Consider the following 50,996-nt stretch of genomic DNA (forward strand, 5'->3'; position numbering starts at 1 on the left):
ATACATCTTTTTTGTTTTGAGAACCACAAAAGAAACATTTTAATAGAATTTCAGAAACCTTTTTCTTTTTATTTTACAAATTTAAACAGGCTCTAAGAAGTCTCATTTTTTTTATAATAAATAGTATTGTTATTCACAAAAAAACCTCTCAGAGTAAACTGAAAGGTTTTTTAGCTTTTTTCTTTTTCAAAATATTTCCCCAAATAATATTGAATTCTGCTGCAAATATACAAGCACTTTATCAACTTAAAAAAGGGATTACCGCAATAAAAAATGTAGATTACCGCAATATTCTAATCTAGAATACCTAAAACCTATCGTTTTATCTTTTTATATCGTAAACAGTAATATTATTCACAAAAAAACCTCTCAGAGTAAACTGAAAGGTTTTTTAACTTTTTTCTTTTCAAAATATTTCCCCAAATAATATTGAATTCTGGTGCAAATATACAAGCACTTTATTAACTTAAAAAAGGGTTTACCGCAATAAAAAATGCAAATTACCGCAATATTCTAATCTAGAATACCTAATTCTTTTGCTTTTAACACTAAATCAGTATTATTATGAGCTTGTAAATCTCCTCGAAGTTTTGCTAATTTGGCTTCTATAGACCTTGTTTTAACTAAAGATCCATCTGCTTTTTTTATAACACCTTCTAAATTGGTAATTTTAGTATGTTTTGGCAATTCTTTTAATATTTGAATAGCTACCTCATCCATTTGAATTTCAATTAAAGCTCTTTTTGATAGTTTTTGATGTATTTCATGTGTATAATACACCTGATCTTTTAGCATTTTTTTTATAGCAAATGTTAATTCATCGGTAGTACAACTTCCTTTTAAAATATAGGCATTAGGATTTAAATTATGAATAACATTAAAAACCCGATTGGTTTCAAAATGCCCTGTAATAACACCTGTTTTAATAGCTATATTTTCTTTTTGAATGGCTTTTATTAAAGCTTCGCCACCATCTAATATTAGACTTCCTTTTGTATCTTCAAAACTTAAATCAGTAAAAACAATATCAAAAGGCACGCTGTGAATTGCTGTTTTTATTTTAGAAAAAGCATCATCGCAACAATTAGTTGTTTCTATAACTAAATTATCAATGTTTTTTAGGCAGGAGAGTATTCCTTCGAGTATTAATTGATGATCATCAACTAAGAGTATTTTTGTTGGTCCAAGCATTTAGGGGTATTTGAATACTAGTTAAGGTTCCAGTACCTACTTCACTTTTTATATGTAGAGTTCCGTTTAACTCTTCAATACGTTCTTGTAGATTCTGTAAACCAATTCCTTTTTTGTTGATATTGGCATCAAAACCAATGCCATTATCTTTAATTTGTAAAAATACATGATTTTTATGTATTGCAAATGTTATTATTACTTTACTAGCTTTTGCATGTTTTTTACAATTTTGGATAGTTTCCCGTACACTTAAATACAATAATCTGTTAATAGCGTTATTTAATTCTTGCCAATTATGTTCCTTTAAACCTGTAACACTTATTCTAAAATTAATTTCAAAATAATCACTTATCAAATTAATTATTTGATCTTTAAAAGACACTTTATTAAAGCTAATACTACTTAATTGATGCGATAAATTTCGAACATTTTCTTTAACTGCATTTAGTTTTTTAGCCTCTTCTAATAAATTTGATTTTTTTAATTTTTGATGCAATAAACTTAAATCACCCGCAACTTCATCGTGTAATGATTTTGCAATTTGTTGTCGCTCGTCTTCTCGAGCAGTTATTCTTTCTAATTGTGCTTGATATAACAGCTTTCTTTTTCTATAAAAATAAAACAAAACACTACTGATAAATAATAATAAACCAATGGCAGCGGCTAACTTACCAATAGTTTGTTGTTGTTTATGATACACTATTTCTAGTTGTTTACTTTTATTTTCTGTTTTTAAAACCTTATTTTCTGTTTCTTTTTTTTCAGTTTCATACCTAATTTTAGCAAACTGATTTTTTAATCGGCGTTCTTTTTCAAATAAACTGTCATTAAGTTTTATGTATTGTTGTAAATGTTTTTTTGATTTTTGTCCTTTACTAAGCTCTGATAAAAGCTTTAAACATTCTAAAACTATTTTATTATTTCTTACTTTTCTAGCTAATTTTAAACCAATATTTGCATGTTTTTCTGCTAGTATATAGTTTTTGTTTTTTATATATGCCTCTGCTAAAAAAGCGTGAGAAAAACTTTCTGAGTAGCAATTTTTAAGTTTTTTTCTACTTTTTAAAACTATTTTATATCCTTCTATTGCTTTTTTTGTATCGCCTTGCAAAAAATAAATGGACGATAAGTTCCCTAAAAAAGATTGATAATTTTTAGGATATTTTATTTCTAAACTATCTGTATGCAAACCCTCTTCAAATAACGAAACTGCTTTTTCATAATCACCTTGATCTTTATAGGTCATCCCTATATTACTCAAAAGATTTAAATATTTTTTTTCTCTTTTGCGTTTTACCTTATTATACTTAACAATATTTTGAGCTTTGTAATAATAGGTTCGAGCTTCTTCTGGTCTTTTTAAACTCGCTAAAGTGTTTCCTAAGGTTTGATATAAAGAACTTAAAGTTCGATATTTTTTTAAAGGCTCTACATATTTTAACCCCTCAACTGTAGTTATTTCACAACCTAAGAAATCTAGCTCTTTTACCTGAAGAATTGCCATAGACAAAAGCCTTCTACCTATTTCAGCAGAATCTTTTAAAGCGATAGATACATTCTTTGATTTATGATAATAGTAAAAAGCACTGTCTAAATTATTTTTTATTTTATGGTTTAAAGCTGCAAAATGATAGGCCTTTGCCAAAGATAAAGAGTCTTTTTTTAGTTCATAATGTTTTAATAATTTGTTCTTTGAAAACGTTAAGCCCAAGGTATCTTTACTAAAATAGCTTTGTTTACCATAGCTCATGCTTGTTTGCTTTAAAAGCGAGTCTTTTTTTAAATCATCCGAAAGTATCACTGCTCTTTTGAGGTATGATAATTTAGTAACTCCTTTAACCTTTTTAGCATTCTTTAAATAAAAAGAAATAGAATCTTTTTGCTCTTGTGAGCAAACAAAAAACGTAGTCAGTAGTAAGAAAAAAGTAAGAATTTTTTTCATAAAATAAAAGGGGATTTATTTATATTTGAGAAACAAAACTAAGACATTTTCTGAAATAAATCCCAAATTACAATACCTGTTGTAACCGATATATTTAAAGAATGCTTCGTTCCTAATTGCGGGATTTCAATGCAAAAATCAGATGCAGAAACAACTTCTTGTTGTACGCCTTTTACTTCATTTCCCATAACAACCGCATATTTTTGGTTTGGTTCAGGAGTAAATTCATTTAACATTGTACTATTTTCTGCCTGTTCGATGGCTAAAATTTTAATGTTATCTTTTTTCAATTTTTCAACTAAGTCAATCGTATTTTCAACATGCTCCCACGCTACAGATTCGGTTGCTCCTAATGCAGTTTTATGAATTTCTTTATTCGGAGGCGTTGCTGTAATTCCGCACAGATATATTTTTTCAATTAAAAAAGCATCCGAAGTTCTAAAAACAGAACCCACATTATTTAAACTTCTGATGTTGTCTAATATTACAATAATGGGCGTTTTTTCGGTTTCTTTAAACTCGTTCACCGTAATTCTACCTAACTCACTATTTTTTAGTTTTCTCATAAAAAATGTTTACTTTAAAATCGAATATTTATCTTCGCAAAACTAATTTAAAAAATCTAAAAACTTGGCAAAAACAACCGCAAAAAAGGTAACTCCATTGATGCAACAATACAACGGAATTAAGAAAAAATATCCCGATGCAATGTTGCTATTTAGAGTAGGAGATTTTTATGAAACCTTTGGTGATGATGCCGTAAAAGCATCCAGTATTTTAGGAATTGTTTTAACAAAAAGAAGTGCAGGAAGCGCCAGTGAAATTGCGTTGGCAGGTTTTCCGCATCATTCGTTAAATACCTATTTACCTAAATTAGTAAAATCGGGTTTAAGGGTTGCTATTTGCGATCAGTTAGAAGATCCTAAAATGACTAAAAACATCGTAAAAAGAGGAGTTACCGAATTGGTTACACCAGGTGTTGCTTTAAATGATGAAGTTTTACAAGCAAAATCAAATAACTTTTTAGCCGCCGTACATTTTGGTAAAAAATTAATAGGAGTTTCTTTTTTAGATGTTTCTACAGGTGAGTTTTTAATTGCCCAAGGAAACGAAGAATATATTGATAAACTTTTACAAAATTTTTCGCCAAGCGAAGTTTTAGTTGAAAAAAAATACAAACAACAATTTTCAGAACTCTTTACTGATCGATTTCATACCTTTTATTTAGAAGATTGGATTTTTCAAAAGGAATATGGAAATGAATTATTAAGTACGCATTTTAAGGTTAAAAACTTAAAAGGTTTTGGTGTTGAATCTTTAGAACAAGGTATCGTTGCTGCTGGTGCGGCAATGTATTATTTATCAGAAACACAACATAATAAAATTCAACACATACAATCGATCAGCAGAATTGCCGAAGATAATTATGTGTGGATGGATAGGTTTACCGTTAAAAATTTAGAATTATACGGCGGGAACGCTTTAAACTCCGTGTCTTTATTAAATGTTATTGATAAAACAATTTCGCCTATGGGCGGACGTTTATTAAAACGTTGGTTGGCTTTGCCGTTAAAAGATTTGACACAAATACAAGAACGTCATGAATTGGTCGCTTTTTTAATTGATAATGAAGCCTTTTTTGAAACGGTAACCTATCAATTAAAACAAATTTCTGATATCGAGCGCTTAATTTCAAAAGTCGCCACAGGAAAAGTATCGCCAAGAGAAGTTATTTTATTGAAAAACTCCTTAAAAGCTATTCTTCCGATAAAAGCATCCGCAGAAAAAAGCCGCAATAAAACAGTTAAAGAAATAGGAAAAAAATTACACGATTGTGAAATTTTAATTACTAAAATCATCAAAACTATTTTTGAAGATGCACCTGTAAATATCAATAAAGGAAATGCTATTGCAAGTGGTGTTTCTGATGAATTAGATGAACTTCGTAGTATTTCTAATTCAGGAAAAGAATATTTAGAAATGATGTTGGCTCGTGAAACCGAAAGAACGGGAATCACCAGTTTAAAAATCGCTTTCAATAATGTTTTTGGATATTATATTGAAGTTCGAAATACCCATAAAGACAAAGTTCCACAAGAATGGATTCGTAAGCAAACACTTGTAAATGCTGAGCGATATATTACTGAAGAACTGAAAGAATACGAAACTAAAATTTTAGGAGCAGAAGATAAAATTCAGCAAATAGAAGCAGATATTTTTTCAAAATTAGTGCAGTTTATTATTGATTTTGTACAACCTGTTCAGCAAAATGCTCAAAATATTGCTAAAATAGATGTGTTATTATCATTTGCCAAATTGGCGATGGACAACGAATATGTGCGTCCAGAAATGGATAATAGTACCGATATTGATATTAAAAATGGGCGTCATCCTGTAATCGAAAAACAACTTCCAATTGGCGAAGAATATATTGCTAATGATGTTGTTTTAAATCGTGATACGCAACAAATTATTATGATTACCGGACCAAATATGTCGGGTAAATCGGCAATTTTACGCCAAACCGCATTGATTGTTTTATTAGCACAAATGGGAAGTTATATTCCTGCACAAAGTGCTAGAATTGGTATGGTAGATAAAATTTTTACCAGAGTTGGCGCAAGCGATAATATTTCGATGGGAGAATCTACTTTTATGGTAGAAATGAATGAAACAGCATCAATTTTAAATAATATATCGGAACGTAGTTTGGTTTTATTAGATGAAATTGGGCGTGGAACTTCTACCTATGATGGAATTTCAATTGCTTGGGCTATTGCCGAATATTTACACGAACATCCATCAAAAGGAAAAACGTTATTTGCTACGCATTATCATGAATTAAATGAAATGACTAGCACTTTTAAACGTATCAAAAACTTTAATGTATCGGTAAAAGAATTAAAAGATAGTATTATTTTTTTACGAAAATTAGTCGAAGGAGGAAGTAATCACAGTTTTGGAATTCATGTGGCAAAATTAGCAGGAATGCCAAATTTGGTGATTACAAAAGCACAAAAAATTCTAAAACAATTAGAAGCAAACAACGCTCATAAAGAAGTAAAAGAGGTTTTAAAAGATTCGCAAAAAGAAGATATGCAAATGAGTTTCTTTCAATTAGATGATCCTTTATTAGAAGAAGTTCGAGATGAAATTTTAGCTACAAATATTGATACGCTTACGCCTATTGAAGCTTTAATGAAATTGAATGAAATTAAGCGAATGTTACTGAAAAAGTAAACAAAATATTGTTGTTATCTCGATCGGAGTCGAGCGGTTATTCACCATAGGTTTCGACTCCGATCGACCTAACGAACACACTTTTTTAGATGCCACAAGACATCAGTTTTAAAAGAATAAATAAACTGGCTTTTCCAGCTTTAATTGCAGGAGTTGCCGAACCTTTATTATCAACTACCGATTTAGCAATTGTAGGAAATATCAATCATAATGCAACCGAAAGTATTGCCGCTATTGGAATTGTCGGTGCTTTTTTATCGATGCTAATTTGGGTTTTTGGGCAAGCACGTAGCAGTATTTCATCAATTATTTCGCAATATATTGGTGCTGATAAATTATCCGAAGTAAAAAATTTACCTGCTCAAGCTATTGCCATTATTTTAGTAACAAGTTTGGTTATTTTAGGAATTACGTATCCGTTTGCTAAAGAAATATTTCAGTTTTATAATGCTTCTGATGCTATTTTAGATTATTCGATTGAATATTATAAAATACGAGTTTTTGGGTTTCCGTTTACTTTGTTTGTAATCGCTATTTTTGGAACATTTAGAGGTTTACAAAACACCATGTATCCGATGTTAATTGCTATAATTGGTACAGTTGTAAACATTGTATTAGATGTTGTTTTTGTGTACGGAATTGAAGGATATATTCCTGCAATGAACATTTCAGGAGCTGCTTATGCAAGTGTTATTGCACAAATTGTTATGGCGCTTGTTGCGGTGTATTTACTGATAACTAAAACAGAAATATCGTTAAAATTTGAGCTTCCTTTTAACAAGGAAATTCCGAAGTTTATCAATATGATGTTAAACTTATTTGTTAGAACTATTGCTTTAAATCTTGCTTTATATTTTGCCACTTCTTATGCAGTTTCTTATGGAAAAGAATACATTGCAGCCTATACAATCGGTTTTAATATATGGCTAATGGGTGCTTTTATGATTGATGGATATTCATCCGCAGGAAATATTTTATCAGGAAAATTATTAGGAGCAAAAGCATATCCATCATTACTTAAATTAGGAAATAAGTTGCTTCTTTATGGCTTTGTATTTGGTGTTTTTTTAGCAATTATTGGATTTGTTTTTTATGATTTTATAGGAAGAATTTTTACACAAGAACAAGCCGTATTAGAACATTTTTATAATACTTTTTGGATTATTTTAATAATGCAACCTATTTGTGCTATCGCTTTTATTTATGATGGAATGTTTAAAGGAATGGGAGAAATGAAGTATTTACGAAATTTATTATTGATATCAACAGCAGTTATTTTTATACCTGTTTTATTATTTTTTGATTTCTTAGATTATAAATTACATGCCATTTGGATTGCTTTTTATGCGTGGATAATTGCACGTGCAGTTCCTTTAATTCTTAAATTTAGAAATACGTTTTTATCACGTTCTTAAAATGAGTAAATTTGAGAATAAAATAATTGAGAATGACAACAACAAGAGAAAACGGAAGTTTATATACTCATATTGATAAAAAAATTGCAACTATTGAATTTGGACATCCTGCAAGTAATTCTTTTCCAAGTGAATTATTAGCACGTTTGGCTAATGAATTTAATAGCTTATCAAAAAATAATGACGTTGCAATTATCATTTTAAAATCCGAAGGAAATAAAGCTTTTTGTGCAGGTGCTTCTTTTGATGAATTGGTTGCTATTGATACTTTAGAAGCTGGTAAACAGTTTTTCTCAGGGTTTGCGAACGTAATTAATGCGATGCGTTGTTGTTCAAAATTAATTATTGGACGTGTTCAAGGTAAAACCGTTGGCGGTGGAGTTGGTTTAGCAGCTGCTTGCGATTATGTTTTTGCAACAGAAAATGCCGCTATTAAATTATCAGAATTAAGTATCGGAATTGGTCCTTTTGTTATTGCTCCTGCGGTTACTCGAAAAATTAATGTGAGCGGTTTAGCCGAATTAACTTTAGATGCAACAAGTTGGAAAAATGCATACTGGGCAAAAGAAAAAGGATTATACGCCCGTGTTTTTGAATCTATAGAAGATTTAGATAAAGAAATAGGTTTTTTTACAGAAAAATTAGCTGATTACAATCCTGTAGCTTTATCAGAAATGAAAAAAACTTTGTGGATTGGTACAGAACATTGGCAAGAATTATTAATAGAAAATGCTGAAATATCAGGAAAATTAGTCTTATCTGATTTCACTAAAAAAGCATTATCAAAATTTAAAAAATAAAAAATGTTTTTATTTCAAGAGATAAAAAATATTCAAAATAAAACAGCAGGGCAGGAAATTGCAAGATGGATACTTGAAAATCAAATAGTGTTTTTACTAGTAGGAGTATTGCTTTCAGTAGGTTTCGTATGGATTTTAACAAAAGTTGCAAAACAAATTCGTACTTTCGGCAAATAAAATATTAAATTATGGGTGGAGATTATTTATTTGCCATTTTAGCAGCAGGAGTAGCAATTGTGTATTTTTACAATAAATACAGAGCAAACAAAAAATTTAAGAGATAGTGAATAATATAAGAATTACAAAACAGTTTACTTTTGAAACAGGGCATGCGTTGTATGGTTATGATGGAAAATGTAAAAATGTACACGGTCATAGTTATAAACTTTATGTAACTGTAACAGGGCAGCCAATTAGCGATAGTACAAACGTAAAGTTTGGTATGGTAATCGATTTTGGTGATTTAAAGAAAATTGTCAAAGAAGAAATTGTTGATATTTTTGACCACGCAACCGTTTTTAATCAAAATACGCCTCATATTGAATTAGCCAAAGAGTTAAAAGACAGAGGACATCATGTTATTTTGGTTGATTATCAGCCAACAAGCGAAATGATGGCGATTGATTTTGCTAAAAAAATTAAAGACAGACTTCCTGAAAATATTAAGCTTCACGCAATAAAATTACAAGAAACCGACAGCAGTTTTGCTGAATGGTTTGCCAGTGATAATCAATAGTGAGCATTAACAAAATTTAGATTGAAATATAAAAAAAGCCCTAAGATTTTAAATTTTAGGGCTTTTTTTATTAAAAATTAAAAGTACTTATTTTAGTAAATTTTGAAATATTCGTGGCATCTAATTGATATTGATCAATACTGTTTTCAGAAATAATAAACGCATGATTATTTCTGATGATAATATCCGTGGCATTTTTTGTAGGGATTTCAGTAATATATTTTGAATCTTTTGGGTTTGATATATCAAAAATTTTAACCGTGTTATCACAAACTAATAAGTAATTATCGGCATATAAACTTAATCCTTTAGGCTGTGTTAAATTTCTATTGTTTAATAATATTGGGTTTTTAATATCGGTAATGTCATAGGTTTTTAATTCATTTACCGTTCCCTGACAATTACTGTTCGTATGCAAAGTAACATAAGCATTTGTACCGTTGGCAACCACAGGATCGCAAGCTGTAAAATGATTCGATTGGGCTAATTTTTTAGGCAATTCTTTGTTGGTAATATCATAAATAAACATCGCATTTTGTGAGCCGATGAATAAATAATTATCAAAACTAAATAAGGTTTCAATATTAAAGCCAACATCAATAGTATTTACTTTTACAGGATTTTTAGTATCAGCAATATTAAAAACAGTTAGTTTAAAAAAATCAACGGTGTATAAATAAGCATCTTTTAAAATAAAAGTAGCTAAAGAACCACCCATTCCGTCAGCAGATTGATTGCTTGAAACATCGTTATTACTCGAATCTTGACTGCAAGAAATACTAAGCGTCAAAATAGCTATAATTAGTAGTGTATATATCTTTTTCATCGCCTTTATTTTTTTATCCAATTAACAATAATTTCTTCCTTTTTAACCGATTCATAAAAACCATCTGGTGATTCTAATCTGGGAAAAACATTTTCTAATCGTTTATCAATATTCAACTTAAAGGTCTTCAAATCGATGCTTAACGATACTAAATCGGTTGCCTGGTTGATAAAAAAAGTATTGTTTCTAATAGCAATATCGGTAGCGCCTGGTATTTTTAAGAATTTCTTTTTGATGGGATTTTTAGGGTCGGAATTATCAAAAACATGAAAGCCTTTTCTTTTATCATTTATAAAAATATAATTGTCAAAAATATAAATTTTAGACGATTCGCTCATTACTTCTGCATCTTGAAAAGCAATAGAAGTGTTTAAATCGGCTCTTTTTATGGTAACAGGTTCGTAAGACGATTTAAAACTATCATATCCTGGATCAGTACATCCAATATCAAAACAACTGGAAAAGATAAAAAAAGAGAATAGTATTAGAATTTTCATAATCAAGTATTTAAGATTCAAAAATAATACTATTTCTCAAAAAACAATTATTTATTTATAATAATTATAAATAATTTTCATCAAAAAATAAGCTTAGAAAATAATATATTCTTAATTTATTTGCCGTTAAATTCGTTCATGGTATTTGCCATTCCTGCGGTAATAAAAGAAGTAACAGCGTTTACAGAAGTTGGAATACGTTCAATTAATTCGCTTATTTCGTCTTTACTCCATGTTCCTAAAACATAATCTACCTGACGACCTTTGCCATAATCTGCACCAACTCCGAAGCGAAAACGTGGATATGCACCCGTATTAAATTTTGCTTGAATATCTTTTAATCCGTTATGTCCGCCTGAGCTTCCTTTTGGTTTAATGCGAAGTTTACCGAAATCTATATTTAAATCATCGGTAATGACCAATAAATTTTCTACCTGAATATTTTCTTGTTGCATCCAATACATAACCGCTTTACCACTTAAGTTCATGTAGGTACTAGGCTTTAAAACAAGTACTGTTTTTCCTTTAATTTTAAGCTTGGCAATGTCGCCTAATTTTTCAGTTTCAAAACTAGCATTGTGTTCTTTTACAAAAGCATCTACTATTTTAAAACCGATATTATGACGTGTATTATCATATTGTTCACCGATATTTCCTAAGCCTACGATTAAAAATTTTTTCATCAAAATTGTTTCTAAAAAATGTTAACATTAAATTCCAAAAATAGAAAAAGCGCTACAAATAATGTAACGCTTTTTTTATTTATAGTAAAACTATAGCATGTTTTTAAGCTTCTTCTTCTTCTCCTTCTGCTGCTGCTTTGGCTGCATTACGAGACATACGAACTTGTGCAACTACAGTGTTATCTGGGTGTAATAAAGCGTATTTATCATTTCTTAACTCAGTAACATATAATTTACTACCAATAGCTAATTCAGTAATATCAGCTTCAATAAAGTCAGGTAAATTAGCTGGTAAAGCTTTTACTTTTAACTTACGTAAGTTGTGACGTAATGCCCCACCTAACATAATACCTTTTGCAGTACCTACTAATTTTACAGGAATATCCATAGTAAGTTCTTTATCATCAAAAATTTGATAAAAATCTACATGTAAAATAGCTTCTGTTACAGGGTGAAATTGGATATCTTGTAAAATAGCACTGTATTTTGCACCATCTAATTCAATCGTAGCAGTAAATACGTCTGGAGTAAATACTAAAGGCTTGAATAATTTCTCAGTTGCTGAAAAATGAACAAGCTCGTCTCCTCCGTATAATACGCAAGGAACCTTTCCAGCATTACGTAAGTCTTTAGTTGCTCTTTTACCTACGCTTTCTCTTTTTGATCCGTTGATTGTAATTGATTTCATTACTTTATTTTTATTTATTAAATTATTTACATTAAAAATTCATCGCTAATCGATACGTTACTATGTACTTTACGCATCACATCAGCAAATAAAGAGGCGCAATTTACCACTTTTATTTTAGACACACTCTTTTTTAATGGAATTGTATTAGAAACAATCAGTTCTGTTAACTTAGAATTCTGAATTCTTTCGTACGCATCACCAGAAAGAATCGGGTGTGTACAAATTGCACGCACACTTAAAGCGCCTCTTTCCATCATTAAATCGGCAGCTTTGGTAAGTGTTCCTCCTGTATCAATCATATCATCGACAAGAATTACATTTTTACCTTTTACCTCACCAATTAATTCCATGTAAGCAATTACATTGGCTTTTTGACGTTGTTTATAACAAATTACCACATCGCTTTCTAAAAATTTAGAATACGCATAGGCTCTTTTTGATCCACCCATATCAGGTGAAGCAATGGTTAAATTATCTAAGTTTAAACTTTCTACATATGGTAAGAAAATAGTAGAACCAAATAAGTGATCTACTGGCTTTTCAAAAAATCCTTGAATTTGATCAGCATGTAAATCCATGGTCATAATTCTGGTAGCTCCTGCTGATTCTAGTAATTTTGCCACTAATTTAGCACCAATAGCTACACGAGGTTTGTCTTTTCTGTCTTGACGTGCCCATCCAAAATAAGGCATCACTGCGGTAATATGCCTTGCAGAAGCACGTTTAGCCGCATCACACATTAATAGCATTTCCATTAAGTTATCTGCTGATGGAAATGTAGATCCAATTAAAAAGATTCTTCTTCCTCGAATAGATTCTTCAAAGGCTGGTTGAAATTCACCATCACTAAAATGTGTCGTTGTTACATCTCCTAGTGGTATTCCGTATTCTTTAGCAATTTCATTAGCAAGTTCGATACTTTGAGAACAGGCAAAAATTTTCGGACTTAGTTGATCTGTAGGCATTTACAAGGTTTTGTTAAAAGTTAATGTTGTTGTTGCCGCAAAAGTAAAACTATTTTAAGAGTTTAAAAGTTATTTTAAGTGAATTTAATTAAAAAAATTTTATAGATTTGCAGTACCAATACAATGCTCGAGTGGCGGAATTGGTAGACGCGCTGGATTCAAAATCCAGTGACTTAGGTCGTGCGGGTTCGATTCCCGCCTCGAGTACATATTTTTAACCTATTAATTATTAAACAACTGATAATCAATAGGTTATTTTTTTTCAAAAGATAAAAATGAGCAGTTTTTGTTCCGTTTTTTTTATCAAAAATAAAATATAGACAAAAAACAAAAGAGAAAATCACTACTATTTAAGCTCTTTTAAAACAATATTCAATTCTTGATCTAAGCTTTTAATTTGAATCACTTCTTTTTTATGCCCAGTAGCAGAAACTTGAATAATATATGGAAGTTTTCGGGCTATTATTAAAGTAAAATCCCCAGCACTATTCGAAGTTGTAGCTGCAGTACTTTGTAACGATTTGATACTTACATTAGGTAAAGGATCTAAATATTCATCGTAAACCTTTCCTTTTAAACTAATTTGCGCCGATAAAGCAACACTAAAAATCATCAAAAAAAAGAACAGTATTTTTTTAAACATTTTATATTGTTTTGAGTTATTTACTTAGTTTATAATTTGGTTTATAATTACGAGTTAATTATTCTAACGCCAATGAAATTGGAAAACCATACTTTACAGAAACACGTTTACCCTGTTTTTTTCCAGGAATAAATTGCGGTAATTTAGCAACAACCCTAAGTGCTTCTTTATGTAATAAATCCCCATTTTTATGCACAAGTGTTTTAATATTTTTTACCTCACCGTTTTTATCAATAATAAAACTTACCCAAATATTTCCTTGTATTGATTTTCGAATAGCATCGGTTGGATACTTAAAATGTGTCGAAATATGATTTACCATATTTTTATTAAAACAAAAAGCACGTCTTGTTTTACTTACATTTTTACAAGCATTAAATAGTGGAATTTTATCTGCCTTATTAAATTTAACCGCTGTATCTAACTCTTCTTTTGATAATTTATTGGTAATTTTAATTATATCTTGCCCTAAAGAAGGTTCTTTTTCAAGGGCTAATTTTTGATTTTCATTTTGAGGACTAATATGAATTTTAGCAATACCCACTCCTACTCCCTTGGTTATTTTACGTTTTTTTAAACTTCTTCTAGTTACAGGAATTTCTCTGGTTTTTTTAGTATGCTTCTTTTTCGTTTTTTTTATATCACATTTAGCAATGCTAATACTATTTAAATCTTCCACAATTTCTTTTGAAGATTCACACACCTTTTGAGCACATATGTTTATTGATAAACAAACAGTCAAAATCAATACTAATAACTTTTTCATAACACGGGGGGGTTTACTGTTTATAATGTTAATTTCAGCGCTAATTTAATAATTATTTAGACTTAATAAGAATAATTAGTAATAAAATACATCATAACAACCACAAAGAAAGTGAACAAAATAAGCTCAATGAAAAAAACAATATTAAGAAAACTTTAACTTAATATTAAGTTAAAATTTTCTTAAATAAACGAAACAACCCTAATTTTTTCCTTTTTTCTATAGGTATAACTCCTACGAATACTTAAAAAAGCCAATACTTCCTAGTGTTTTTCGTTCTATAAAAAACAACCTTTCTCAGTTGTTATTAAAAACATGATAAATGTCATATTTTAAACAAAACAGTACTGCTATTTTTGTCGCAAAAAGTAAGTAATATGATGCAATTGATTAATTTACCTTTAGTTTCTTGGACATACGGTACCGTTATAATAGGATTTTTCGCACTTGTTTGTGTGGGCTTAGTAGCCACTCTTTTAATTCTTATAGGTACAGGCAAGAAAAAGGAATAAGAAATTGTATTTAAATTTTTAATAGTTGATTTTAAGAAGAAGTTCTCTATATATATGTTGGTGGTTTAACGTGTATAGCCCTTCTTCTTTTTTTTAATAGTTCATTTAGTGTGCTTTATTATAAGAAGAAATAACTACAATGTAAGCTGGGGGGCTTAATTTTAGCGTATTTCTTCTTATTTAAAAGCATTTAAACCAGTAATATCCAAGCCTGTAATTAACAAATGCACATCATGTGTTCCTTCGTAGGTAATTACACTTTCTAAATTCATTGCATGTCTCATAATCGAATATTCGCCCGATATTCCCATAGCACCTAAAATTTGTCTTGCTTCTCTGGCTATATTTATCGCCATTTCCACATTATTTCTTTTCGCCATCGATATTTGCGCCGACGTTGCCCTATTTTCATTTTTTAACACCCCCAATCGCCATGTTAATAACTGCGCTTTGGTAATTTCAGTAATCATTTCGGCTAATTTTTTTTGCTGTAACTGAAACTGCCCAATCGGTTTACCAAATTGTGTACGCTCTTTTGCATATCGCAAGGCGGTATCATAACAATCCATCGCCGCTCCAATTGCGCCCCAAGCAATCCCATAACGAGCAGAATCTAAACATAATAAAGGCGCTCCTAACCCCGATTTATTGGGCAATATATTTTCTTTAGGAACCTTAACATTATCAAAAATAAGCTCCCCAGTAATCGAAGCCCTTAACGACCATTTATGATGCGTTTCAGGAGTCGAAAACCCCTGCATACCTCTTTCAACAAGCAAACCATGAATCCGTCCTTGTTCATTTTTAGCCCAAACCACGGCAACATCACAAATAGGTGCGTTAGAAATCCACATTTTTGCACCATTTAACAAATAATGATCTCCCATATCTTTAAACTTCGTTTCCATCCCACTAGGATTAGACCCGTGATTTGGCTCGGTTAAACCAAAGCTTCCAATCCACTCACCCGACGCTAATTTTGGTAAATATTTTTGTCGCTGCGTTTCATTTCCATACTTATAAATAGGTAACATTACCAATGACGATTGCACCGAAGCAGTTGAACGAATACCACTATCGCCACGCTCCAATTCTTGCATTATTAATCCGTAGGAAATTTGATCTAGACCAGCACCGCCATATTGCTCAGGAATATATGAGCCAAAAGCACCAACATCGGCTAATCCCTTTATCAATTCGCTAGGAAACTTAGCCTCTTGCGCGGCATTTTCAATAATTGGAGACACCTTTTTTTTAACCCAATTACGAGTCGTTTCACGAATAAGTTTATGTTCATCTGTTAATAAATCATCGGTTTGATAATAATCAGGAGCTTGAAATAAATCAGGTTTCATACAGTTGTTTTAAGGTTTTTTAAAGGATTTTTTTTGGAGCTATTTCCCGCTTTCCGCACTCGCTCTTTTTTGAAAAAAATCAAAAAAGGAGCTCAAACAATTGCTACAATCGGGGCTAGGCATCACTATAAAGTTTTGAACTTTACAAAGTACTTTATAGGTCTAAATATAAAAAAATTAAAAGCATAAAAATAAACTTGTCAAATAAAATTCATTTCAGTTTTACAAATCTTTCGGCTTAATACAAACACTCGCTATTTTATGGTGTATTGTTAAGCTACTTTACTTTGTAAGTCTGTTTAAAAATTATGGTAAAACAGGATGCAAAACTGAAATAAATTCAGTGCGACCGATTCGATTTCTTATTTTTCTGTTATAAAACTTTTTTAGATGAAATTTAAACAGATTTTATGCATTTGAAGGAAAAAATTGATGGTTATTATCTAGAAAAACTACAAAAAAAATGTTTGACTCTAGATAACCAATTAGCCTTAATTTCCGACCTAATTCTATTTTACTCCAAGGAATATCAGTTCTAGCTACGGTGTTTGGATATTTCCATTTCGAAACTTTTGGCATATTATTCTTATCCCATTTTCGGGTGTTTTGAATATCATACTGAATTATAATTTGCTCAGCCAATGATTGCCATACAGTTAGCTTGTTAAGTGTTTGCCCTAACTCTTGAAGTTTAAGTAGGTCTTTTTTATCGTCCCATTGCTTAAAAGTTTGCCCTTGTTTAATATCTAAAAACTCAAATGAGAATACAACTTTAGGCTCTCTTTTACTGCCACGTCTTTCTTTTTGACCTTGTCCTCTGCTGTAATTTCTCATGTTTAACGAATTAAATTTGTTAATTCGGATGATATTTCCATAGTCTCAGCTGCTCCAAAATGACAATTCAAATACATTTTCCTATAGTCCGAACTACCTCTAAGCCCCTGAGTAGATTTAAATTGAGACATTGGATATAACTCAGAAGCACCAAATTGATCCTTATCTATAAACCAAATTTGATCACGTCTATAAATATCATTGTCAAGTAATGTAGGATCGTGTGCTGTTATTATAAACTGAGCACCATTAATATTATGTTTATGAAATAATTGAACTAATTTTCTAGATAAATTTGGATGGAGTTTTGAGTCAAATTCATCAATTATAAATGTCCTTCCTGATTTCAAAGTAGCATATAGACCACCTAATAAATATATTAATTTTCGAGTACCATTACTTTCTTCGCTATCAACACGAAGGCTTACTTGTCCAGTTATGAAATTATTTTCATCGTACTTTTGATGAACCGCAACCAATTCATTATCCTCTATACTAACTGTTTTTATTTCTAGAAAACGTAAGGCAACAGTAATCCATTTTTTAAATCGCCCATCTGTTTCTAATAATTCTTTTGTATGACTTTTAACATAACTATCATCAAGTCCATCCATAATATTAAAAATATTGAACCAATGAAATATTTTGGATGATTCAGGAGCATTATGTTGAGCAAGAAAATTAAGAAGAAGAACATTTGAATTTACGTCTTTGTATCTTTTACCTTCTGAAAAACTTGTTTCATTAATCTTGAAATTAGAACCCGTTCTATCAAATAATATTGTTTCTCGTTTGTCCGTTTTTGTAAGATACTCACGAGTAATTATCCAATTTTGAATAGAAAATCCATATTTATAAATTATGCCATCAATTATAAATGACATTTCAAAAGAAGATGGATTATTAATTGTCTCTGTTGATAACCTGTGATGATACTTCCAAAAAGGTCTATCTTCTTTTGGCTCTAAAGAATCTTTAAATGAATTATGAAGTAGGTCTTTCATAAATTCCATAGCTTGAATTAAGTTAGATTTTCCGCCGCCATTACTTCCAAATACTGCAATTGATTTTAATAATTGAATATCTTCCCTACCGCTTTCTTTTATTATGTGTGTGTCATTATGTTCACCATAACTAGAAATAGGTGTCATATTAAGAATTACTTCATCTTTTATAGATAGGAAGTTGCTGCATTTAAATTCTAAAAACATAAGTCTTCTGTTTGTATTTATTTTGCAAATATAATTCTTAAACTCTATTTGTGCAATATTCATACACGAAATACATTTAAGTGTTTTCATTGATTGTTTGATATTCAAAATATCAAGGTGACTAGACCTAGCCCTATAAAAAATTAAAAGCAAGAATTAAAAAATACTTAAAAAAGGTTTTTACAATAGATTTGTGCAGTTTTGTGTAGGTTTATGTATGTTTGTAGCACATGAAATTTACACTAGGACAACAAGAAAGATTAAAGAGCAAAAAGCTAATAGGCAAGCTCTATGAAGAAGGAAAATCAGTTAAAGTTTTTCCACTTCGAATGGTATATATACAAACCGAACACACTTCAAAATTCCCTGTTCAGGTAGGAGTCTCTGTTCCAAAAAGAAACTTTAAAAGTGCGGTGGACAGAAACCGCATAAAACGCTTACTACGCGAAACCTATCGAAAAGAAAAATACACCGTGTATGATGCTGTAAATAAGCCACATGTATTTATGATTTCTTATATTGCAAGAGATGAATGGACTTATGCCGATTTAGAGGTTAAAATGAAAAAATTATTAACACTATTTGTCGCTGAAACTCATAAAAATGAAGAATAAAAAAGCGCTTTTTTTTGGTTTACTTGTAATTATTGCTGTTTTTTTTTCATTTCAATCCCGATTTTTTGAAATTGCAAAACAAATAGAAATTTACAACAATTTATTCAAGGAATTAAACATCAATTATATTGATGAAATTAATCCAGGAGAATTGACTGATAAAGCCATTAAAAATACGCTTAAAAATTTAGATCCTTACACCCGTTTTTACAACGAGCAAGACGTTGAAGACGCTCGTATTCGTCGTGAAGGGGAATACGGAGGTATTGGTATTGCTGTTTATTACACTAAAAAAGGCATTCTTATTTCAGAGGTTTACAAGGGGTTTTCTGCTGATAAAGCTGGGCTAAAAGCAGGCGATATTATTACAACTATCAACGGGCAAAATTTAACAGAAATAGCCAAAAGCCAATACGCACAAATGCTAAAAGGAACGCCTAACAAAGCACTTTCTTTAGGCGTTAACAGCAACGGAAACACCAAAAAAATCAGCTTAAAACTAGATAGGATTACAGTAAACCCCGTTCCATTTTACCGCATGATTGATGCTCAAACAGGTTATATCGTTTTAACAAAATTCACCAGTCAAAAAGCCACCGAACAAGTTGCCAATGCCTTCAACGAGCTCAAGGAAAAAGGCATGAAAAACTTGGTTTTTGATTTACGTAACAATCCTGGTGGTTCATTATTCGATGCTGTAAATATTACCAATTTATTTATAGATAAAGGTTTAAAAGTTGTCGATACTCGTGGAAAAACTAAAAAAAACACCAGAGTTTATAAAACAAAAAGAGAAGCTTTAGATACTAAAATTCCTGTTGTTGTTTTAATAAACGACCGTTCGGCTTCGGCTTCTGAAATTGTATCGGGTGCTTTGCAAGACTATGACCGTGCCGTTATTATGGGCGAACGCTCTTTCGGTAAAGGCTTAGTGCAACGTTATTTTAAACTAAATTACGGCACACAAATGAAAGCCACTATTTCAAAATATTATACCCCTAGCGGACGTTGTATTCAAGAATTAGATTATAGTAACAGAAATATTAAAACAGGTAAAGTTCCTAAATTTTCTGATGGAATTGTAAGTACATTCAAAACAAAAAACGGAAGAACAGTTTATGATGGCGGTGGCGTAACACCCGATGTAAAAACAGGGTTTTCTAAAAAATCAACAGAAACAAAAAAGCTATTAAAATCAAAAGCTATTTTTAATTTTGTTACCGATTTCACCCATAAAAACCCCAATTTAGCAACAGCTGACTTTCTTTTTAAAGCTACAAATTTTAATGATTTTAAAAATTACTTACTTACAATCGATACTAGCTTTGTAACAACTCAAGAAAAATTATTTAAAAAAGCCTATATTTCTGTAAAAAAGAACAACGCTATTGTATCAGAATATCAAAAAATAATCAACAAATTAAAGGCAGATAAAGTTGATCAAATTAGCCTAAACGAAGCTTTTTTAAGTACAGAAATACAAAATCAAATTATAAAAAGATACGTTTATAAACAAGGGCTATTTGCACATCAGCTTCAAAACGACAAAACCATAAGTAAAGCAGTACATCTATTAAAGAATCAAAAAAAGTATAACAAAATTTTAACAAGATAACATCTCTAACATATTTGTATCTTTGAACCCAAAAAAAATGTCAAAACCCAACCATAAAGAACGTAGTAGAGCGCAAGAATCAACCAACGCTATTGAAAAATTATACATTTCAATGCGTCATTTATTTAGTCGTGGTTTTTATAAACCCATGGGAATTTCAGGAGAAACATTGCGTAAATCATTACTGCAATTAAGACCCGAAATTTATGGTTCAATTGCCGAAGATAAAACCGAATTAAATGGTTTGGTTTACATTATTGAACGATTGCCTGAAGGTATTGAAGAGTGTCAGTTTATCAATTTAACTGCCGATGAAGGATATCGAAATTCAAAATTCGAAACAATTATTCCTCCTAAAAGAAGAAGAAATTGTTACCGTATTGATAAAGATCAAATGAATATCGAAATTACGCGTGGGCGTTCTGAAATTTACGATATTCTTACACATATTACCTTTTTATTTATTGAATCTCACAAAATAAAAGACCGTGTTGTTTCTGATAACGAAGATGGTTTTATTAGAGAATGGCTTCTTTTAGAAGATGTTGTTCTTTATAACAAAACGCTTTCAGACCAAGAAAAAGACGTAATTGTGGTACATCTTGGAAACATTCTAGGACGAACTTACGATGAGGTTTACGAAGCCTATAATACCTTTGCATCCGAAGAAAAACCAAACAGATTTTTCCATTTAATTTACTGGTTAGGTAAATTAGCCGTTAACGAAACAGCCAACGAACAAAAACGTTCTGTAAAATTTAGTACCGCTTTAATTGAAGAAATTGGACATCATTTTTATGGTGAAATTTGGGCAAATAGCATTAAAAAAACATTACTTGACAACAACTTATTAGAGCGTCCTATTCATATTATTAGTGCAAATATGCACAGTGTTATGAATAGTATTTATGGTAAAAGTGCCCTGCCTCAAGAATTTAAAAAACACAAAGGTTTTGAACTTTTTGAAGTATTGAGTAACTCTAACAGCCAACCTTTACAAAAAGCTGTTAAAAACCATGCGTCTAAAAATGGGTTAATTTATTTAAAAGATACTTCAGGAACCAATATCAATGTTCAAATTATTGATACCGAAAAAATAGATTTTAAAACAACTTCTTTTAAGAAAGTAAATTCTGCCGATCAAAAACCTGTTATTATTGTAATGGATTATGCTTTTGGTGAACAAGCTTTTGAAACCATGGATGAATTACTAAAACCTTATAAAACCGCTGAAAAAACAGTTCATTTAAATGTTGATTCGGTTTCTATTATGGGGAAAGCAGGAATTTTAGAAGGTGGAAAAGGTGATATTATGATTCCTTCGGCACATATTTTTGAAGGTACTGCCGATAATTATCCGTTTGAAAATGAATTAACCAAAGATGATTTAGAAGGCTTTGGCGTAAACGTTTTTGAAGGAACGATGGTTAGTGTATTAGGAACCTCTTTACAAAATAAAGATTTACTTGAATTTTTCCATGATTCTACCTGGAATGTGATTGGTTTAGAAATGGAAGGCGCACATTATCAAAAAGCCATTCAATCGGCCTCTAAAATTAGAGGGAATATCCGTGAAGATGTAAAAGTTCGATATGCTTATTACGCATCTGACAACCCGCTAGAAACAGGAGCAACTCTTGCCTCTGGAGGTTTAGGAATGAGTGGCGTTACACCAACTTATGCCATTACACAAAAAATACTAGAACAGATATTTTAATAATTATTTCAACAAAAAAGGCTATTTTTTTAAATAGCCTTTTTTGTTATTTTATATTTGCATTGATAACACAACAACACAACATACCATGAATATCTTAATTTTAGGATCAGGAGGAAGAGAGCATTCCTTTGCAAAAAAGCTTTCAGAAAGTACCAAAACAAAAAAGCTTTTTGTAGCTCCTGGTAACGCAGGTACAAGCGCTGTAGCTACAAATATTGCTATCAATCCAACCAATTTTAATCAAGTAAAAGAAGTGGTTTTACAACACCAAATTAATATGGTTGTTGTAGGTCCTGAAGCACCTTTAGTAGCAGGTATTCACGATTTCTTTTTAGCTGATCAGCAATTAAAAAACATTGCTATAATTGGTCCTAAAAAAGATGGTGCTTTACTAGAAGGAAGTAAAGATTTTTCGAAACAATTTATGATTAAGCACAATATTCCTACCGCAAGGTATGAATCATTTACTGCCCAAACACTAGCAAAAGGACACGCTTTTTTAGAAACCTTAGCGCCTCCGTATGTTTTAAAGGCTGATGGATTAGCTGGTGGAAAAGGTGTTTTAATTTTAAACGATTTAGAAGAAGCAAAATCTGAATTAAAAGAAATGCTTTCAAACGAAAAATTCGGAGAAGCTTCGGCAACCGTAGTTATTGAAGAATTTTTAAAAGGAATTGAACTTTCGGTATTTGTTTTAACCGATGGAAAAAATTATAAAATTTTACCTTCAGCAAAAGATTACAAACGTATTGGTGAAGGCGATGCTGGTTTAAATACTGGTGGAATGGGCGCTATTTCTCCTGTTCCTTTTGCTACGGATGATTTTTTACAGAAAGTAGAAGATTTAGTAGTAAAACCAACAATTGATGGTTTACAGAAAGATGGAATTGATTACCGTGGCTTTATTTTTATCGGCTTAATGAACGACAACGGAAACCCATCTGTTGTTGAATACAACGTACGTATGGGCGATCCTGAAACAGAGGTTGTTTTACCAAGAATTAAATCTGATTTAGTTGATTTATTCGAAGGTGTGGCAAACAGAACTTTGGATGAAAAATCATACCAAGTTACCTCTCAAACAGCAGCAACAGTAATGTTGGTTGCTGGCGGATATCCTGAAGCCTACGAAAAAGGAAAAGAAATTACAGGTTTTGAATTGGCGACAGATTCTACTGTTTTTCATGCAGGAACAACCGATAAAGATGGTAAAGTAGTTTCAAACGGAGGAAGAGTTATGGCAGTTACTTCTTTTGGAGATTCTATTCAAGAAGCGCTTGATAAATCATACAAAAGCATTGACAAAATTTCTTTTGAAGGAATGAATTACAGAAAAGATATTGGTTTTGATTTAGTCTAAATAATCGAAATTATTATAAACTAAAAAAGGAGTTGATTTAATCAGCTCCTTTTTTTGTGCTTGTTTATTAGAGTCTATTATAACTTTTTAATTGGCTTTTTCAAGGGTAAACGAAAATTCTGAACCCTTACCATACTCACTTTTTAGCAAAATAGTTTCATCATGAGCTTCAATAATGTGCTTTACAATAGAAAGCCCCAAACCTGAACCTCCTTGCTCGCGTGAACGGCTTTGATCTACCCTGTAAAAACGCTCGAATAAACGAGAAAGATGGTCTTCTTTTATTCCTTCGCCATTATCAATTATTTTAATGATAAATTTATTTGGGTTATAACTTTCAATACTTGCCGTAGTAACACCGCCTACTTTACCATATTTAATCGAGTTTACAACCAAGTTAATTAACACCTGTTCAATACGCTCAACATCACCTTTAACAAAGCGAGGGAATTCATAAATAGTATCAAATAATAAGGTAATGTTTCGTTTTTTGGCTTTCATTTCAAACAAATCAAAAACATTTTGAATAAGCTCTATAATATTGAAAGTTTGAATGTCCATTTTCATGCCCTCGGTTTCCAATTTAGCAAGCATGTCTAAATCTTTAATAATCGAGGTCAATCTTTCTACACCTTTATTGGCTCTTCCTAAATATTTAGTACGAATTTCTTCATCTTCGGCAGCGCCTTCAATTAGAGTTAAAATATAGCCTTGTATAGTAAAAAGTGGCGTTTTTAATTCGTGGGCTACATTGCCTAAAAAATCTCTTCTAAAAGAATCTCTTTGTGTTAATACCACAATTTGTTTGCTACGATCTTCTACATAAGTTTGCAAACTTTTGGTTAATGCTTCTACATCTGTAGTAACCTCTTTTCGTTCTAAATCGTTTACATCTAAAATAGAAATATCTTCATATAACTTTTTTACACGTTGATAAATAAAATGTTCTGCCCTGTATTGAATGATCAAAAAAGAAACCATGAACATTAAAATTCCGAAAATAACAACCGCCCATACTCCTAATGAATCTATTAAAACAAAATAAGAAACTAAAGCAATAACTAATGAAATTGTTGTAGAATAAAACGCTGACCAAAGCGCATAACGGTATGTTTTTTTAATTTTTTTCATTATATAAAAATAGATTGCCTTTCAGCAATCTATATAATTATTACGTTTTATTTTTATTTATTTATCTTCTTCTAAAACAAATTTATACCCAACACCTTTTACGGTTTTGAAAAAATCATCACCTATTTTTTCTCGAAGCTTACGAATATGAACATCAATAGTTCTTCCTCCTACAACGACTTCATTTCCCCAAACGCTATCTAAAATCACTTCTCTTTTAAATACCTTTCCTGGTTTTGATGTTAATAATGATAACAATTCAAATTCTTTTCTTGGTAAGGCTATTTTTTTATCACCTTTTAATACAACATATTCATCTCTGTTGATAACAATATCGCCTAATGTTGTTGTTGCATCGGTTTTATCTTCGGTTTTTAAGCGTCTTAATAGCGACTTTATTTTACTTACTAAAACTTTTGGTTTTACAGGTTTTGTAATATAATCATCGGCACCAGCATCAAAACCAGCCATTTGCGAATAGTCTTCACCTCTAGCGGTTAAAAAAGAAATAATTACGTTTTCTAACGATTTAATATTTCTGATTTTTTCACAGGCTTCAATACCGTCCATTTGAGGCATCATAATATCTAATAATATTAAATGCGGAGTTACTTTTTTTGCTAATTTTACTGCTTCTGCACCGTTGTTGGCTGTAAAAACCTGATAGCCTTCTGATTTTAAGTTATATCCTACTATTTCTAAGATATCTGGCTCATCATCAACTAGTAAAATTTTAACATCATTCGTGTTCATAGGTCATTTTATATTATGTTATCCAAAAGTAACGATAAAATTATAAATCATCCCTCTTGTTCTTTAACTTAACGTTCATTTAATTATTCATAAACATTTGCTTAAATTACATTTGCTATCCTAATAACAGGTTTTTTATTTACTTAGCTGTTTTTTGTATCTTTATCAAACTCGTTTTAACCAAAAATAACGCCCGCTTTTAATCGAAAAAAATGTTACATAAAATAGCCTTACAAAACATCTTATTTTTAGATATTGAAACTGTTCCTGAAACTGAATTTTTTTCTGATTTATCCGAAGAAAAACAAGAACTTTACGCTTTAAAGACCGATTATAAACGAAAAGATGATGGTATTGATGCCAAAGATTTTTATCACAAAGCAGGAATTTGGGCCGAATTTGGTAAAATAATTTGTATTTCCGTAGGGTATTTAACCAATAAAACTTCCGAAAACCAGCTTAGAATCACCTCTTTTTCTGGGGATGATGAAGCCCGTATTTTAACTGATTTTAAAAATTTATTAGACACCCATTTTAGCCAAGATAAATATGTGTTATGTGCTCATAATGGAAAAGAGTTTGACTTTCCATACATTGCTCGTCGCATGATTATAAACCGAATTGACTTGCCTAAAAAACTAAATTTATTTGGAAAAAAGCCATGGGAAATACCACATTTAGACACCTTAGAATTATGGAAATTTGGCGATTATAAACATTATACTTCCTTAAAGTTATTAACTGCGATTTTAAATATTCCTTCGCCAAAGCAAGATATTGACGGCAGTGAAGTAGCGCAAGTGTATTATCAAGAAAAAAACCTGCCTCGCATTGTTGAATATTGTGAACGTGATACTGTTGCAGTAGCTCAACTTATTTTGCGTTTTTTAAATAAACCTTTACTTGAAAAATCAGATATTATAAAAGTGTAAAGTATCTAATAAATTAACTAAAAACCACGTTTAAAATATTTTTAAACGTGGTTTTTTACTATTTTTAAATAACTATTCTTTTAAAATTATTCTCCTTCAATTTTCATTGAAAGCTCAAACCAACGTTCTTCTTTGGTTTCTAAAGCCTCAATTATTTCTTGAAGTTCTTTTGATTTATCGTTAATTTCATCCGCAGAAAATTCCACATTCATAAACTTTGTTTCAATAACTTGTTTCTTCTTCTGAAGTTTTTCGATGTCTTTTTCTAATAAACCCCATTCTCGTTTTTCATCAAAACTTAATGCTACTTTTTTCGCTGATTTAACAGGAGCGGCAACTGCTTTTTTAGCTTCATTTTTTACCTCTCTTGCTTCTTTTACTTTAGAATCTTCATAAGTTCTAAAATCAGAATAATTACCAGGGAAATTATCAATAACACCATCGCCTCTAAAAACGAATAAATTATCTACAATTTTATCCATAAAGTAACGGTCGTGAGAAACTACCATTAAATTTCCTGGAAAATCTAATAAGAAATTTTCTAATACATTTAAAGTAACAACGTCTAAATCGTTAGTAGGCTCATCTAAAATTAAAAAGTTCGGGTTTTGAATTAAAATGGCACATAAATACAATCGTTTTTGTTCTCCTCCACTTAATTTCTCTACAAAATCGTATTGCTTTTTTCTATCGAATAAAAAACGTTCTAATAATTGACTTGCTGATATTTTTCGTCCTTTTGATAACGGAATATATTCTCCAAATTCTTTAACAACTTCAATTACTTTTTGCCCTGGTTTTATAACAATTCCGTTTTGAGTATAATATCCAAATTTAACGGTTTCACCAATAGTTACTTTTCCTGAATCTAATTCAATTCCGCCAGTAAGCATATTTAAAAAAGAAGATTTTCCTGTACCATTTTTACCGATAATACCGATACGTTCGCCACGTTTAAAAACATAATCGAAACCGTTTAAAATTACTTTATCATCAAATGATTTGTGCATTTTATGAAGCTCTAAAATTTTACTTCCTAAGCGCTCCATGTTAATTTCTAACTGCACCTCGTGTTCGTTACGTCGTTTATGTGCTTTTTCTTTGATTTCATAAAAATCATCGGTACGAGATTTCGATTTTGTAGTACGTGCCTTTGGTTGACGACGCATCCAATCTAATTCTTTTTTGAATAAACTTTTTGCTTTCCCTAAGTTGGTTGCCTCAAGGGCTAAACGTTCCTCTTTATTTTGTAAATAATAAGAATAATTTCCTTTGTATTTATATAATTGTCCGTTATCTAATTCGATAATTTCATTACACACACGCTCTAAAAAATAACGGTCGTGCGTAACCATAAATAAGGTGATTTTTTCTTTAGCGAAAAAAGCCTCTAACCATTCAATCATTTCTAAATCTAAATGATTTGTTGGCTCATCTAAAATTAATAAATCGGGTTTTTTAATAAGTACGATTGCCAATGCCAAACGCTTTTTTTGTCCTCCTGATAACTTTCCTACTTTTAATTGTAAGTTGTCTAGTTTTAATTTCGATAAAATTTGTGTGTATTGCGTTTCAAAATCCCACGCATTGTATTGCTCCATTAATTCAAAAGCTTCTTGAAAAGCATCTGCATTTTCAGGATTTTCTACGGCTTTTTCATATTGTTTAATTACTGATAAAACTTTATTATCCGTAGAAAAAATAGTTTCTTCAATAGTTAAATCAGGGTTTAAAGTATCCGCTTGCGATAAATAAGCGATGTCAATGTCTTTTCGGCTAACAACCTGCCCAGCATCAGCGGTATCAACTCCTGCTACAATATTTAAAATAGAGGTTTTACCGCTACCATTTTTAGCAACAAAAGCTATTTTTTGATCTTTATTAATTCCGAAAGAAATGTCTTCAAATAACACTTTTTCTCCATACGCTTTTGCAATGCCTTCAACTGATAGGTAATTCATATTCTATATTTTATGCAAAGAAACAAAAAACCCGAGCAAATGCTCGGGTTTTATTTATTTAATAAGAAAGGCTTCTTATTTCTTCAATAATTTTGTTGTTAGTACTTTTTGCCCATCATAAACTTCTAAAATATACATTCCTGAACTAAGGTTTGTAACATTTAATTTAGCAGTATTTAAACGACCTTTTTGCACAGTACTTCCTGTTATATTTATAATTTTATAGCTAGTGTTTTTTGCTTTTGAAGCTACATTAACATGTACAAAATTTACCGCAGGGTTTGGATATATCGATAAATTTGATGCTTCTTTAGTTTTAATATTTTCTCCTGAAACACTCATTGTTACTACTGTATTTATAACTGATGTAGCAATTATATTAACGGTATAATCTTCTACTTCACCATCTCCAAAAGTTCCACATGAAGTTGATGCTGAATTGTATTTCATTGAAACACGCATTCTTGTTTTTCCTAATTTAGCATTTTCAGGAATTACAATATTTGCAACTCTGTTTGTTGCACTAGATGAATTTCCCGTTGTAACTTGTTCGCCTGCATCTGAAAAATCACCATCTTTATTATAATCAATCCAAACAGTAAAATATTCGTTGTATGTACTACTTGCAAAACCTGCACTTAATACTAATTGATTTGTAGTTCCTTGTACAACTGTTGCTACTTTTGATGTAAAATCGCCATATCCACCATTTGCAGCTGTTGTATTAGTCATGCCTCCAAATGCAACATAATCAATCCATTCATAACTAACTTTTGTTCCTTTTGATTCACAATAAGAAACTGGAATAGCCAATGTAGTTACATTTAAGGTAGCACTTGATACCGATATATTTGCTTCTTCATCTGTTGCTTTTACTGAAAAAGCATAGTTTGTTTCTGAAGTTAAACCTGTAATAGTTGCTGTTGTTGTATTAGTAGAAGCAACTTTTGTTGCTCCTTGATATACATTATAACCTGTTACCGCTACATTATCTGTAGCTGCTGTCCAATTTAAAATTAAGCTTGTCTGTGTTATATTTGATGCTGATAAATTACTTGGTGCTGTTGGTGCAGTAGTATCTGATTTAGGTGATTCTATTAAAACTGTATAATCTTCAACTTCTCCATATTGAATATTTGTTTCACAAGCTGTTGGCGTTGCATTGTATTTTAACACAACACGCATTCTTGTAGCTCCGTTTAAAGCTGATTCTGGTATAGTAAAAGTTCCGTTAATAGGTGTTGTTTTAGATTTTGCTTTTGTAAAAACAGTTTCTCCTGCATCATCAAAATCTCCATCTTTATTATAATCTATCCAAACACCATATCCTTCACTATAGACTGTTCCATTCCATTTAGGAGTAATAGTAATTGTATTTGATTCACCTTTAATTAAACTAGTTGAAATTGATGTATAATCAGAATATCCATTACTAGCTGTTGAAGTATTATCGATAGTTCCTAATACTACTTTTTGAATATACTCATCAGCTACATTATTTGCTTTTGATACACAGTAATTTAATGGAATTTCTCCTGTTGTTGTAATTAATTTACTTGTAATTGTTCCACCTTCTCCCGATACACAATTTGCGGCTACACTACAGTTATAAATTGTACCTGAAACTAACCCTGTAATTACTTTTGAAGTATCAGTTACTACACTTGTTATTTCATTTATTGTTACTGTATAAGATACCGCTTCTGAAACAGCAGACCATGTTACAGTAAATCCATTATCATTAATATTAGTGGCATTAAAATTAGATGGAGCTACTAAGGTACAATCTTCAACATAAGCTTGCCCTACTCCTACTGCATGCCATGCGTTTGTTACCGATTGTACTTCGATACTATTTGCACCGTATAAATCTTCGGCAGCTGTTATAGAACCTACTCTTGCATCTTCAAATGTTGAATTTGCTGATAAATAATTTGCTTCTAAACGATATGATATTTTGGCTGATTTTTCCATACCAATAGCATCTACATTAAAGGCATTATTTATATCATTTGTTCCAGACCCACCTACTGTTAGTAAGTAAAACCAATAGTTTAAGACTCCTGAATTTGTATGTACTCCACAATAATCATTCGATCTTGTTGGTGTACCACAGTTAGGTTCTTTCCAATTTACTCCACCATAAGTATCAGGTTGATTTCTTTCATTAGGATTACTCATAGAACGTAGAGCTGAAGAGCCGTTACGTCTATCTATTTCATCTCCAATTAACCAAACTGAAGCATCAGGTGCTAAATCATTTCCGTTTCCTTTTGCAAAGTGTTCTACAGCTGCTCCCCAAATATCAGAAAAGCCTTCATTCATTGCTCCTGACTCTCTTTGATACGCTAAGTTTGCTGTGTTAGAGCAAACAGCATGCCCTATTTCATGCGCTGCAACATCTATTGAAGTTAAGGCATCAAAATAACCATTTCCTTCATTTCCATTTGATGAACCATCTCCATAAGTCATTACTGATCCATTCCAAAAAGCATTATCATAACCAGTGCCGCCAGCTACATCATCATAATGTACGTAACTATTAATTGTAGCTCCTGAGCCATTATAACTATTTCTGTTATGTTTATCTTGAAAATAATCATAAGTCATTTCAGCACCCCAATGTGCATCTAAAGCGGCATTATCTTTTGCTGAATTATTAAATTCGGCGGCAGTCCAATTATTATCTGAATCTGTAAAATCTGTTGTAGGATAACTAGGTTGAGCTCCACTATTATAAGTATTAACACCTCCACCTCTTGTGTTATCTCTTAAAGCATAAGTACTACCGACTAATCTTGTAGTTATTGATTTTGTACCGCTATATCTAGTATCTGCATTACCAGTTACTAATGTTGCTGTCAATTTTTCAGCCAAACCATTAACAGCACCTAAATTTTTTGAAGAATGTGCATGCTCACCTAAATGTTTAATTGTAGCATTAAAAAATAATGCTTCACCTGTATGTGCATCTATATATAAATCACCTCTACTTAAAGGTTTTGTTGTATAGATATCAAATTTATAAGCTAATCTTGCTGATTTTGTTCCTATAACCTCTCTTGGAAGAATTAATAATTCTCCTGTTGGTTTTTTATAATTTCCTAAATTTTTTGCTTCTTTTGGTTGTTCCCAAAGATATTTTTGAGCTCCAGTATGAGCAATTGCTTTTTTAAAAGCAGCTTCTTTAGATAATTTTGGTCTAATATTTACTTTTCCTACATCATATAACGCACCGTCCATAGTTCTTAATGTACTATTTTTCGCATGTGCTGTGTAAGTTCCGAATTCAACTTTTACGCCTTTAAATTTTTGTTGAAATTTTTCATGAATAAACCCTAAGTTATCAATTTCTGATTTAATTTTTTGTAAGTTATCATTAGATGTTAATTTTAATTTTGACCTAATTAAATCGGGTGCCTTTTGTAAAGGCATTTTTGAAGATTTTTCGAGTTTAATTTGTTTTAACTCTCTACTTTCTTGAGCTGTCATAGATGTTAATCCTGCCAATAAAAAGGAAGATAAAAACATCGTTTTTAAATAATTTTGATTCATTTTTTTGAAGAGTTTAAATGAGTTATTATATGTAATATTTTTCATCAAATATGACAAAATAATATTATTAACATAACAAATGTATCTAAAAAATAATAAATTATCAATAAAAAATACTTAATTAAATTAATTTAATAAAAAATGAAAAAACCCCTTCAAAACAATTAAATTATTGTATTTAAAGGGGTTATGAAAAAACTTATAGATTTCTTATTTCTTCAATAATTTTGTTGTTAGTACTTTTTGCCCATCATAAACTTCTAAAATATACATTCCTGAACTAAAGTTTGTAACATTTAATTTAGCAGTATTTAAACGACCTTTTTGCACAGTACTTCCTGTTATATTTATAATTTTATAGTTAGTGTTTTTTGCTTTTGAAGCTACATTAACATGTACAAAATTTACCGCAGGGTTTGGATATACTTGCAATGCTGTACTTGGTTCATTTACTAATCTATTACCACTTAGTAAAGCTTCTTTGGTAGTTGTAGCAGTTATATTTACCGTATAATCTTCAACTTCACCATCTTTAAATGTTTCACAAGCAGTTTGACTTGCGTTATATTTCATAGAAACACGCATTCTTGTTTGCCCTAAAAGTGCTGAAGCAGGAACGTTAAATGTAGATGTTAAATAGTCTTTACTTGATGACGCCCCTGTTACTACTTTTTCTGAAGTATCAAATATTCCGTTTTGGTTAAAATCTATCCAAACAGCCCAATGCTCGGTATATGCAGTGCTTTTAAAACCTGCACTTACAGTTATTTCGTTTGAACTCCCTTGCCCTAAAGTAGCTATTTTTGAAGTGAAATCAGCATACCCTCCATTACTAGCAGATGTATTTGCCATTCCTCCTAAAGAAACAGCATCAATCCATTCATAAGATGAATTAGTTCCTTTTGATTCACAATAAACAAGTTGATTTGCTAGCGTTGTTACATTTATTACATTGCTTGCTTCTGATTCATTTGCTACTGCATCAATTGCTTTTACTGAAAAAGTATAGCTTGTTGCTGGGCTTAAACCAGTAATATCAGTGCTTGTATTTGTAGTTGTTCCTAACTTAGTAGCTCCTTGATATACATTATATCCTGTTACTGCTACGTTATCTGTAGCTGCTGACCAATTTAAAGTTACACTTGTTTTATCAACATTTGACACCGCTAAATTTGCTGGTACTGTTGGAGCTGTTGTATCGGCGTTACCTTCTCCAATAACAACGGTATAATCTTCAACTTCTCCGTATTCAATACTTGTTTCACATGCTTTTGGTGTCTTATTATATTTTAAAACAACACGCATTCTTGTAGCGCCATTTGTTGCTGATAAAGGCACTGTAAAAGTTCCTGTTACTGCTGTGTCTTTTGATGGTGCTTTTGTAAAAACAGCTTCTCCTGCATCGTCAAAATCGCCATCGTTATTATAATCTATCCAAACTCCATATCCTTCTTTGTAAACTGTACCTGACCATTTTGGTGTAATACTAATTGTAGTTGATTCACCTTTTGTTAAATCAGTTGAAATTGACGTGTAATCATCATATCCAGAGCCAGCTGTTGAAGTATTATCGATAGTTCCTAATACTACTTTTTGAATATGCTCATCACTTGTATTATTTGCTTTTGATGTACAGTAAGAAGCAGGAACAACCACTACTTCTCCAAATTTATCCGAGGTAGCCAAGGTGTGTCTAGAACCACCTACACCTAAAACAGTACGCATTCTATCTTTTTGACCTGAAGTAAATAAATTCATACAAGAATCATCTGAATAATCCATATAATTTTCAACCATATCTAACGATCCACAAGAAGTATGTGCCGATTTACAGCCATAATTTGCAGCATCAGATTCTGGAGTATCTGATACAAAATCATCAGATCCACAAGGACCATCTCCCCAAATATGACGTAAATTTAAAAAGTGCCCTACCTCATGAGTCGTTGTTCTTCCACCATCAAAAGGCGCTGCAGCAGTACCTATTGTTCCAAAAAATTGATCCGCCATTACAACCCCATCGGTTGCTGCTGACCCTCCTGGAAATTGTGCATATCCTAAAATAGTTCCTCCTGTTGGTCTTGTTATATTATCAACAATCCACATATTTAAATACTCAGAAGTGTCCCATGGATTAACTCCTCCTTCAGAAGATTTTTTCATATAGTTATTACCCGTTAACCAAGTAGATGTACTTACCTGTGTTCTAGTAATACCTGTAGTAACATTTCCATTAGGATCTACAGTGGCTAATTTAAATTCAATTTGAGAATCGGCTGCTTGCGCCCATTTATTTGTTCTATCAGCATTTGTTCTTCTAAAATCGGCATTTAAAACAGCTAATTGCGATTCAATTTGTGCCGTACTAATATTATTGGTAGCATTGGTATATAATATATGTACTACCACTGGAAGTGTTATAATTTCACCAACTTTTTTACTTTGCTGGTTTTGCAGGCGTTTTAAGCTTCTTTGGGTAAATTGCTCAATAGTTGCCATTCGTTTTTTAAGCCCAGGATCCTTAATTTGTCGCTCGGCTAAATCGTCCATTGCATAACAGGTTCTTTTTTGCTGTGCAAAAGTTGCTCCAGTAAAAATTAAGCACAAGAGTGCTAATGTAAATTTTTTAGTCATTTTGAAGAGTTTTAAAAAATTAATTATAAATTAAAAGGGGCTATTTAAACTATTATATTTTTGATAAAAAAACAGTAAAAAGCCACCATACAAGTAGCAAATATATAAAAAATTAGCGCGTAAAGTATTTTTACCGCAACAAAAACAATTGTTTATTGTAAAAATCATACAAAAAACACCCTAATCATATTAAAACAGCGGGATACTCATTTACAAGGGCATATCAAAGAATTGCAATTGTCATCATTTTTTAAAAAGAATTGAAAGATATTAATTGTATTTTTATTGAAATTTTACACAAATGCTTCAAGTTAAAAATTTAGAAATAAGTTTTAAAAACGCCGCTTCCGTTATTCAAGAAGTTTCTTTTAATGTACAACAAACCCAAATACTAGGTATTGTAGGCGAAAGTGGTAGTGGAAAATCAATAACATCTTTAGCTATTTTAGGCTTATTGCCCAAATATGCTACAATAACAGGCGAAATTTTATTTAAAGAACAAAATGTTTTAAATTATAAAAATAGCGATTTTCAAAAAATTAGAGGCAGCGAAATAGCCATGATTTTCCAAGAACCAATGAGTTCTTTAAACCCAACATTAACCTGTGGTTTTCAAGTTGCTGAGGTCTTAGAATTGCATACTAATTTATCTAAAAAAGAGATAAAACAAGCCGTAATTTTACTTTTTGAAAAGGTTAAACTACCACGACCAAACGCTATTTTCAATGCCTATCCGCATCAAATTAGTGGCGGACAAAAACAACGTGTCATCATTGCGATGGCAATCGCCTGTAAACCCCAACTTTTAATTGCTGATGAGCCTACAACAGCGTTAGATGTTACGGTTCAGAAAGAAATAATTGCACTTTTAAAAGAACTACAACAGGAATATAAAATGGGCATTATTTTTATTTCTCACGATTTAGGCTTGGTATCAGAAATTGCCGATACCGTAGTAGTTATGCGCAAAGGAAAAGTAGTGGAACAAGGCGCAACAAAAGAGCTATTTTTACATCCGAAGGAAAATTATACCAAGGCATTAATCAAGTCAAAACCAACCCTAAAAAAACGCTTTAAAATATTACCGACCGTTATTGATTTTATCAAAAATACCGTAAAAACCGAAGTATATACCGATGAAGAACGCAAGAATTTTCATCAGAAAATATACAAACAAACACCACTTTTAGAAATTAAAAATTTACACAAAGAATATGTATCAAAAGTGGGTTGGTTTTCAAAAACAACTGTTGTAAAGGCAGTAAATGATGTTTCTTTTAACATTTACCAAGGCGAAACTGTTGGGTTGGTTGGCGAAAGTGGCTGCGGAAAAACAACACTTGGCAGCAGTATTTTACAGTTAGAAAAAGCAACTTCAGGGCAAATAATTTATAAAGGAGAAGATATTACAAGGCTTTCTAAAAAAGCCTTAAAAAAATTGCGAAAAGATATCCAAATTATATTTCAAGATCCTTTTTCATCGTTAAACCCACGAATTACCGTAGGAAATGCAATTGTCGAACCGATGAAAGTACACAATATTTTAAACTCCTTTAAAGAACGCAAAGAATATGTGCTTAATTTATTAGAAAAAGTGGGCTTAGAAAAAGCGCATTTTTACCGATATCCACATGAATTTTCTGGCGGACAGCGACAACGAATCGGAATTGCCAGAACCATCGCTTTACAACCAAAATTAATTATTTGTGATGAATCGGTTTCTGCCTTAGATGTATCGGTACAAGCACAGGTTTTAAATTTATTAAACGAGTTAAAAGCCGAATTTAATTTTACATATTTGTTTATTTCTCATGATTTATCGGTCGTAAAATATATGTCAGATCAGTTGGTTGTTATGAACAAAGGACAAATAGAAGAAATTGCTGATGCCGATGAAATTTATAACAATCCTAAAACAAGCTATACAAAAACATTGATTGCAGCAATACCAAAAGGTTTGTAACTTTTTTCAAACCTATATTAATGGTATATTGCAGCGTTAAAAAAACAAAAAAATATGAAAATTATAGTTCCAATGGCAGGAATCGGGTCGCGTTTAAGACCTCATAGTTTAACAACTCCAAAACCATTAACCGTTATTGCAGGGAAACCAATTGTACAGCGTTTGGTGGAAGATATTACCGCAGTTGTAAACCAACCTATTGATGAAATTGCCTTTATTATTGGAAGTACTGCCAAGGGGTTTCCTTCGGATACTAAAGATAAATTAATAGCAATTGCTGAAAGTTTAGGTGCTAAGGGTTCTGTATTTGTTCAAGAAGAAGCCTTAGGAACTGCACACGCAATTTACTGTGCTAAAGAAGCCTTAAACGGATCTTGTGTAGTCGCTTTTGCTGATACTTTATTTAAAGCAGATTTTACTTTAGATGCCAATGCTGATGGTGCTATTTGGGTAAAACAAGTGGAAGACCCAAGTGCTTTTGGTGTGGTAAAATTAAATGATGGTTTTATTACTGATTTTGTTGAAAAACCAAAAGAATTTGTTTCTGATTTAGCAATTATCGGAATTTATTATTTTAAAGATGGTGATAAACTTCGCGAAGAAATTAAGTATTTAATTGATAATGATATCAGACCTTCTGGTGAATTTCAATTAACAGAAGTTTTAGAATCTTTAAAACAACAAGGCGCTAAATTTATCCCTGGAAAAGTAGATGCTTGGATGGATTGTGGTAAAAAAGATCCAACGGTTGATACTAACAAACAAGTGTTAGGTTTTGAACAAGCCGATGGTAATAATTTAGTTTCTGATGATGTTATTTTAGAAAATTCAGAAATTATTCAGCCTTGTTATGTGGGTAAAAATGTAATTTTAAAAAATACTAAAATAGGACCTTATGTTTCTATTGGTGAAAATAGTATTGTTGAAAATTCAACGATTGAAAATTCATTAATCCAAACAAATGTTCGTATTCAAAATGCAACATTAAACAATGCAATGATTGGTAATCATGCCAAATATAATGCTAATTATACATCAGTAAGTATAGGTGATTATACAGATCTTACATAAAAATAGCAAGCCAAAAAAAGGAAAGACAATAGCACAACACGTGCTATTGCCTTTTTTCTTGTTGTTTTTTACATTATTCTTAAACGCGCAGCACAGCACTACTTCAACAATTGCTAGCGGTAAAAAAGACAACAGTTTATTTGAAAATAATTTTTTTAAAGCGCTTTCTCAAAAAGCACTTTTTAATCATAAAAAAGCCATTGAATATTTAAATAACTGCAATGAATTACTACCTAATAATGAAGCAGTTTTTTTTGAACTTTCTAAAAACAACCTAAAATTAGGTAGATACATTGAGGCTTTAGAATATATTGAATTAGGCCTACATATAGCTCCCGATAATTTATGGATGCTAACACATAAGGTTACTATTTTAAAAAAAATGGCTAATTTTGAAAATGCAATTGAAGTACAAGAAAAAATTGCAAAAACACATCCGAAGAAAAAACAAGAATTAGTCTATCTTCATTTAAAAAATAGCGATATTTTAGGTGCAAAAAGAGTTTTATTAGAGTTAAAAGAGGCTAAATTATTAAATTCAAGGTTACAGAAAATTTTAAAAAGGCTCGAAGAAAATCAAAAAAATAATAAAACAACAATTAAAAAACAGCCTAAAAAATTAGCAAACACTACTATCGGAGCTGTTTTTGAAAACGAAAAATCATTTAAAAACTTACGGCCTTTATTACTGAAATTAGCCACAAATAAACACATCGATTTACTAAAATACAGTACTCAGGGTGTAGCCTTATTTCCTGCACAGCCTTTTGTTTATTTAATGAATGGGAAAGCGTTAAACAACAATAAAAAGCATAAAAAAGCATTACAAAGTTTGCAAAACGGCATTGATTTTGTAATTGATAATCCTCAAATTGAAGCAAAATTTTATTTAGAAATGGCAAGAGCTTATAAAAGTTTGAAACAGCTTAAAAAAGCCGCTGATTTTAAAAATAAAGCCGCTAAAATTTTAAAATAATTTTTTTTCAACATTATAATATTTATGAAATACCTTGTAGTACTTAGTTTCTTTTTTTTAAGTTTTACGGCCTGTAAATCAAGTAAAAACTTAACGAATAATTCAACAACAATTAAAGAAATATCAGCAAGAAAGGTAGCTAAAAAACACATTGCCGCTAATTTTGATGAAAAAACAATTGATGCTCGTTTAAAAGTAAACTACAGCACAACAAAAGAAAAAGTAGGGCTTTCTGTTCGAATGAAAATAGAAAAAGGCGAAGTTATTTGGCTAAAAGGTGTTAAATTTATTACTATTTTTAAAGCAAAAATTACCCCTACAAGAGTGCAATTTTATTCGCCATTTTATAAAAATTATTTTGATGGAGATTTTAAAATGCTTCAAAAATTATTAGGAACAGCTATTAATTTTGAACAGCTACAAAATATGTTATTAGGGCAGTCGTTATTAAACGTAAAAAATAGAAGACAAAAAGTAGTTATTACTAATAAAGCATACCAGCTTTCGCCTAAAAAACAATCAGAATTATTTGATATCTTTTTTCAGGTAAACCCGCTGCATTATAAACTGAACAAACAATCAATTGTAAATACTGCTAAAAAACAACGTTTAGAGATTAAATACCCTAGTTATTCAACAAATAATGGTGTTTTATTTCCTAAGAAAATAATCATAAACGCGAAACAAAACCAAGCACTTACTGCAATTGATATTACTACGCGTTCGGTAAATTTTAACACCAAACTAAACATTAATTTTAGCATACCAAAAGGCTATAAAGAAATTAAATTATAATGAAAAAAATTGTTTTATATCTTTCCTTTTTATGCTTCGTTTTATGGAGTTTTTCTTCGTTTAGCCAAGAAAGGAAAACCCTTGAAAGAAAACATAAGAAGTTAAAAAATGAAATTAAACAGATTAATCATTTATTATTTGAAACCAAAAAAGAAAAAGGTGATGCCTTAGATGATTTAAAAGATTTAACACAAAAAATTGACACCAGAGCTCAGTTAATTAAAGTGATTGAATTGGAATCTCAGAAAATTTCTAAAGAAATAAACAATAATCAAAAGCAGTTAAACAGCTATAACAAACAACTTAAAAGCTTAAAAGAAGCATATACAAATATGGTTGTAAAAACCTATAAAAGTAGGTCTTTACAAAGTAAAACAATGTTTTTGCTATCTTCTGAAAGCTTTTATCAGGCGTATAAACGCTTAAAATATATGCAGCAATATAATGAGTATCGGAAAAATCAAGGGCTCGCAATTATTGTCAAACTAAATGAAATTAAGAAGATTAACAACGCATTAATTCAGAAGAAAAAGAAAAAAGAAGTATTAATTTCTGATGAAAAATCACAAAAATCAGCTATTGAAACCGATAAAAAAACCCAAGAAACCTTAGTTACTAAAATTAAAGGAGCTGAAAAAAAGTACAAACAAAATTTACGCAGTAAAATAAAAGAAGAAAAACAAATTACAGCCCGTATTGATAAGTTAATTTTACGTGAAATAGCGAAAGCTAATCGAAAAAAACGAGCAATAGCCAAAGCAAAAGCACTTGCAAAAGCCAAAAGAAGAAAAAAAGCACGACTCAAAGCAATTACTGACGCAAGAAAAAGAGCAAATAAACTTGCTGATAAAAAAGAAAGAGAAATTGCGCTTCAAAAAGCGAGAGAACTTGCCGAAACAACAAAAAAAGAAATTGCAGCTGCCAATAAAAAAGCAAAAGAGAAAGAACTCGCTAGTAAAAATGAAAAGGAAAAAACAGCAAACAGCTTTGTTTTAGATGCTGATGAAAAGAAATTATTACACAACTTCGAACAAAATAAAGGGAATTTACCTTGGCCTGTAAAAGGAATTATTACCCGAAAATATGGCGTACAACCACATCCGACATTTTCAGGAATTAATATTAATAGCCCTGGTTTACACATTGTAACCAAGGTAAATACAGATGCTAAAAGTATTTTTAATGGTAAAGTACTTGCTATACAATCACAGTCTGGTGGTAAAAAATCGGTATTAATACAGCACGCTAATTATATATCGGCATATAACAATCTTGAAAAGGTGTATGTAACAAAAGGCACGCTCATAAAAACTGGCGATAAAATAGGAAAGGTTTTTACCAATAAAATTTCAGGAAAAACCAAGTTACTTTTTGTTTTATTTAAAGATACCGCAAAATTAAACCCCGCAAAATGGATTCGCAAAAAATAAAGATAAACACATGAAAAATTCAGCAAATTTTATCATCATAATTGGTGTTATTATAGCAACTTTAGTTATTGGTAAAGGAATTATAATTCCATTTATTTTTGCCTTAATTTTTTGGTTTCTAACTCGTGAAATTCGTAAGAACATTTATAAAATACCCTTTGCTAAAAAATTCATTCCTATTTGGTTGAGCAATGTTTTTGTATTTACTATTATTATTTTCAGTTTTAGTTTTATGTCTGAAATTATTACCAATAGTATTGTTGATTTATCTACTTCCTATTCAAAATATGAACCTAATATTGATGTTGTTATAAAAAACTTAAACAATTATTTTCATATTGATATTATCAAATCAGCTAAATTAATTGTTGGTGATTTTAACTATGGAGCTGTTTTAGCAGAAACAGCAAACGCTATTAGTAGCTTACTTGGTGATACTTTTATGATTATAATCTATGCCTTATTTATGTTTTTAGAAGAAAGTAGCTTCAAGAAAAAACTTCATAAATTATTTAGCGGAAAAGACACTAAAAATACTAGCATCCAATTTATTTTATCTAAAATTGAAGTTTCTATATCAAATTATCTTCGATTAAAAACTTATGTAAGTTTGCTTACCGGTATTTTAAGTTACTTTATTTTGCTATTAATGGGTGTCGATAGTGCTCCTTTTTGGGCTTTTTTAATTTTTTTATTAAACTATATTCCAACTATTGGTTCATTAATTGCCACCATTTTCCCTGCCGTATTTAGCTTAATTCAATTTGGAGAACTTTCGCCATTTTTAATTGTATTAATTGCCGTTGGCGCGGTTCAGGTAATTGTTGGTAACTTTATAGAACCTAAAGTTTTTGGAAAATCATTAAATTTAAGCCCTTTGGTAACCATTTTATCTTTAGCTATTTGGGGTAAAATATGGGGTGTTACGGGCATGGTTTTAAGTGTGCCAATTACCGTAATTATGATTATTGTTTTCTCTCAATTTGAAAGAACAAAAACAGTGGCTATCTTTTTATCTGAAAACGGAGAAATTGATACAATATAAAAAAGATTAGCCTGCTTAAAATTTTTAAACAGGCTATTTTTTTATAATTATCATAAAATTTCACAAAACTATTCTTCTTTACCTAAAAATAATGCTTTGAGTTCTGTTGCTTCTTTCGGATCTAATTTCCCTGCTAAAACCAAGCTTAATTGTTTTCGACGTAAAGCCCCTTCAAAACGCTTTTTTTCTAAATCAGTTTCTGGAACAATAGGCGCTACTGGCACAGGTCTTCCTGTTTCATCTACTGCAACAAAAGTATAAATTCCTTCATTTACCTTTGTTTTTACCCCTGACTGACGGTCTTCTGTCCAAACATCTACATAAATTTCCATAGATGATTTAAAGGCTCTTGAAACTTTTGCTTCTACAGTAACAACGCTTCCCACAGGCACTGCTTTTGAAAAAGCCACATGGTTTACCGAAGCGGTAACCACAATTCTTCTTGAATGACGGCGTGCCGCAATACTACAGGCTCTGTCCATACGAGCCAATAATTCTCCTCCAAAAAGATTGTCTAAATAATTTGTTTCTCCTGGTAAAACAAGGTCGGTTAATACCGTTAATGATTCTATGGGTGTTTTAGCTGTCATCAATTAAATTTTTATACAAAGATATACATAAAGCTAAAAAGTAGATTATTTAACTATTGATTATTTACCTACTTTATAACGACTGATTTATAAATAGATACAACTTTATCGACTTTTTATTTAAAACTAATCTAAATAAACTTTTGAAGTTTGATTTCTAGTTAATACTTTTGTTGAAGTAAATTTTATTAAATCTAAATAAGTAAATTGAACAAACTTATAATAGCGCTTTTTATACTAGTAGCTGGAATATCAAATACAGTAGCGCAAGGAAATAGTATTAGTGGTCGTGTGTTAAATAATAATAACGAACCTTTGGTTGGTGTTAATATCTTAATAAAAGAAAAAAATATAGGAGCAGAAACAGCTTTTGATGGAAATTTTGAAATTAAAACATCAAAAGGAAAATTTACCTTAATCGTATCATATATCGGTTTTAAAACCAGAGAAATTTTAGTAAATGCGCCTGCAAACCTTTCTAATATCATTTTATATGAAGGAAATGAATTGCTTCAAGAGGTTCTTTTAACGAGCCGAAACAACAAGTTTTCTCGTAAAAAAACAGCTTATGTATCTAAATTGCCTTTAAAAGATATAGAAAATTCTCAAGTATATACTACGGTTACTTCAGAAATACTAGAATCTCAAGTTGTAACTAATTTAGATGAAGCAATGGCGAATGCTACAGGGGTTTACAAGCTTTGGGAAGCTACAGGAAGAGGTCCTGGAAATGGAACTTCTTTTTTTTCTACTAGAGGATTTTCTATACAACCAAGACTTATTGATGGCGTTGCTGGTGTTACTTTTAGCGCCATAGATCCTTCTTATATTGAACGTATCGAGGTTATAAAAGGACCCGCTGCTACCCTGTTTGGTAGTACTGAAACTTCTTTAGGTGGTTTAATTAATATCGTAACTAAAAAACCTTACCAAGGTACTGGTGGAAGTATTTCGTACACCGCAGGTTCTTTTGGGCTTCATAGAGCATCGGTTGATTATAATACAAGTTTAGACGCTTCTAAAAAAGCGTTCTTTAGAGTTAATGCTTCTTTTTTAACACAAGGTAGTTTTCAGGATGCTGGTTTTAAAGACACTTATTTTATAGCGCCTTCGCTTTCTTTAAGAGTAAATAACCGATTAAATATATCGGCAGGATTAGAGTTTTCTAAAACAAAACAAACCAATCCTTCAATGCTATTTTTACGTAGAGGACTGCCTTTAATATCTAAAAATATTAAAGAAATGGGAGTCGATCCTAAAAAATCCTTTACCAATAACGACATTAATTTAACCAATCCTACATTTAATACAAGGGCTATTGCTGATTATAAACTATCGGATACTTGGACTTCTCAAACAGTATTTTCTAGTAGTTATGCCCAAACTAAAGGCTATTATCAATATCAGTTTGATGGTGGTATTGCAGCACTTTTACAAATAAACCAAGTATATAATCAATTAGAAAATGCAAAAAATAATGGATTAATAACAGCGCCTCAACTTGCTTTTATTAACGCCAACATAAACCCGTTTACTACTCAAATAACAACCGAAGCAGCAAAAATGTTAGCTACTGATTCTTTTGTTAGAACTTACAGTAAAAGAGACGCCAACGAAACAAGGTTTAATTTACAGCAAAATTTTACAGGAAATTTCAATATTGGTCAATTGCGTAACAGGCTTGTTTTTGGTGTTGATTATGTTTCTAATACTCGAAATAATCGAAATAAAAATGGAAATCCAAATTTGACCAAGCAAAGCCAATTTCCGCAATTAATTGGTACTTTAAACGCCCTAGGTTTAAGTGCCGTTTCTGATGGAATAACCGCTAGCTTTTTCAGATTTCCATATATTGATGCCTTTTTAAATGGTAATGGAACAATCGCTAACAATTCATTTACACCTAATGCGAATTACAGCCCTAATAAAGCGCAATTAGATGCTGATTTTAAAAAAATACCCGCTTTTAAAAATCAAACAAAACAACAAACACTAGCAGCCTATGTTTCTGATGTAATAAATATTACACCCGAACTAATTGTTAATGTTGGTTTGCGTTTAGATCATTTTATTCAAGACGGGCAGTTATCTAGAAAAGAAGACGACTATACCAAAACTACCTTATCACCAAATTTTGGGGTGTCGTATCAGGCGTTAAAAAATAAATTATCGGTATTTACCAACTATCAAACTGGTTTTGTAAACGTAAATCCTGTTGTAAATGCTTCGGGAACTGTTGATGTTTTTCAACCACAAAAAGCCAAGCAATTTGAAGGAGGAATAAAAACTAATTTCTTTAACAATAAATTAAATATAGGTGCTAGTTATTACAACATAACCGTTAAAGATTTTACAACCTCCGACCCAAAAATACCTTTATTTCCTAAAACAATTGATATTGCAGAGGTAGTTAGTAAAGGATTCGAATTCGAATTAAATGCAAACCCTATTAATGGCTTAAACTTAAGAGGTTCTTACTCTTTTAACGACATGAAATACACCAATGTCTATAGCCAAAAAGCAAAAAGAGACGTTATCGAATTTAAAAACAGAAGACCCGAAGCTGCAGGACCAAAAGGTTTGTATAATTTTTGGGCAGATTATGCTTTTCAAGAAGATAGCGTTGCTAAAAACTTTGGTCTAGGATTTGGTTTTAATGGAGCCTCTGAAAACCTAACAGTAAACAATAAAACATCAGGAACTTTTACCCTACCTAGCTATACTATTTTAAATGCTTCGGCTTATTATAATCTTAAAAAAATTCGAGTAGGTTTTAAAGTAAACAACCTAACAAATAAAACATATTATACCGGTTGGACCACAATTAACGCACAACCTTCAAGAGCCTTTTTAGGAACAGTTTCTTATAAATTCTAAAACAAAGTCCCCCGACTTTACCTTTTATTGTGTTGAATTATTTTGAATTATTTTATCTTTAAATGCAGCGCAGCCCATAGTTCTCATGCTTTGGGCTGTGTAATTTTAAAATTAAAAAAACAAGTATGAATACCATTGCTATACTTTTAAACATTATCGGTTTTATTTTCTTACTAAACACCTCTAAAAAGGCCGTTTTAAATAGTAGTTTTTTAGAAATTTGGATGCAACAAAATAGTTTTATCTCTAAAATAATTGGAAGCATTTTACTACTAGTTTCTTTTTACATATCAATAAAAACAAACGGAATTACCGCAGGTATTTTATTTAATTTACTAGCGATAACGCTAGTAGGAAGTTTGCTTATTTTAATAAATCCTTTTAAAAAAATATTTTATACAAGTGTGTTCATTATTTTAATAATCACAGCTACTTTAAAATTTATAACACAATAATTATGCCTGCAAACACAAAGTATTTAACAACATCTGCCTGGCAAAAAGCTATTAAAATTATTTCAGGAATACTAGGAGGCTATATAATAAGTGCCTTACTACATTTGGCTTTAACACTGTTTTTACCGTATCAAAAAGAACTATTAATTACCTCGATATATACCTTATTTATTATATGGGTAACCCTAATTATTGTTCCTTTTTTATTTAAAAACGCCTGGAAAGTGTTTTTACTTTATAGCTTAGTAATACTCGTATTATTTAGCATTGTTTACTACGGAAAAATACACTACCCGATTATTTAAAAAACCACACTATGAGTAAACGAAATTACAATGTTTTTTTTAATACCCATACCGTAAGTGGTATTGTTATTAGTGTTGCCTTGTATGTTATTTTTTTTGCAGGCGCTTTTTCTTTTTTTAAAGAAGAAATAATTAACTGGGAAAAAGGAACTTTTGTAAAGCAAACACCTAAAGAAAACGTTAATTACGATGGCATTTTAAACGCCTTAAAAAACGACTATCAATTAGAAGGTAGAGACATTCTTTTTAGGCTTCAAAAAAAAGGCGAAGAAGCATTTATATCTCTTAGCCCATCTAAAGATTCACTCGCTTCTAAAAAAGCTAAAAAAGCTGCTTATTTTTCATTAAACACCAATACCTACGAGCGAAAATCGTACACTGAATTTTATTCGTTAGGCGAATTTATTTACCGACTTCATTTTTTTTCGCAATTACCCTATATCGGCATTTATTTAGCAGGGCTTGTTTCGGTATTTTTTCTATTTGCCATTGTTACAGGAATAATTGTTCATTGGAAAAAAATAGTGTCAAATTTTTATACTTTTAACCCGAAATTAATTTTAAAACGAGTTTGGGCTGATGCACATACCGCTTTAGGCGTTATTGGTTTGCCTTTTCAATTGATATACGCATTAACAGGCGCTTACTTCGGATTAAGTATTTTAGTCCTACTACCTGCTAATTTTTTATACAATAATAATCAAGATAAACTACTAGAAGATTTAAGACCACAGTTAAAAACCTATCCTTGGATTGCTAAAACTACCCAACAAATACCAAGTGCAAATGATTTTGTGGTAAAAAATGCCCAAAGATGGAAAAACACTAAAATAAAACGATTTACCATTAAAAATTATGGCGGTACAAATATGAAGTATCAATTGATGGTCAATCAATCAGAAAAAATACATTTTTTAGCACAAGGGCGAATTACCATAGATGCTTTTACCAATAAAATAGAAGACATAAAAGCACCCGGAAAAGAAGTCTATCTTGAAAACATTCAGGCATCTATCGGAAAACTACACTTTGGGCATTACGGTGGTATTGGCTTAAAAATCATTTATTTTATCCTGGCTTTAATTACTTGTTTTGTTATTATTACAGGCGTACTTATTTGGCTCGAAGCAAGAAATAAAAAAAGCATTCCTTTATCAAAAAGACTATACACCAACAAAGTAGGGCATATATATATGGCCATCTGTTTGTCGCTTTTTCCTGTAATAGCCCTATCCTTTATTTTTGTAAAATTACTTCCACAAGCGTATAATAATGACAGGAAATCGCTGATTTATTACTTCTTTTTTATCAGTTGGCTTATTGCAATTATTATTTTACGATATGTTCGAAATAATTATAAAACAAACAAATACACCCTATGGACAGCTGGTATTTTAGGATTACTAATCCCTATAATAAACGGATTTGTAACCAACAATTGGATTTGGAAAACCTACAAAGCCCAACAATACGATATACTAACTATTGATTTACTTTGGATATTTTTAGCAATAACCGCTATTATTTTTGCCGTAAAATTAAAGCCAGCTGTTCAAGAAAAAAGTTCATTGGCTAAAAACCCCATTAATTACAACGAAATTAAAGCCTTAAAAAAGCAAAATATTATAAAAGAGCAAGCTCTTGTAGCCCATCAAAACAACAATCAACTACCTATGAAAACAAAAATTTTTAGCCTTTGGATGCTTATTATCTTCGGATATATTTTTCATCATATTTACGGATTAGCAACCGTATTTTTTAATCAAACCGTGTTTATTGAAGGTTCAGATGGTAGCACGCCATTTTGGGCGCATCAATGGCGTGTTTTAATGGAAGGAACAGCATTCTTATTCGCTTTATTAACCATTCAATTATCAAAAAAATGGTTTAAAATAACCTCGTTAATTTGGGGGGTAATTGTTGCAGTTTTTAACTGTTATCATGTTATTGAAGAAGCAATAGGACACCCTGATGAACTTTCAAAAATATGGATATTATTACTTACCGCTATCGCCAGTATTCTTTTAGTTATTAACCTAAATCAATGGAGAAAACAAGCTGTTAATATCTAAAAAAGCAGAATATTTTTGACCAAAGAAAAAAATAATCAGAAAAAAAACACATTAGTAACCTTAAAAAACAAGCAATGAAAAAAATAGGTTTAATTTACGGTTCAGACACAGGAATGACCGAAGAAGTTACCCATACAATTGTTGATCAATGGACACTTTCAGAACTAGAAGTTATAGAAGTTAGCAATGTAAGCCCTGCCGATTTTGAGCGGTTTGATTTTATCATTTTAGGACTTTCTACCTGGTATGATGGCGATTTACAAAGTGATTGGGAAGATTATTTTGACGAGTTTAAAACCATTAATTTCACCCATAAAACCATTGCTCTTTTTGGTTTAGGCGATCAATACGGTTATGGTGAATATTTTATAGATGGCGTAGGAATGCTTGCCGAAGTGGTTTTAAAAAATGGTGGAAAAATAATTGGAAAATGGCCCACTAAAGACTACGATTTTACAGAATCGAAAGCCTTAATAGCCCCTGGAAACTTATTTTATGGACTAGCCCTTGACCAAGACAATGAGGCTCATTTAACACCTAATCGTATTGATAAATGGATCGATCAGCTTCAAAAAGAGCTTTTAGGTTAACGATTAATCTAGGCTGTTTTTTTGTTGTTTAAAAATATCAAATGATACATTAATCCAATAAAAACACTTCCCCCAATTATGTTTCCTAAAATAACAGGAATCAGGTTTTTTATCATCCCTGAAATACTTAAAAACGACGTAGTAATTTGAACATCGCTAAAAGTTTTAATCAGCAAACCTAGCGGAATAATAAATAAATTAGCTATGCTGTGTTCAAAACCTGCGGCTACAAATAAGGTTATCGGAAAGACTATTGCCAATATTTTATCGGTAATTGTTTTTCCGCCCATTGCCATCCAAACTCCTAAACAAACTAAAATATTACATAATATCCCTCTAAAAAATGCAGTCATAAAAGGCAAATTACATTTTGCATCTGCCATTTTTAAATAGGTTTCGGCTATTGCTCCGTTATTCATATCAAGGTGTCCTGAAAAATAAACCATAACCGCTAAACTTATAGCACCAATCATATTGCTAAAAAAAATAATGCCCCAATTACGCATCATTTGTTTGGTAGAAACCTTTTTTTCTGCCCAAGCAATTGCAATTAAATTATTTCCTGTAAATAATTCAGCACCTGCAATTATCACCAAAATTAATCCTAAAGAAAATACAAAGCCTCCCAAAATTTGCTTGGTAGCAAAGCTATAGGTTTGGTCAGATTTTACAATAGTGTAAAATAAAGCCCCTAAACCAATAAAAGAACCTGCTAATATTCCTAATAACAAACTGGTTAAAAATGATTTTTCAACTTTTTTAACGCTTGAGTTTAATGTTTGATTTACAATTTCTTCGGGACTAAATACTTTTGTTGACATCTAAAATTTATTTTTTAACTCTCAGGAGCTAATTCAATTTCTAAACCATCCATTTCAGGCTTTATTTGTAACTGACAGCCTAAACGGCTATTATCTTCTACATAAAAAGCTTCGGCTAACATGGCATCTTCATCATCGCCCATTTCAGGCAGTTCATGTGCTGATTTTACATAGCACTGGCAAGAAGCACACATTGCCATTCCGCCACAAATTCCAATAGTCCCTTCAGGAGCTAGCTCGTACGAACGAACAACTTCCATTAAATTCATTGCCATATCGGTTGGTGCAACAACTTCGTGTAATACGCCTTCTCGATCGGTTATTTTTAGTGTAATATCTTGTAGTACTTCCATTTTTACAAATTCATTTTTTTACGTAACGTTTTCGCTCGATGATCTTCGCCATCGTGTGACCAACCAGGTGAATTAAATATATAATTTAATTTGTCTGAAAACTTATTGGCACGTTTAACATCTTTCCAAATAGCAACATATTCGTGTGTTGCTACTTTTATCGGATTTTTAGTTTCAATATTTACTGTTAACCCATAAACAGGTTTTTCAACAGCTTTTAATTCTTTTGAAAAAGTACCAAAAAGTCGATCCCAAATAATTAAAACACCTGCATGATTACAATCTAAATATCGAATATTAGACGCATGATGCACTCTGTGATGTGAAGGTGTGTTAAATATAAACTCGATTGGTTTGGGTAGTTTATCAACCAATTCTGTATGTACAAAAAATTGATATATTAAACTAATTCCCATCACGGTAAACATCATTAATGGATCAAAACCCAATAACGGTATCCACAACCAAAAAAAGAATTTATGAATTCGCTCCCCTACACCTTGGCGCAATGCTGTTCCTAAATTCATATATATTGATGAATGATGCGGTACATGCCCTGCCCAAAATAACCGCACTTCATGGTTTAAACGATGAAACCAATAGTACGAAATATCATCGGCAAACAGCAATAAAATCCAAGCCCACCATTGACGTTGAACAACATCTTTAAATGGGCTGATTTCATGTATATATACAAATACAATAAAAGCTAAAACCTTTGGAATAAATTCTATAATAGCCGAAAAAACCATCATTAATAGCGATATTCCAGTATCTTTTAGCTGGTATTTTTCTTTTGCGAATTGATATTCAACAAACATGCTTATAAAAAATATAGGCAACGCAAAATACAAGAGTTTATCTTCTGATAATTGCGCTATATATTCGATAAAAATCATGTTTAAAAAACGTTTATTCTATTTTTTTAATCACCGCCTTTGGCGCTTCTTTTCGAGTTCCATCGAAACCATCAACACCGCCTACTGTAGTGTATTTCATTACGTATTTTTTATCAGGATAAATAATTTTAAACGCACTTTGACACATTAAAGTTGCTTCGTGAAAACCACA

The 50,996-nt window shown here is 31.1% G+C and carries 43 protein-coding genes, 1 tRNA gene and 1 pseudogene; 22 read left to right on the plus strand and 23 right to left on the minus strand.

Going from position 1 to position 50,996, the window contains the following annotated elements; all coding sequences use genetic code 11:
• Positions 1–513: 513 nt before the first annotated feature.
• The 3 genes from AQ1689_RS00270 to AQ1689_RS00280 are packed head-to-tail and all read right to left on the minus strand — an operon-like array spanning position 514 to position 3,699.
• Entirely contained in the window at positions 514–1,191 is a 678-nt protein-coding gene (locus tag AQ1689_RS00270; RefSeq protein ID WP_101915614.1) for a response regulator, read from the minus strand.
• Positions 1,160–3,133 carry a tetratricopeptide repeat-containing sensor histidine kinase gene (locus tag AQ1689_RS00275; protein ID WP_101954820.1) on the minus strand — a complete coding sequence of 658 codons (1,974 nt, stop codon included), beginning with the start codon at positions 3,131–3,133 and terminating at the stop codon, positions 1,160–1,162. The genes AQ1689_RS00270 and AQ1689_RS00275 overlap by 32 nt, the downstream gene beginning before the upstream one ends.
• 38 nt (positions 3,134–3,171) lie before the next feature.
• A complete protein-coding gene (locus tag AQ1689_RS00280) occupies positions 3,172–3,699 on the minus strand; it encodes an RNA methyltransferase (RefSeq protein WP_101915616.1) in 528 nt (175 codons plus the stop codon).
• A gap of 64 nt (positions 3,700–3,763) precedes the next feature.
• Between AQ1689_RS00280 and mutS the strand changes: the two genes are divergently transcribed.
• From mutS to AQ1689_RS00305, 5 genes are all read left to right on the plus strand, one after another.
• On the plus strand, positions 3,764–6,373 hold the full coding sequence (gene mutS / locus AQ1689_RS00285; RefSeq protein ID WP_101954821.1) for a DNA mismatch repair protein MutS: 2,610 nt from the start codon (positions 3,764–3,766) through the stop codon (positions 6,371–6,373).
• A gap of 89 nt (positions 6,374–6,462) precedes the next feature.
• The gene (locus tag AQ1689_RS00290) at positions 6,463–7,788 is read left to right on the plus strand and encodes an MATE family efflux transporter (protein WP_101954822.1); all 1,326 of its coding nucleotides are present in this window, start codon (positions 6,463–6,465) and stop codon (positions 7,786–7,788) included.
• Positions 7,789–7,820: 32 nt separating this feature from the next.
• Positions 7,821–8,588 carry an enoyl-CoA hydratase/isomerase family protein gene (locus AQ1689_RS00295; RefSeq protein ID WP_101954823.1) on the plus strand — a complete coding sequence of 256 codons (768 nt, stop codon included), beginning with the start codon at positions 7,821–7,823 and terminating at the stop codon, positions 8,586–8,588.
• A 3-nt stretch (positions 8,589–8,591) separates the two neighbouring features.
• Positions 8,592–8,765: a hypothetical protein gene (locus AQ1689_RS00300; RefSeq protein ID WP_180947505.1), complete on the plus strand. Its 174-nt coding sequence runs from the start codon at positions 8,592–8,594 to the stop codon at positions 8,763–8,765.
• A 106-nt stretch (positions 8,766–8,871) separates the two neighbouring features.
• Complete coding sequence (locus tag AQ1689_RS00305; protein ID WP_101954824.1) at positions 8,872–9,324, plus strand: 6-pyruvoyl trahydropterin synthase family protein; 453 nt, start codon at positions 8,872–8,874, stop codon at positions 9,322–9,324.
• A 70-nt stretch (positions 9,325–9,394) separates the two neighbouring features.
• On the opposite strand, the gene AQ1689_RS00310 is transcribed toward AQ1689_RS00305, so the two are convergent.
• The 5 genes from AQ1689_RS00310 to AQ1689_RS00330 all read right to left on the minus strand — a co-directional run bounded on the left by AQ1689_RS00310 (position 9,395) and on the right by AQ1689_RS00330 (position 12,986).
• Positions 9,395–10,150 (minus strand): LVIVD repeat-containing protein, encoded by a 756-nt coding sequence (locus tag AQ1689_RS00310; RefSeq protein WP_145993709.1) that lies wholly within the window; start codon positions 10,148–10,150, stop codon positions 9,395–9,397.
• Between the two features lie 5 nt (positions 10,151–10,155).
• Positions 10,156–10,647 (minus strand): hypothetical protein, encoded by a 492-nt coding sequence (locus AQ1689_RS00315; RefSeq protein ID WP_101954826.1) that lies wholly within the window; start codon positions 10,645–10,647, stop codon positions 10,156–10,158.
• Positions 10,648–10,763: 116 nt separating this feature from the next.
• The gene (pth, locus tag AQ1689_RS00320) at positions 10,764–11,330 is read right to left on the minus strand and encodes an aminoacyl-tRNA hydrolase (RefSeq protein ID WP_101915623.1); all 567 of its coding nucleotides are present in this window, start codon (positions 11,328–11,330) and stop codon (positions 10,764–10,766) included.
• Positions 11,331–11,433: 103 nt separating this feature from the next.
• Positions 11,434–12,018 carry a 50S ribosomal protein L25/general stress protein Ctc gene (locus tag AQ1689_RS00325; RefSeq protein WP_101915624.1) on the minus strand — a complete coding sequence of 195 codons (585 nt, stop codon included), beginning with the start codon at positions 12,016–12,018 and terminating at the stop codon, positions 11,434–11,436.
• Positions 12,019–12,044: 26 nt separating this feature from the next.
• Complete coding sequence (locus AQ1689_RS00330) at positions 12,045–12,986, minus strand: ribose-phosphate pyrophosphokinase (protein ID WP_101954827.1); 942 nt, start codon at positions 12,984–12,986, stop codon at positions 12,045–12,047.
• 125 nt (positions 12,987–13,111) lie between these two features.
• On the opposite strand from AQ1689_RS00330, the gene AQ1689_RS00335 reads away from it, so the two are divergent.
• Positions 13,112–13,193, plus strand: a tRNA-Leu gene (locus tag AQ1689_RS00335).
• 139 nt (positions 13,194–13,332) lie between these two features.
• Here the strand turns inward: AQ1689_RS00335 and AQ1689_RS00340 are convergent.
• From AQ1689_RS00340 to AQ1689_RS00360, 5 genes are all read right to left on the minus strand, one after another.
• On the minus strand, positions 13,333–13,629 hold the full coding sequence (locus AQ1689_RS00340) for a carboxypeptidase-like regulatory domain-containing protein (RefSeq protein WP_101915626.1): 297 nt from the start codon (positions 13,627–13,629) through the stop codon (positions 13,333–13,335).
• Between the two features lie 58 nt (positions 13,630–13,687).
• Complete coding sequence (locus AQ1689_RS00345) at positions 13,688–14,395, minus strand: energy transducer TonB (protein ID WP_101954828.1); 708 nt, start codon at positions 14,393–14,395, stop codon at positions 13,688–13,690.
• A gap of 688 nt (positions 14,396–15,083) precedes the next feature.
• Entirely contained in the window at positions 15,084–16,262 is a 1,179-nt protein-coding gene (locus tag AQ1689_RS00350; protein WP_101954829.1) for an acyl-CoA dehydrogenase family protein, read from the minus strand.
• Positions 16,263–16,670: 408 nt separating this feature from the next.
• Positions 16,671–17,096 carry a hypothetical protein gene (locus tag AQ1689_RS00355; protein ID WP_101954830.1) on the minus strand — a complete coding sequence of 142 codons (426 nt, stop codon included), beginning with the start codon at positions 17,094–17,096 and terminating at the stop codon, positions 16,671–16,673.
• Positions 17,097–17,098: 2 nt separating this feature from the next.
• Positions 17,099–18,370: an AAA family ATPase gene (locus AQ1689_RS00360; RefSeq protein WP_232122597.1), complete on the minus strand. Its 1,272-nt coding sequence runs from the start codon at positions 18,368–18,370 to the stop codon at positions 17,099–17,101.
• A 167-nt stretch (positions 18,371–18,537) separates the two neighbouring features.
• Here AQ1689_RS00360 and rnpA point away from each other — a divergent pair, with 167 nt between their 5' ends.
• The 4 genes from rnpA (at position 18,538) to purD (ending at position 23,616) form a co-directional block, all read left to right on the plus strand.
• Positions 18,538–18,921 carry a ribonuclease P protein component gene (rnpA, locus tag AQ1689_RS00365; protein ID WP_101954832.1) on the plus strand — a complete coding sequence of 128 codons (384 nt, stop codon included), beginning with the start codon at positions 18,538–18,540 and terminating at the stop codon, positions 18,919–18,921.
• The gene (locus tag AQ1689_RS00370) at positions 18,911–20,536 is read left to right on the plus strand and encodes a S41 family peptidase (protein ID WP_198913853.1); all 1,626 of its coding nucleotides are present in this window, start codon (positions 18,911–18,913) and stop codon (positions 20,534–20,536) included. The genes rnpA and AQ1689_RS00370 overlap by 11 nt, the downstream gene beginning before the upstream one ends.
• A gap of 37 nt (positions 20,537–20,573) precedes the next feature.
• Positions 20,574–22,253 (plus strand): DUF6909 family protein, encoded by a 1,680-nt coding sequence (locus tag AQ1689_RS00375; protein ID WP_101954833.1) that lies wholly within the window; start codon positions 20,574–20,576, stop codon positions 22,251–22,253.
• A gap of 88 nt (positions 22,254–22,341) precedes the next feature.
• Positions 22,342–23,616 (plus strand): phosphoribosylamine--glycine ligase, encoded by a 1,275-nt coding sequence (purD, locus tag AQ1689_RS00380; RefSeq protein ID WP_101954834.1) that lies wholly within the window; start codon positions 22,342–22,344, stop codon positions 23,614–23,616.
• Positions 23,617–23,703: 87 nt separating this feature from the next.
• On the opposite strand, the gene AQ1689_RS00385 is transcribed toward purD, so the two are convergent.
• Together AQ1689_RS00385 and AQ1689_RS00390 are read right to left on the minus strand one after the other, a co-directional pair.
• Complete coding sequence (locus tag AQ1689_RS00385) at positions 23,704–24,747, minus strand: sensor histidine kinase (RefSeq protein WP_101915379.1); 1,044 nt, start codon at positions 24,745–24,747, stop codon at positions 23,704–23,706.
• 57 nt (positions 24,748–24,804) lie between these two features.
• A complete protein-coding gene (locus AQ1689_RS00390; RefSeq protein WP_101915378.1) occupies positions 24,805–25,500 on the minus strand; it encodes a response regulator transcription factor in 696 nt (231 codons plus the stop codon).
• Positions 25,501–25,712: 212 nt separating this feature from the next.
• Between AQ1689_RS00390 and AQ1689_RS00395 the strand changes: the two genes are divergently transcribed.
• Positions 25,713–26,432 (plus strand): 3'-5' exonuclease, encoded by a 720-nt coding sequence (locus AQ1689_RS00395; RefSeq protein ID WP_101915377.1) that lies wholly within the window; start codon positions 25,713–25,715, stop codon positions 26,430–26,432.
• Between the two features lie 86 nt (positions 26,433–26,518).
• Here the strand turns inward: AQ1689_RS00395 and AQ1689_RS00400 are convergent, their stop codons facing one another.
• The 3 genes from AQ1689_RS00400 to AQ1689_RS00410 form a co-directional block, all read right to left on the minus strand.
• Positions 26,519–28,393 carry an ABC-F family ATP-binding cassette domain-containing protein gene (locus AQ1689_RS00400; protein ID WP_101915376.1) on the minus strand — a complete coding sequence of 625 codons (1,875 nt, stop codon included), beginning with the start codon at positions 28,391–28,393 and terminating at the stop codon, positions 26,519–26,521.
• 75 nt (positions 28,394–28,468) lie between these two features.
• On the minus strand, positions 28,469–31,948 hold the full coding sequence (locus AQ1689_RS00405; protein ID WP_101954835.1) for a M4 family metallopeptidase: 3,480 nt from the start codon (positions 31,946–31,948) through the stop codon (positions 28,469–28,471).
• Positions 31,949–32,158: 210 nt separating this feature from the next.
• The gene (locus AQ1689_RS00410) at positions 32,159–34,582 is read right to left on the minus strand and encodes a GEVED domain-containing protein (protein ID WP_101954836.1); all 2,424 of its coding nucleotides are present in this window, start codon (positions 34,580–34,582) and stop codon (positions 32,159–32,161) included.
• Between the two features lie 301 nt (positions 34,583–34,883).
• On the opposite strand from AQ1689_RS00410, the gene AQ1689_RS00415 reads away from it, so the two are divergent.
• The 6 genes from AQ1689_RS00415 to AQ1689_RS00440 are packed head-to-tail and all read left to right on the plus strand — an operon-like array spanning position 34,884 to position 41,862.
• On the plus strand, positions 34,884–36,545 hold the full coding sequence (locus tag AQ1689_RS00415; RefSeq protein WP_101954837.1) for an ABC transporter ATP-binding protein: 1,662 nt from the start codon (positions 34,884–34,886) through the stop codon (positions 36,543–36,545).
• A gap of 54 nt (positions 36,546–36,599) precedes the next feature.
• Positions 36,600–37,616 (plus strand): sugar phosphate nucleotidyltransferase, encoded by a 1,017-nt coding sequence (locus tag AQ1689_RS00420; RefSeq protein ID WP_101954838.1) that lies wholly within the window; start codon positions 36,600–36,602, stop codon positions 37,614–37,616.
• Complete coding sequence (locus tag AQ1689_RS00425) at positions 37,594–38,592, plus strand: tetratricopeptide repeat protein (protein ID WP_145993637.1); 999 nt, start codon at positions 37,594–37,596, stop codon at positions 38,590–38,592. Before AQ1689_RS00420 ends, AQ1689_RS00425 begins: the two co-directional genes overlap by 23 nt.
• A 24-nt stretch (positions 38,593–38,616) precedes the next feature.
• Complete coding sequence (locus tag AQ1689_RS00430) at positions 38,617–39,387, plus strand: DUF4292 domain-containing protein (protein WP_180947506.1); 771 nt, start codon at positions 38,617–38,619, stop codon at positions 39,385–39,387.
• Positions 39,387–40,817, plus strand: coding sequence for a murein hydrolase activator EnvC family protein (locus AQ1689_RS00435; RefSeq protein WP_101915060.1), 1,431 nt, complete (start codon positions 39,387–39,389; stop codon positions 40,815–40,817). Before AQ1689_RS00430 ends, AQ1689_RS00435 begins: the two co-directional genes overlap by 1 nt.
• A gap of 10 nt (positions 40,818–40,827) precedes the next feature.
• On the plus strand, positions 40,828–41,862 hold the full coding sequence (locus tag AQ1689_RS00440) for an AI-2E family transporter (protein ID WP_101915059.1): 1,035 nt from the start codon (positions 40,828–40,830) through the stop codon (positions 41,860–41,862).
• Between the two features lie 68 nt (positions 41,863–41,930).
• Here AQ1689_RS00440 and AQ1689_RS00445 read toward each other — a convergent pair whose 3' ends face one another.
• Entirely contained in the window at positions 41,931–42,452 is a 522-nt protein-coding gene (locus AQ1689_RS00445) for an acyl-CoA thioesterase (RefSeq protein ID WP_058884037.1), read from the minus strand.
• Positions 42,453–42,659: 207 nt separating this feature from the next.
• Here AQ1689_RS00445 and AQ1689_RS00450 point away from each other — a divergent pair, with 207 nt between their 5' ends.
• The 5 genes from AQ1689_RS00450 to AQ1689_RS00470 all read left to right on the plus strand — a co-directional run bounded on the left by AQ1689_RS00450 (position 42,660) and on the right by AQ1689_RS00470 (position 48,751).
• A complete protein-coding gene (locus tag AQ1689_RS00450) occupies positions 42,660–45,329 on the plus strand; it encodes a TonB-dependent receptor (RefSeq protein WP_101954840.1) in 2,670 nt (889 codons plus the stop codon).
• A 125-nt stretch (positions 45,330–45,454) separates the two neighbouring features.
• Positions 45,455–45,784 carry a hypothetical protein gene (locus AQ1689_RS00455; protein WP_101915057.1) on the plus strand — a complete coding sequence of 110 codons (330 nt, stop codon included), beginning with the start codon at positions 45,455–45,457 and terminating at the stop codon, positions 45,782–45,784.
• Between the two features lie 2 nt (positions 45,785–45,786).
• Positions 45,787–46,089 carry a hypothetical protein gene (locus tag AQ1689_RS00460; protein ID WP_101954841.1) on the plus strand — a complete coding sequence of 101 codons (303 nt, stop codon included), beginning with the start codon at positions 45,787–45,789 and terminating at the stop codon, positions 46,087–46,089.
• An 11-nt stretch (positions 46,090–46,100) separates the two neighbouring features.
• A complete protein-coding gene (locus tag AQ1689_RS00465; RefSeq protein WP_101954842.1) occupies positions 46,101–48,161 on the plus strand; it encodes a PepSY-associated TM helix domain-containing protein in 2,061 nt (686 codons plus the stop codon).
• Positions 48,162–48,235: 74 nt separating this feature from the next.
• Positions 48,236–48,751, plus strand: a complete 516-nt coding sequence (locus AQ1689_RS00470) for a flavodoxin (protein WP_101915054.1) — start codon at positions 48,236–48,238, stop codon at positions 48,749–48,751.
• Between the two features lie 8 nt (positions 48,752–48,759).
• Here the strand turns inward: AQ1689_RS00470 and AQ1689_RS00475 are convergent, their stop codons facing one another.
• The 4 genes and pseudogenes from AQ1689_RS00475 to AQ1689_RS13240 form a co-directional block, all read right to left on the minus strand.
• Positions 48,760–49,572 carry a formate/nitrite transporter family protein gene (locus AQ1689_RS00475; protein WP_101954843.1) on the minus strand — a complete coding sequence of 271 codons (813 nt, stop codon included), beginning with the start codon at positions 49,570–49,572 and terminating at the stop codon, positions 48,760–48,762.
• A gap of 14 nt (positions 49,573–49,586) precedes the next feature.
• Positions 49,587–49,925 carry a 2Fe-2S iron-sulfur cluster-binding family protein gene (locus tag AQ1689_RS00480; RefSeq protein ID WP_058884031.1) on the minus strand — a complete coding sequence of 113 codons (339 nt, stop codon included), beginning with the start codon at positions 49,923–49,925 and terminating at the stop codon, positions 49,587–49,589.
• Positions 49,926–49,927: 2 nt separating this feature from the next.
• Positions 49,928–50,824 carry a sterol desaturase family protein gene (locus AQ1689_RS00485; protein WP_101915052.1) on the minus strand — a complete coding sequence of 299 codons (897 nt, stop codon included), beginning with the start codon at positions 50,822–50,824 and terminating at the stop codon, positions 49,928–49,930.
• A 13-nt stretch (positions 50,825–50,837) separates the two neighbouring features.
• Positions 50,838–50,996 (minus strand): annotated as a pseudogene (locus AQ1689_RS13240) (ferredoxin--NADP(+) reductase); the annotation flags it as partial.

Origin of the sequence: Tenacibaculum finnmarkense, assembly GCF_900239185.1 — a bacterium.
Taxonomy (GTDB): Bacteria; Bacteroidota; Bacteroidia; order Flavobacteriales; family Flavobacteriaceae; genus Polaribacter; species Polaribacter finnmarkensis.

Excerpts from the sequence above, each read along its gene's own strand:
- AQ1689_RS00460 (WP_101954841.1), top strand. The coding sequence starts at position 45,787 with ATGCCTGCAAACACAAAGTATTTAACAACATCTGCCTGGCAAAAAGCT.
- AQ1689_RS00430 (WP_180947506.1), top strand. The coding sequence starts at position 38,617 with ATGAAATACCTTGTAGTACTTAGTTTCTTTTTTTTAAGTTTTACGGCC.
- AQ1689_RS00480 (WP_058884031.1), bottom strand. The coding sequence starts at position 49,925 with ATGGAAGTACTACAAGATATTACACTAAAAATAACCGATCGAGAAGGC.
- AQ1689_RS00270 (WP_101915614.1), bottom strand. The coding sequence starts at position 1,191 with ATGCTTGGACCAACAAAAATACTCTTAGTTGATGATCATCAATTAATA.
- AQ1689_RS00395 (WP_101915377.1), top strand. The coding sequence starts at position 25,713 with ATGTTACATAAAATAGCCTTACAAAACATCTTATTTTTAGATATTGAA.
- AQ1689_RS00325 (WP_101915624.1), bottom strand. The coding sequence starts at position 12,018 with ATGAAATCAATTACAATCAACGGATCAAAAAGAGAAAGCGTAGGTAAA.
- AQ1689_RS00435 (WP_101915060.1), top strand. The coding sequence starts at position 39,387 with ATGAAAAAAATTGTTTTATATCTTTCCTTTTTATGCTTCGTTTTATGG.
- AQ1689_RS00445 (WP_058884037.1), bottom strand. The coding sequence starts at position 42,452 with ATGACAGCTAAAACACCCATAGAATCATTAACGGTATTAACCGACCTT.
- AQ1689_RS00280 (WP_101915616.1), bottom strand. The coding sequence starts at position 3,699 with ATGAGAAAACTAAAAAATAGTGAGTTAGGTAGAATTACGGTGAACGAG.
- AQ1689_RS00385 (WP_101915379.1), bottom strand. The coding sequence starts at position 24,747 with ATGAAAAAAATTAAAAAAACATACCGTTATGCGCTTTGGTCAGCGTTT.
- AQ1689_RS00300 (WP_180947505.1), top strand. The coding sequence starts at position 8,592 with ATGTTTTTATTTCAAGAGATAAAAAATATTCAAAATAAAACAGCAGGG.
- AQ1689_RS00310 (WP_145993709.1), bottom strand. The coding sequence starts at position 10,150 with ATGAAAAAGATATATACACTACTAATTATAGCTATTTTGACGCTTAGT.
- AQ1689_RS00405 (WP_101954835.1), bottom strand. The coding sequence starts at position 31,948 with ATGAATCAAAATTATTTAAAAACGATGTTTTTATCTTCCTTTTTATTG.
- AQ1689_RS00275 (WP_101954820.1), bottom strand. The coding sequence starts at position 3,133 with ATGAAAAAAATTCTTACTTTTTTCTTACTACTGACTACGTTTTTTGTT.
- AQ1689_RS00465 (WP_101954842.1), top strand. The coding sequence starts at position 46,101 with ATGAGTAAACGAAATTACAATGTTTTTTTTAATACCCATACCGTAAGT.
- AQ1689_RS00440 (WP_101915059.1), top strand. The coding sequence starts at position 40,828 with ATGAAAAATTCAGCAAATTTTATCATCATAATTGGTGTTATTATAGCA.
- AQ1689_RS00470 (WP_101915054.1), top strand. The coding sequence starts at position 48,236 with ATGAAAAAAATAGGTTTAATTTACGGTTCAGACACAGGAATGACCGAA.
- AQ1689_RS00410 (WP_101954836.1), bottom strand. The coding sequence starts at position 34,582 with ATGACTAAAAAATTTACATTAGCACTCTTGTGCTTAATTTTTACTGGA.
- AQ1689_RS00315 (WP_101954826.1), bottom strand. The coding sequence starts at position 10,647 with ATGAAAATTCTAATACTATTCTCTTTTTTTATCTTTTCCAGTTGTTTT.
- rnpA (WP_101954832.1), top strand. The coding sequence starts at position 18,538 with ATGAAATTTACACTAGGACAACAAGAAAGATTAAAGAGCAAAAAGCTA.
- AQ1689_RS00290 (WP_101954822.1), top strand. The coding sequence starts at position 6,463 with ATGCCACAAGACATCAGTTTTAAAAGAATAAATAAACTGGCTTTTCCA.
- AQ1689_RS00455 (WP_101915057.1), top strand. The coding sequence starts at position 45,455 with ATGAATACCATTGCTATACTTTTAAACATTATCGGTTTTATTTTCTTA.
- AQ1689_RS00475 (WP_101954843.1), bottom strand. The coding sequence starts at position 49,572 with ATGTCAACAAAAGTATTTAGTCCCGAAGAAATTGTAAATCAAACATTA.
- pth (WP_101915623.1), bottom strand. The coding sequence starts at position 11,330 with ATGAAAAAATTTTTAATCGTAGGCTTAGGAAATATCGGTGAACAATAT.
- AQ1689_RS00420 (WP_101954838.1), top strand. The coding sequence starts at position 36,600 with ATGAAAATTATAGTTCCAATGGCAGGAATCGGGTCGCGTTTAAGACCT.
- AQ1689_RS00330 (WP_101954827.1), bottom strand. The coding sequence starts at position 12,986 with ATGCCTACAGATCAACTAAGTCCGAAAATTTTTGCCTGTTCTCAAAGT.
- AQ1689_RS00350 (WP_101954829.1), bottom strand. The coding sequence starts at position 16,262 with ATGAAACCTGATTTATTTCAAGCTCCTGATTATTATCAAACCGATGAT.
- AQ1689_RS00355 (WP_101954830.1), bottom strand. The coding sequence starts at position 17,096 with ATGAGAAATTACAGCAGAGGACAAGGTCAAAAAGAAAGACGTGGCAGT.
- AQ1689_RS00400 (WP_101915376.1), bottom strand. The coding sequence starts at position 28,393 with ATGAATTACCTATCAGTTGAAGGCATTGCAAAAGCGTATGGAGAAAAA.
- AQ1689_RS00485 (WP_101915052.1), bottom strand. The coding sequence starts at position 50,824 with ATGATTTTTATCGAATATATAGCGCAATTATCAGAAGATAAACTCTTG.
- AQ1689_RS00295 (WP_101954823.1), top strand. The coding sequence starts at position 7,821 with ATGACAACAACAAGAGAAAACGGAAGTTTATATACTCATATTGATAAA.
- AQ1689_RS00370 (WP_198913853.1), top strand. The coding sequence starts at position 18,911 with ATGAAGAATAAAAAAGCGCTTTTTTTTGGTTTACTTGTAATTATTGCT.
- AQ1689_RS00415 (WP_101954837.1), top strand. The coding sequence starts at position 34,884 with ATGCTTCAAGTTAAAAATTTAGAAATAAGTTTTAAAAACGCCGCTTCC.
- purD (WP_101954834.1), top strand. The coding sequence starts at position 22,342 with ATGAATATCTTAATTTTAGGATCAGGAGGAAGAGAGCATTCCTTTGCA.
- AQ1689_RS00360 (WP_232122597.1), bottom strand. The coding sequence starts at position 18,370 with ATGAATATTGCACAAATAGAGTTTAAGAATTATATTTGCAAAATAAAT.
- AQ1689_RS00375 (WP_101954833.1), top strand. The coding sequence starts at position 20,574 with ATGTCAAAACCCAACCATAAAGAACGTAGTAGAGCGCAAGAATCAACC.
- AQ1689_RS00345 (WP_101954828.1), bottom strand. The coding sequence starts at position 14,395 with ATGAAAAAGTTATTAGTATTGATTTTGACTGTTTGTTTATCAATAAAC.
- AQ1689_RS00340 (WP_101915626.1), bottom strand. The coding sequence starts at position 13,629 with ATGTTTAAAAAAATACTGTTCTTTTTTTTGATGATTTTTAGTGTTGCT.
- AQ1689_RS00390 (WP_101915378.1), bottom strand. The coding sequence starts at position 25,500 with ATGAACACGAATGATGTTAAAATTTTACTAGTTGATGATGAGCCAGAT.